The 55,274-nt window shown below is 60.3% G+C and carries 57 protein-coding genes and 1 riboswitch (2 of these 58 cut by a window edge); of the genes, 24 read left to right on the forward strand and 33 right to left on the reverse strand.

Annotated features, from left to right (window positions below; genetic code table 11):
* Positions 1–229, forward strand: partial view of an argininosuccinate lyase gene (locus tag AAIS01_RS22230; RefSeq protein WP_343470714.1) — the end only. 1,367 nt of this gene lie to the left of the window's left edge; 229 of the gene's 1,596 nt are visible here — the last part of the coding sequence; its start codon lies off the left edge, out of view; its stop codon occupies positions 227–229.
* 3 nt (positions 230–232) lie between these two features.
* Here AAIS01_RS22230 and AAIS01_RS22235 read toward each other — a convergent pair whose 3' ends face one another.
* Positions 233–1,483, reverse strand: coding sequence for a cation:dicarboxylate symporter family transporter (locus tag AAIS01_RS22235; RefSeq protein ID WP_343470715.1), 1,251 nt, complete (start codon positions 1,481–1,483; stop codon positions 233–235).
* A gap of 113 nt (positions 1,484–1,596) precedes the next feature.
* On the opposite strand from AAIS01_RS22235, the gene AAIS01_RS22240 reads away from it, so the two are divergent.
* Positions 1,597–2,520, forward strand: coding sequence for a LysR family transcriptional regulator (locus tag AAIS01_RS22240; RefSeq protein ID WP_343470716.1), 924 nt, complete (start codon positions 1,597–1,599; stop codon positions 2,518–2,520).
* 31 nt (positions 2,521–2,551) lie between these two features.
* Here AAIS01_RS22240 and AAIS01_RS22245 read toward each other — a convergent pair whose 3' ends face one another.
* Entirely contained in the window at positions 2,552–3,301 is a 750-nt protein-coding gene (locus tag AAIS01_RS22245; protein ID WP_343470718.1) for an SDR family NAD(P)-dependent oxidoreductase, read from the reverse strand.
* Between the two features lie 195 nt (positions 3,302–3,496).
* Between AAIS01_RS22245 and AAIS01_RS22250 the strand changes: the two genes are divergently transcribed.
* The gene (locus tag AAIS01_RS22250) at positions 3,497–4,408 is read left to right on the forward strand and encodes an AraC family transcriptional regulator (RefSeq protein WP_343470787.1); all 912 of its coding nucleotides are present in this window, start codon (positions 3,497–3,499) and stop codon (positions 4,406–4,408) included.
* A gap of 84 nt (positions 4,409–4,492) precedes the next feature.
* Here the strand turns inward: AAIS01_RS22250 and AAIS01_RS22255 are convergent, their stop codons facing one another.
* The 3 genes from AAIS01_RS22255 to AAIS01_RS22265 are packed head-to-tail and all read right to left on the reverse strand — an operon-like array spanning position 4,493 to position 5,893.
* Positions 4,493–4,735: a hypothetical protein gene (locus AAIS01_RS22255; protein WP_343470790.1), complete on the reverse strand. Its 243-nt coding sequence runs from the start codon at positions 4,733–4,735 to the stop codon at positions 4,493–4,495.
* A complete protein-coding gene (locus AAIS01_RS22260) occupies positions 4,732–5,133 on the reverse strand; it encodes a VOC family protein (protein WP_343470720.1) in 402 nt (133 codons plus the stop codon). The genes AAIS01_RS22255 and AAIS01_RS22260 overlap by 4 nt, the downstream gene beginning before the upstream one ends.
* A 16-nt stretch (positions 5,134–5,149) precedes the next feature.
* The gene (locus AAIS01_RS22265; RefSeq protein ID WP_343470721.1) at positions 5,150–5,893 is read right to left on the reverse strand and encodes an SDR family NAD(P)-dependent oxidoreductase; all 744 of its coding nucleotides are present in this window, start codon (positions 5,891–5,893) and stop codon (positions 5,150–5,152) included.
* A 138-nt stretch (positions 5,894–6,031) separates the two neighbouring features.
* Between AAIS01_RS22265 and AAIS01_RS22270 the strand changes: the two genes are divergently transcribed.
* The 3 genes from AAIS01_RS22270 (at position 6,032) to AAIS01_RS22280 (ending at position 10,176) form a co-directional block, all read left to right on the forward strand.
* The gene (locus AAIS01_RS22270; protein WP_343470722.1) at positions 6,032–6,928 is read left to right on the forward strand and encodes an AraC family transcriptional regulator; all 897 of its coding nucleotides are present in this window, start codon (positions 6,032–6,034) and stop codon (positions 6,926–6,928) included.
* Positions 6,929–7,039: 111 nt separating this feature from the next.
* The gene (locus tag AAIS01_RS22275) at positions 7,040–8,806 is read left to right on the forward strand and encodes a S8/S53 family peptidase (protein ID WP_343470723.1); all 1,767 of its coding nucleotides are present in this window, start codon (positions 7,040–7,042) and stop codon (positions 8,804–8,806) included.
* 119 nt (positions 8,807–8,925) lie between these two features.
* On the forward strand, positions 8,926–10,176 hold the full coding sequence (locus tag AAIS01_RS22280; RefSeq protein WP_343470724.1) for an MFS transporter: 1,251 nt from the start codon (positions 8,926–8,928) through the stop codon (positions 10,174–10,176).
* A 30-nt stretch (positions 10,177–10,206) separates the two neighbouring features.
* On the opposite strand, the gene AAIS01_RS22285 is transcribed toward AAIS01_RS22280, so the two are convergent.
* Both AAIS01_RS22285 and AAIS01_RS22290 read right to left on the reverse strand, forming a co-directional pair.
* The gene (locus tag AAIS01_RS22285; protein ID WP_343470725.1) at positions 10,207–10,650 is read right to left on the reverse strand and encodes an HIT family protein; all 444 of its coding nucleotides are present in this window, start codon (positions 10,648–10,650) and stop codon (positions 10,207–10,209) included.
* 152 nt (positions 10,651–10,802) lie between these two features.
* Positions 10,803–11,150: a carboxymuconolactone decarboxylase family protein gene (locus AAIS01_RS22290; protein ID WP_343470726.1), complete on the reverse strand. Its 348-nt coding sequence runs from the start codon at positions 11,148–11,150 to the stop codon at positions 10,803–10,805.
* A 110-nt stretch (positions 11,151–11,260) separates the two neighbouring features.
* On the opposite strand from AAIS01_RS22290, the gene AAIS01_RS22295 reads away from it, so the two are divergent.
* A complete protein-coding gene (locus AAIS01_RS22295) occupies positions 11,261–12,166 on the forward strand; it encodes an AraC family transcriptional regulator (RefSeq protein WP_343470727.1) in 906 nt (301 codons plus the stop codon).
* A gap of 167 nt (positions 12,167–12,333) precedes the next feature.
* Here AAIS01_RS22295 and AAIS01_RS22300 read toward each other — a convergent pair whose 3' ends face one another.
* The 3 genes from AAIS01_RS22300 to AAIS01_RS22310 form a co-directional block, all read right to left on the reverse strand.
* Complete coding sequence (locus AAIS01_RS22300) at positions 12,334–14,385, reverse strand: 2Fe-2S iron-sulfur cluster-binding protein (RefSeq protein ID WP_343470728.1); 2,052 nt, start codon at positions 14,383–14,385, stop codon at positions 12,334–12,336.
* Positions 14,386–14,623: 238 nt separating this feature from the next.
* A complete protein-coding gene (locus AAIS01_RS22305) occupies positions 14,624–14,986 on the reverse strand; it encodes a response regulator (protein WP_343470730.1) in 363 nt (120 codons plus the stop codon).
* Entirely contained in the window at positions 14,983–16,785 is a 1,803-nt protein-coding gene (locus AAIS01_RS22310; RefSeq protein ID WP_343470732.1) for a sensor histidine kinase, read from the reverse strand. The genes AAIS01_RS22305 and AAIS01_RS22310 overlap by 4 nt, the downstream gene beginning before the upstream one ends.
* A gap of 411 nt (positions 16,786–17,196) precedes the next feature.
* Between AAIS01_RS22310 and fnr the strand changes: the two genes are divergently transcribed.
* The gene (fnr, locus tag AAIS01_RS22315; protein WP_343470733.1) at positions 17,197–17,940 is read left to right on the forward strand and encodes a fumarate/nitrate reduction transcriptional regulator Fnr; all 744 of its coding nucleotides are present in this window, start codon (positions 17,197–17,199) and stop codon (positions 17,938–17,940) included.
* A 167-nt stretch (positions 17,941–18,107) separates the two neighbouring features.
* Here fnr and AAIS01_RS22320 read toward each other — a convergent pair whose 3' ends face one another.
* Together AAIS01_RS22320 and AAIS01_RS22325 are read right to left on the reverse strand one after the other, a co-directional pair.
* Positions 18,108–18,998 carry a universal stress protein gene (locus AAIS01_RS22320; protein ID WP_343470734.1) on the reverse strand — a complete coding sequence of 297 codons (891 nt, stop codon included), beginning with the start codon at positions 18,996–18,998 and terminating at the stop codon, positions 18,108–18,110.
* A gap of 58 nt (positions 18,999–19,056) precedes the next feature.
* The gene (locus AAIS01_RS22325; protein WP_343470735.1) at positions 19,057–21,429 is read right to left on the reverse strand and encodes a phosphoketolase family protein; all 2,373 of its coding nucleotides are present in this window, start codon (positions 21,427–21,429) and stop codon (positions 19,057–19,059) included.
* A 319-nt stretch (positions 21,430–21,748) separates the two neighbouring features.
* On the opposite strand from AAIS01_RS22325, the gene AAIS01_RS22330 reads away from it, so the two are divergent.
* A complete protein-coding gene (locus AAIS01_RS22330) occupies positions 21,749–22,312 on the forward strand; it encodes a GNAT family N-acetyltransferase (RefSeq protein ID WP_092396924.1) in 564 nt (187 codons plus the stop codon).
* 55 nt (positions 22,313–22,367) lie between these two features.
* On the opposite strand, the gene AAIS01_RS22335 is transcribed toward AAIS01_RS22330, so the two are convergent.
* Positions 22,368–23,279 (reverse strand): universal stress protein, encoded by a 912-nt coding sequence (locus AAIS01_RS22335; protein WP_343470737.1) that lies wholly within the window; start codon positions 23,277–23,279, stop codon positions 22,368–22,370.
* Positions 23,280–23,385: 106 nt separating this feature from the next.
* Positions 23,386–24,630 (reverse strand): MgtC/SapB family protein, encoded by a 1,245-nt coding sequence (locus tag AAIS01_RS22340; RefSeq protein ID WP_343470738.1) that lies wholly within the window; start codon positions 24,628–24,630, stop codon positions 23,386–23,388.
* A gap of 237 nt (positions 24,631–24,867) precedes the next feature.
* On the opposite strand from AAIS01_RS22340, the gene AAIS01_RS22345 reads away from it, so the two are divergent.
* From AAIS01_RS22345 to AAIS01_RS22355, 3 genes are read left to right on the forward strand one after another with little or no spacing between them, the layout of a single operon-like run.
* On the forward strand, positions 24,868–25,791 hold the full coding sequence (locus tag AAIS01_RS22345; RefSeq protein WP_343470739.1) for a universal stress protein: 924 nt from the start codon (positions 24,868–24,870) through the stop codon (positions 25,789–25,791).
* Between the two features lie 28 nt (positions 25,792–25,819).
* Positions 25,820–28,594 (forward strand): cation-transporting P-type ATPase, encoded by a 2,775-nt coding sequence (locus AAIS01_RS22350; RefSeq protein WP_343470740.1) that lies wholly within the window; start codon positions 25,820–25,822, stop codon positions 28,592–28,594.
* 21 nt (positions 28,595–28,615) lie between these two features.
* Positions 28,616–29,050, forward strand: a complete 435-nt coding sequence (locus AAIS01_RS22355) for a universal stress protein (RefSeq protein ID WP_343470741.1) — start codon at positions 28,616–28,618, stop codon at positions 29,048–29,050.
* Between the two features lie 112 nt (positions 29,051–29,162).
* Here AAIS01_RS22355 and AAIS01_RS22360 read toward each other — a convergent pair whose 3' ends face one another.
* The 8 genes from AAIS01_RS22360 to AAIS01_RS22395 all read right to left on the reverse strand — a co-directional run bounded on the left by AAIS01_RS22360 (position 29,163) and on the right by AAIS01_RS22395 (position 34,880).
* Positions 29,163–29,543, reverse strand: a complete 381-nt coding sequence (locus AAIS01_RS22360; protein ID WP_343470788.1) for a rhodanese-like domain-containing protein — start codon at positions 29,541–29,543, stop codon at positions 29,163–29,165.
* An 86-nt stretch (positions 29,544–29,629) separates the two neighbouring features.
* Entirely contained in the window at positions 29,630–30,070 is a 441-nt protein-coding gene (locus AAIS01_RS22365; RefSeq protein ID WP_092396699.1) for a group II truncated hemoglobin, read from the reverse strand.
* 10 nt (positions 30,071–30,080) lie between these two features.
* The gene (locus tag AAIS01_RS22370; RefSeq protein WP_343470742.1) at positions 30,081–30,368 is read right to left on the reverse strand and encodes a cyd operon YbgE family protein; all 288 of its coding nucleotides are present in this window, start codon (positions 30,366–30,368) and stop codon (positions 30,081–30,083) included.
* Positions 30,365–30,487 carry a cytochrome bd-I oxidase subunit CydX gene (gene cydX, locus AAIS01_RS22375; protein ID WP_343470743.1) on the reverse strand — a complete coding sequence of 41 codons (123 nt, stop codon included), beginning with the start codon at positions 30,485–30,487 and terminating at the stop codon, positions 30,365–30,367. The genes AAIS01_RS22370 and cydX overlap by 4 nt, the downstream gene beginning before the upstream one ends.
* A 22-nt stretch (positions 30,488–30,509) precedes the next feature.
* Positions 30,510–31,646: a cytochrome d ubiquinol oxidase subunit II gene (cydB, locus tag AAIS01_RS22380; protein ID WP_343470744.1), complete on the reverse strand. Its 1,137-nt coding sequence runs from the start codon at positions 31,644–31,646 to the stop codon at positions 30,510–30,512.
* Positions 31,639–33,210: a cytochrome ubiquinol oxidase subunit I gene (locus tag AAIS01_RS22385; RefSeq protein ID WP_343470746.1), complete on the reverse strand. Its 1,572-nt coding sequence runs from the start codon at positions 33,208–33,210 to the stop codon at positions 31,639–31,641. Before AAIS01_RS22385 ends, cydB begins: the two co-directional genes overlap by 8 nt.
* Entirely contained in the window at positions 33,207–33,407 is a 201-nt protein-coding gene (gene cydP / locus AAIS01_RS22390) for a cytochrome oxidase putative small subunit CydP (RefSeq protein ID WP_143071619.1), read from the reverse strand. Before cydP ends, AAIS01_RS22385 begins: the two co-directional genes overlap by 4 nt.
* Positions 33,408–33,554: 147 nt before the next feature.
* Complete coding sequence (locus tag AAIS01_RS22395; RefSeq protein ID WP_343470747.1) at positions 33,555–34,880, reverse strand: sigma-54 interaction domain-containing protein; 1,326 nt, start codon at positions 34,878–34,880, stop codon at positions 33,555–33,557.
* Positions 34,881–35,107: 227 nt separating this feature from the next.
* Here AAIS01_RS22395 and AAIS01_RS22400 point away from each other — a divergent pair, with 227 nt between their 5' ends.
* From AAIS01_RS22400 to AAIS01_RS22425, 6 genes are read left to right on the forward strand one after another with little or no spacing between them, the layout of a single operon-like run.
* A complete protein-coding gene (locus AAIS01_RS22400; RefSeq protein WP_343470748.1) occupies positions 35,108–35,986 on the forward strand; it encodes an MBL fold metallo-hydrolase in 879 nt (292 codons plus the stop codon).
* Between the two features lie 41 nt (positions 35,987–36,027).
* A complete protein-coding gene (locus AAIS01_RS22405) occupies positions 36,028–37,698 on the forward strand; it encodes a bifunctional protein tyrosine phosphatase family protein/NAD(P)/FAD-dependent oxidoreductase (protein ID WP_343470750.1) in 1,671 nt (556 codons plus the stop codon).
* A gap of 28 nt (positions 37,699–37,726) precedes the next feature.
* Entirely contained in the window at positions 37,727–38,530 is an 804-nt protein-coding gene (locus AAIS01_RS22410) for a sulfite exporter TauE/SafE family protein (protein WP_343470751.1), read from the forward strand.
* Positions 38,531–38,573: 43 nt separating this feature from the next.
* Entirely contained in the window at positions 38,574–39,008 is a 435-nt protein-coding gene (locus AAIS01_RS22415; RefSeq protein WP_343470753.1) for a YeeE/YedE family protein, read from the forward strand.
* 2 nt (positions 39,009–39,010) lie between these two features.
* A complete protein-coding gene (locus AAIS01_RS22420) occupies positions 39,011–39,430 on the forward strand; it encodes a DUF6691 family protein (RefSeq protein WP_343470754.1) in 420 nt (139 codons plus the stop codon).
* A gap of 13 nt (positions 39,431–39,443) precedes the next feature.
* Positions 39,444–39,632: a YgaP family membrane protein gene (locus AAIS01_RS22425; protein ID WP_186653294.1), complete on the forward strand. Its 189-nt coding sequence runs from the start codon at positions 39,444–39,446 to the stop codon at positions 39,630–39,632.
* 230 nt (positions 39,633–39,862) lie between these two features.
* On the opposite strand, the gene AAIS01_RS22435 is transcribed toward AAIS01_RS22425, so the two are convergent.
* The 7 genes from AAIS01_RS22435 to AAIS01_RS22465 form a co-directional block, all read right to left on the reverse strand.
* Entirely contained in the window at positions 39,863–40,216 is a 354-nt protein-coding gene (locus AAIS01_RS22435) for a DUF190 domain-containing protein (protein WP_343470755.1), read from the reverse strand.
* A gap of 11 nt (positions 40,217–40,227) precedes the next feature.
* Positions 40,228–40,611, reverse strand: coding sequence for a fluoride efflux transporter CrcB (gene crcB / locus AAIS01_RS22440; RefSeq protein ID WP_343470756.1), 384 nt, complete (start codon positions 40,609–40,611; stop codon positions 40,228–40,230).
* Between the two features lie 140 nt (positions 40,612–40,751).
* Positions 40,752–40,812, reverse strand: a riboswitch (Fluoride riboswitch).
* A gap of 58 nt (positions 40,813–40,870) precedes the next feature.
* Positions 40,871–42,100 carry an organoarsenical effux MFS transporter ArsJ gene (gene arsJ, locus AAIS01_RS22445; RefSeq protein ID WP_343470757.1) on the reverse strand — a complete coding sequence of 410 codons (1,230 nt, stop codon included), beginning with the start codon at positions 42,098–42,100 and terminating at the stop codon, positions 40,871–40,873.
* 9 nt (positions 42,101–42,109) lie between these two features.
* Positions 42,110–43,114 (reverse strand): ArsJ-associated glyceraldehyde-3-phosphate dehydrogenase, encoded by a 1,005-nt coding sequence (locus tag AAIS01_RS22450; RefSeq protein ID WP_343470759.1) that lies wholly within the window; start codon positions 43,112–43,114, stop codon positions 42,110–42,112.
* Between the two features lie 66 nt (positions 43,115–43,180).
* Positions 43,181–43,897 (reverse strand): arsenical resistance protein ArsH, encoded by a 717-nt coding sequence (arsH, locus tag AAIS01_RS22455; RefSeq protein WP_343470761.1) that lies wholly within the window; start codon positions 43,895–43,897, stop codon positions 43,181–43,183.
* A 65-nt stretch (positions 43,898–43,962) separates the two neighbouring features.
* Positions 43,963–44,334 (reverse strand): metalloregulator ArsR/SmtB family transcription factor, encoded by a 372-nt coding sequence (locus tag AAIS01_RS22460; protein ID WP_343470762.1) that lies wholly within the window; start codon positions 44,332–44,334, stop codon positions 43,963–43,965.
* Between the two features lie 8 nt (positions 44,335–44,342).
* Entirely contained in the window at positions 44,343–44,756 is a 414-nt protein-coding gene (locus AAIS01_RS22465; protein ID WP_343470764.1) for an arsenate reductase ArsC, read from the reverse strand.
* Between the two features lie 234 nt (positions 44,757–44,990).
* Here AAIS01_RS22465 and AAIS01_RS22470 point away from each other — a divergent pair, with 234 nt between their 5' ends.
* The gene (locus tag AAIS01_RS22470) at positions 44,991–45,344 is read left to right on the forward strand and encodes an arsenic resistance protein (RefSeq protein ID WP_343470765.1); all 354 of its coding nucleotides are present in this window, start codon (positions 44,991–44,993) and stop codon (positions 45,342–45,344) included.
* Positions 45,345–45,423: 79 nt separating this feature from the next.
* Here AAIS01_RS22470 and nhaA read toward each other — a convergent pair whose 3' ends face one another.
* The gene (gene nhaA / locus AAIS01_RS22475; protein ID WP_343470766.1) at positions 45,424–46,617 is read right to left on the reverse strand and encodes a Na+/H+ antiporter NhaA; all 1,194 of its coding nucleotides are present in this window, start codon (positions 46,615–46,617) and stop codon (positions 45,424–45,426) included.
* Between the two features lie 264 nt (positions 46,618–46,881).
* Between nhaA and AAIS01_RS22480 the strand changes: the two genes are divergently transcribed.
* Positions 46,882–48,603 (forward strand): amidase, encoded by a 1,722-nt coding sequence (locus AAIS01_RS22480; RefSeq protein WP_343470767.1) that lies wholly within the window; start codon positions 46,882–46,884, stop codon positions 48,601–48,603.
* Positions 48,604–48,621: 18 nt separating this feature from the next.
* On the opposite strand, the gene AAIS01_RS22485 is transcribed toward AAIS01_RS22480, so the two are convergent.
* On the reverse strand, positions 48,622–49,476 hold the full coding sequence (locus AAIS01_RS22485) for a LysR family transcriptional regulator (RefSeq protein WP_343470768.1): 855 nt from the start codon (positions 49,474–49,476) through the stop codon (positions 48,622–48,624).
* A gap of 74 nt (positions 49,477–49,550) precedes the next feature.
* On the opposite strand from AAIS01_RS22485, the gene AAIS01_RS22490 reads away from it, so the two are divergent.
* Positions 49,551–50,513 (forward strand): DMT family transporter, encoded by a 963-nt coding sequence (locus AAIS01_RS22490; protein WP_343470769.1) that lies wholly within the window; start codon positions 49,551–49,553, stop codon positions 50,511–50,513.
* Between the two features lie 40 nt (positions 50,514–50,553).
* On the opposite strand, the gene AAIS01_RS22495 is transcribed toward AAIS01_RS22490, so the two are convergent.
* Positions 50,554–51,462, reverse strand: a complete 909-nt coding sequence (locus tag AAIS01_RS22495) for a LysR substrate-binding domain-containing protein (protein ID WP_343470789.1) — start codon at positions 51,460–51,462, stop codon at positions 50,554–50,556.
* 92 nt (positions 51,463–51,554) lie between these two features.
* Between AAIS01_RS22495 and AAIS01_RS22500 the strand changes: the two genes are divergently transcribed.
* Positions 51,555–52,547, forward strand: a complete 993-nt coding sequence (locus AAIS01_RS22500) for a DMT family transporter (RefSeq protein WP_343470770.1) — start codon at positions 51,555–51,557, stop codon at positions 52,545–52,547.
* A 67-nt stretch (positions 52,548–52,614) separates the two neighbouring features.
* On the forward strand, positions 52,615–53,010 hold the full coding sequence (locus AAIS01_RS22505) for a VOC family protein (RefSeq protein ID WP_343470771.1): 396 nt from the start codon (positions 52,615–52,617) through the stop codon (positions 53,008–53,010).
* On the opposite strand, the gene AAIS01_RS22510 is transcribed toward AAIS01_RS22505, so the two are convergent.
* Entirely contained in the window at positions 53,007–53,951 is a 945-nt protein-coding gene (locus tag AAIS01_RS22510; RefSeq protein ID WP_343470772.1) for a LysR family transcriptional regulator, read from the reverse strand. The genes AAIS01_RS22505 and AAIS01_RS22510 overlap by 4 nt on opposite strands.
* Before the next feature lie 143 nt (positions 53,952–54,094).
* Between AAIS01_RS22510 and AAIS01_RS22515 the strand changes: the two genes are divergently transcribed.
* A protein-coding gene (locus AAIS01_RS22515) for an MFS transporter (protein WP_343470773.1) crosses the window boundary here: on the forward strand, positions 54,095–55,274 show its 5' portion. 23 nt of this gene lie beyond the right edge of the window; 1,180 of the gene's 1,203 nt are visible here — the first part of the coding sequence; its start codon is at positions 54,095–54,097; its stop codon lies beyond the right edge, outside the window.

The following is a 55,274-nucleotide window of genomic DNA, read 5'->3' on the forward strand; positions in this document are numbered from 1 at the left end:
TACCCTGCCACTGAGCGAGTCGGCGTTGCGGGCCACCCTGTCGCCGCAGAACATGGTCAAGACCCGCGTCGGCACGGGCGGCCCGCAACCGGCCGAGGTCAAGCGCATGCTCAAGGAGGCAAACGACGCGCTGGCCGGGGATCAGCACTGGGCCAATGGTCGCCGTGAGCGGTTGGCGAAGGCCGAGGCCACCCTGGGCGATGCCTTTGGCACACTGCTGAAGAACTGAGCCTTAGCGCTTCCCGGCCACGGCGTCGGGAAGCGCCGCCTTCCTGCCGGGCATCAGCGCCTCGCGCAGGGCCAGGCGGTCCAGCGCACCACTCCAGGCCGAGATCACCACACATGCCAGGCTGTTGCCGATCACGTTGGTCAGTGATCGGCATTTCATCAGCCGCTCGACGCCGAGCAACAGGCCGATGCTTTCCAGCGGCACCAGATTCAGGCCCGCGACCGTGGCCGCCAGCGTCAGAAAGGCAGAGCCTGCCGCGCTGGTCGACCCCATCGAGGTCACCAGCGTCACCAACAACAGCATCACCAATAGCGGCCCATCCAGCACGACGCCAGCGGCCTGGGCGAGAAACACCAGGGCACAGGTCAGGTAGATGTTCGAACCGGTGAGATTGAAGGTGTAGCCGGTGCTGAGCACCAGCCGCACCACTCGACGATCACAACCGGCCCGTTCGAGCTTTTCGATCAACCCTGGCACCGCCGCCACCGAAGCGCCGGTAAAGGCCACCAGACACAGTTCGGCCTTGATGTAGGCGATCAGACGCAATAACCCGAAACCGGCGCACCGCGCCGTCAGGCCCAGCACCAGGGTGACAAACAGCAAACAGGCGAAGTAGACCGTGCCGACGAACTTGAGCAGCGACCAGGCGGATCCTGGCCCATAGCGCCCCACCGTGAAGGCCATCGCCCCGAAGGCAGCCAGCGGCGCGAACTTGAGCACCTTGCGCAGCGCCCATAGCAGCCAGCCAACCAACGCATCCAGGCGGCGGCGCAACGGCTCGCCCGCATCACCGGCATAGCCAATCACCAGGCCGAACACCAACGCAGCCAACAACACCGGAAGAATGACGGTATGACCCATTATCCGAGCCAGGCTGGTCATCAGCGCCGAGGGCAGATCGCTAAGCGGCCGTGCGATGGCAGCCGGGAGCGACTCAGCGCCAACACCAGGCGCCAGCAATATCGCCAGTGCCGCCCCGGTGATCAGCGACAGCACAGTCATCAGCAGGAAGTACGCCAGCACGCGGCTGGCGCATCGAGTCTTTTGGCCGCGTTCGCCGAAGCCCGCCACCGCAGAAGCCACCAGCACGAACATCACCAGCGGCACCGCATGGCCGATGACGCCGAGAAAAACATCGCTCAGCGGTTTCATCCGCATCGCCCATTGCGGCTGCACGACACCGAGCGATATGCCCAGGGCAATCGCGATCAGGATCAGCAGGGTATCGTTGCGGTATAGCTTGGCTAAAATCATGGGCCGTCGCGCAATATTGTTGTTTTAGTCGCTTCAGTGCCCCGTATCCTAACCGATCAGAGGCTGTAGTTGCGCCACCGATCTGCTCCAACCCCTCCAGGACTCTCGTTCATATGGAACTTCGCCATCTCCGCTATTTCGTCATGGTCGCCGAGGAAGGGCATTTCACCCGCGCCGCCGCGCGCCTGAACATGCAACAGCCGCCGCTGAGCCAGCAGATCCGCGCGCTGGAAACGGAACTCGGGTTCGAATTGTTCATACGCCACCCCAAAGGCGCGGACCTGACCACCGGCGGCGCAGTGTTTCTGGAAGAGGCCAAGGCCATCCTGGCCCGTGTGCAGGACGGTTCGCGTCGGGCTGCGAGGGTGGCCAAGGGCGTCGAAGGCACCTTGGCGATTGGCTTCACCTCGTCAGCCGCGGCGCACCCGCTGATTCCGCGCATCATCCGGGCCTTTCGCGAACAGTATCCGGCGGTGGCGATCACGCTCGCCGAAGGCAACGCCGGACGCCTGACCGAACGTGCCAGCGCCGGCCAGTTGGACGTGAGCATCCTTCGCGCCCCCGTCAGCCGACCAGACGGGATCGAGTTCCACCGGCTGCTGGTGGAGGAATTATTGATGGTTTTGCCGGTCGGCCACCCCGCACTGGCCGAGCACCCCGATGCCGTCGAGCTACGGGCCCTGCGCGACGAGCCCTTTATCCTGGTTCGTCGGCCCGGTGCGCCGGGGATGTACGCCAATCTGTTGCGCGCCTGCGAGGCGATCGGCTTCGAACCGCGAGTCGCCTTCGAAGTGGAAAGGATGCTGACCAATGTCAGCCTGGTGGCGGCTGGTGAGGGGGTTTCAGTAGTCCCGGCCTCGATGCGCGACATACACCGGGAAAGTGTCGTCTACCGCCGCATCCTGGGCGCCCGCCCCCGCCTTGTCGCACCGCTGACACTGGCCTGCCGCCAGGACAACGAATCGCCGGCAATGCGAAATTTCGTCGTGCTGGCTCGGGAGCTGGCGAAGGGGTATCGCAAGCAGGCGGCAGGGTGATCGTGCACAGCTTTAATCGATGGTGTTTTGTTTAGTAACCAACCCCTCGGACGCCACCCGAAGCCCGGATGGATTCGCCTGTTACCCAATGCGAGTCCTCGGACGCCAGGAACACAGCCAGCGGTGCAATGTCTTCAGGCTCGCCGAAACGGCCTAGCGGTGTGCCCGCGATCAGTTTTTCGCCAAACTCACCGGAGAAGTTACCGTCAGTCGCTGGCGTGTTGGTATGACCGGGCAAGATCGAGTTGACCCTGATACCTCGCGGTCCAAGCTCTCGCGCCAACGCGAACGTCAACGTATCGACCGCGCCCTTGGTGGCCGAATAGACACTTGAAGCCAAATAGGGATCGGTGCTGAGGATAGAGCTGATGTTGATGATGCTGGCCGATGGACCAAGCAACTTGACGGCTTCTCGAACCGCCAGAAGATACCCGAGCACATTGACGTTGAATTGCTGGTGGAACGCCTCCTCGGTGAGGTCTTCGATCATTTGGAACACCGCTACACCGGCATTATTGACGAGAATATCCAACGTGCCGTAGTCGGCCTTGACCGTATCGAACAAACGGATCACGTCGGCGGCGTTGCTCATATCTGCCTGGATGCCAACGGCTTTACCGCCCTGCTCCTGAATCTGTGCAACCACCGCGTCAGCGCCAGATTTGCTCGTGGCATAGTTCACAATGACCGTGGCACCCGCCGCACCTAATGCTTTGGCGATGCCTGCACCAATGCCTTTTGATGCGCCAGTGACAACAGCGATTTTTCCTTCAAGTTTCATGGGGCTGACCTTTTCCGAAATTGAGTGATGTGTCGCATTGGCACATGCCAGGTTGGAAGGGCCTGAGCGCAACGTGCCGCTTACCCACAGTATTCGGGCTATAAAGGGCCAGACGCTTGCCAGTTGTTCTCGGATGCTTGCCTATTCTTATCACATAGCTTGCTTTGCCCGCGGCTGTGGCCCATGTTCAAGCCTATGAACAATGCGATCGATGAACTGCGCAGCCTTGTAATGCGCGCAGAAACCAAGTGGACGGACACCGGGCTGCCGCGGGTGGCGATGGTCCAGGCAGAGGCGTGTGCGAGTCAGGTTTATCAGCCGATGCTGCACCTGGTGCTCCAGGGTGCCAAAACCTTGTCCATCGGCGATCAGGTTTTGCAGTACTTGCCGATCACCTATTTCCTCGTGCCTGTGGATGTTCCCGCCACCGGCGAGATTCATCCGAGCGGGCCGGGCCTGCCCTATCTTGCGATCAGCCTGACCCTGGACCCGAACGTCATCGCCACACTGCTGGCGGGCGAGACCCTGAGGGCCGAGCAGCCAACCACAAGTCGTTTTTCTGCGGTGACAGCAACTGCTGAAATGATCGATGGCTGGTTACGCATGATGCGGCTGATGGATCGCCCAAACGAAGCAGCGGTGCTGGCGCCGATGATTGAGCGAGAGATTCTGTTTCGAGTCTTGCAAGGACCGTTAGGGCCAATGCTGCGTGAAATCGCTCGTCCGGATGGACGTTTGGCGCAGATCCGCCGCGCCACCCAATGGATCGGTGAGCACTACACAGAACCCTTTCGCGTCGAGCCACTGGCGACAATGACTGATATGAGCGTCGCGGCGTTCTATCGGCATTTCAAATCCATCACAGGCATGACACCCATTCAGTATCAGAAGCGGCTGCGTCTGCTCAGGGCTCGCTGGTTGCTATTGTTCGAGCCTCGCGATGCCGCTTCAATCGCCTTTACGGTGGGTTATGAAAGCGCATCGCAGTTCAGCCGCGAATATGCACGGCTGTTCGGGATGCCACCGGCACGCGATGCGGCAAGGTTCAAAACGCCCATCGGCTCAGGCGACACTCAAGTGCCGATTGCCTTAGCTGCCAACAGCTAATGCGTGATAGCGCCCTATAAATCCGTAATTGTCGTCCCTGCAATCGTCTCGGCAAAGCCGACGCCGAACATTCGTCCCGGGGTTTCAAAGCCTGCCCGCCGCTCGCCGGCCAGCACCCGCCGCGCCGCCGCAGCCGCTAAAGGTGTGTGGGTGTGCGTGGGCATCCGGGCTGAACACTCGGTAAGCAACGTCCAGTTGCGCAGCCAGAGGCTGCAACCTTCCGCCATTGCGTCCGGCGATGACAAAATCCAGCCCCAACGTTTTGGCATGCTCGGCAGCCATGCGACCGGTGTAGCCCGTCGCGCCGTAGATCATTAATTTTTTCATTGATTGTGCTGCCAGCGCTTGAAGACGAATTCGAGGCTGTAGCCGTCCGGGTCAAGGACATTGGCGGCGTAGTAATCGGGGTCGTAATGCAGGCGTGCGCCGGGGGCACCGTTGTCGCGAGCGCCGTTGTCCATGGCCGCCGTATAGGCCGCGTTGACCTCGACCTTACTGTTCGCCACAAAACCGACATGCACGGCCCGCCCCTCGACGACGCCCTCGCGCAACCAGAAGAACACCCGCCCATTGGCGCCAAAGCCCTTGAGATCCGGATGGCCTGGCGGGCCGTCCTTGCCGTCGTAATCAAGTCGCGCGGTAATACCCAGCGGAGTCAGTGCTGCGGTGTAGAAACGGATGGAACGCTCAATGTCACTGACCGAGATAAAAATATGATCAAGCATGCGCTAGCCTCGCTATTCAGATGTTGTAGCCGCCCGCGACTTCGATCGTCTGGGCATTGATCCAGCGTCCTTCTTCGGACAACAGCATGGCGATCACCCGAGCGACATCCTCCGGCTTACCCACCCGGCCAAGAGCGGTTTGCGCGGCGAGCAACGCCTCGAATTCGTCATTCAAGCCGCCACCCAGCTCCGTGCGAATCGCCCCCGGCGAGACTGCGTTGGCACGGATACGCCGAGGACCGAACTCCTTTGCCATGTAACGGGTCAGCACGTCGAGCCCGCCCTTGAAGGCCGCATACGGCGCGACTCCCGCAGTGGCGACGCGGGTCGTGGCGCTGGTCAGGTTAACAATGCCGGCACCCTCCTCCATCAGCGGCAGCAAGGTTTGCGTCAGGAAAAACGGGCCTTTGAGGTGTACGTTCAGCAAGCCGTCAAACTCTGCCTCGGTGACCGATTCCAGAGGATTGAACAAGCCATACCCGGCGTTGTTGACCAGGCCGGCGAGGGTTGTCACGCCCCACGTTGTCTGCAAGGCAAGCACCACGGCTTCCCGAAAACTGGCAAAACCGCTCACGTCGGCAACGTCCAGTTCAAGCGCCACAGCCTTGCCGCCCGAGGCCTGGATACGACGCACCACCGCATCGGCTGATTCAGCTGCGCTCTTGTAGGTCAGGATGACTCCCATGCCGAGCCGGGCACACTGTTCGGCTGTACTGGCGCCGATGCCGCGGCTACCACCGGTGATCACGATAACGCTCATTTGCTGCTCCACTGTCACTGAGTTGAGCCACCACAGTAACCATCGCCTTCGCCGCGAGCGCAGCCGTTCCTGCTCGAATCCTGCCTGTTTCTGCTTTTCGCTTGCGTGGTCGCATCTGCATGGGTTCAGATGATCGCTATGACAAACCCACTCAATGAACTCCGCGCCCTGGCCTCTCGGGCCGAAAACCGCCGCACGGAAACGGGCATACCGCGCCTGGCCATGGTCCAGGGTGAAATCCCGGCGCATTTGCTGGCCGCCGTTTATGAACCGATGATCAACCTGATTCTGCAAGGCAGTAAGTCAATGACCATCGGCGACCGTACGCTGGACTATGACCCCGCGACCTATTTCGTCATGTCCATCGAATTGCCGGCGGTGGGCCAGGTCCATCCCGCTGCGTCGGGCGAACCTTACCTGGCGGTCAGCCTGACACTCGACCCGGCGGTCCTGGCGACCTTGCTCGCCGACCTGCCCAAACCTGTCGGTCAATACGAAAAAGACGCAGGCTTTTCGGTCGCCGCGGTCACGCCCGAGTTGATGGATGCCTGGGTCCGCATGCTGCGGTTGATGGACCGGCCTGAAGACATCGCGGCCCTCGCCCCCGTTTACGAACGAGAGATCCTCTACCGGGTGTTACAAGGCCCTCACGGCTGGATGCTGCGCGATATCGCCGCGCCTGATAGCGCCATGGCGCGGGTCAGCCTCGCGATCCAGTACATTCGCCGGGAATTTACCGAGTCCATTCGCGTGGAAGCGCTGGCACAACGGGCGGCGATGAGCGTTTCGGCCTTTCACCGACACTTCAAAGCCGTGACCGCACTGAGCCCTCTGCAGTACCAAAAAAGAGTGCGCTTGCTTCAGGCGCGGACACTCTTGGTCGCCCATGCCAAAAGCGTTACCAGCGCGGCTTTGGAGGTCGGTTACGAAAGCGCTACGCAGTTCAGTCGCGATTACGCACGGGTATTCGGGCTGCCCCCGGCACGCGATGCGGCAAGAATTGCGGGTGAAATCCTCGGCGAGCAGATCAGATAGCGCGGTTTTTTCCCCGGACGCTGTGAGTCAGTCCCCGGGCCTGTCCGCGCTGAACGAAACAGGCCACGGGGCAGTCGGAACACCAGGCCCCTCGGCAAAGAAACCCGACCCATGTCCTTACGATTCGCTGTCCTCGCTACGTTGCTCACGTTGGCCGCCCACACGGCGGCCGCCGCACAAGAACCGCTGCGTCTGGAACGCCTGGACCGCTGCGGTGACCTGCTGCAAAGCCAGCACCAGGACTGGTGCCTGACCGTGCACGGTTTGGATACTCAAACGCCACAACTGAAACTGGGTGAAAAGATCCTACCCGCGCTCATTGTCCAGCGCGAAGGCGAAACCCTGCGCGTTCGCCTGGACAGCGCCGCCTATCAGAGCGGCCCTCTTTGGCTGGAAGACGGCCCGCGGGTCAGCAATGCAGCCTGGCTGAGCCTGCGCAACAGTCACGTACGGGCCGCCGGGCCGCACGAGGTGGCGAAGAACATGGACGGCTTGAGCACGTACGTCGACCTGGTCAGCCTGCTGATCGAGGAGAACCACGATGGTCGCCAGGAAGCTGAGCGTCTTGCCCAAAAATACGGCGCCAAGGTCGTTGGCAGTATTGCTCCCCTGAACTTGTACCAGCTTCGTTTGCCGGCCAAGGACCTGATGCAGCGCGACGCGCTGGTGCTGCGGATGGGCAGTGAGACCAGCGTCGATGCCGTGGTGATCGAGGAATCGGCAGCCGAAGAGGCCGAGCAAGCCGCCACCCGCCCTGAAGAACCGAAGAAGCCGGCCCTGGACTCCGATGAGTGGGCCGCCAATCGTTTTCTCGACGCGGTGAACTACTACCAGCGGCGCATCCCCGCGCGGCAACCGCCCACCCGGCCGCAACCGGTGCGCATCGGCCTGATCGAACGGAACGTGGATTTCGACAGCGCGGATTTCGCCGACTACCTCGGCGCCTGCTCGCCACCGCGCACCTGCGTTTATGCGCGCGACGCGAACACACCAGACAACCACGGCACCACCGTCGCCGGCATTCTCGCCGCGCGCTGGGATGACGGTGGCAACACCGGTTTTCTCCGGGGTCTGGACAAAGCCAGCGGGGGCTTCGAGGTCATTGTCGAGCGCAATTCCGATGCCGGGATCACCGCCAACATCGCCGCTTCGGTCAACCTCGTGGAGGACGGCGTGCGGGTGCTCAACTGGAGCTGGGGCATCCATCGCGTCGGCGCGAAAAACGTCAAGGGTGATGAGGTGGACTCGCTGTTGCGCTCAGGCATCGCCATGAGTGGTTACGAGGAACTGCTGGAGGAATTTTTCCTGTGGCTGCGCAAGGAGCATCCCGACGTGGTGGTGGTGAACTCCGCTGGCAATGGGTCGTCGTTCTCGGGCACCGATGAGTACCGCCTGCCCTCTTCGTTCATCACCGAACAACTGCTGGTGGTTGGCGGGCACCAGCGTAGCGAGCGCGCCGGGGTGGCCGTCGATGACCCGGCCTATGCGGTCCAGCGCAGCTCCTCGAATATCGACATGCGCGTGGACATCACCGCCGCCGCTTGCGCCCACGCCTCGACCACCCGCGCCGGCGAAAACGGCGCCGTGCATTGCGGCACATCCTATGCCACGCCCATGGTCGCGGGCCTGCTGGCGGCAATGCTGTCCATCAACCCGCAACTTCAGCCCGAGCAACTGCGCATGCTGCTACGGCGCAGCGCCATGACCATCGGTGAAAATCACGACTTCGAACGCATGGACGGCGAGGACCTCACCGCCCCCATCCTGCCGTCAGAGCGCAGCTATCAGCTTAACGACAAGGACGTGGGCCGTTCGGCGCGACTGGACATGCAAAAAGCGCTGGACCTGGCGGAGCAGAGCCGTACGCGCGTGCGTTGAACCACGCACTCGGTGCGGGATAAAACCTATTGGGAGCAGCGACATCCACAGTTTGACCCTCCTCGAAGTGAGCGAGGCATCAGGTACCTATCCTGTGCGCCCACATGGAGGATATGCCGATGAAGCCCAGCCATTTTTTTGGAAAGACCGTACTGACCTGCACCTTCATCCTGGCAATGATTGGTTGGGGGGTCGGTTTTTATGGACCGCCGATCTATATGCAAGCCGTGATGGATCGCACCGGCTGGCCGGTGGCCCAGGTGTCGGCGGCCGTTACCCTGCACTTTCTCAGCGGCACGCTGGTCATCGCCAACCTGCCCAGGCTCTACGCGCGCTTCGGTGTGCCGGCCATTACCCTGCTGGGCAGCATAGTGCTGGGGGTCGGGGTGAATATCTGGGCTCAGGCGAGCCAGTTATGGGTGCTGTATGCCGGGGCCATCTGCTCGGGCATCGGCTGGGTGACATTAGGCGCCGCAGCCGTGAATACCCTGATCGCCCCGTGGTATATCAAGGAGCGGCCCAAAGCCTTGGGCAAGGCTTACAACGGCGCCAGCATGGGTGGGGTCATTTTTTCGCCGTTGTGGGTGTTGTTGATCGAGCGTTTTGGCTTCGCCACGGCGGCGCTGGTGATCAGCCTCGCAGCCGTGGTGCTGCTCGGCTGCTTCGCCTTTCTGGTTTTCAATAAAAGCCCGCAAAGCGTCGGCCAGCATCCTGACGATGCCGACCAGCCGGAGCCCGTGGCGATCAGCTCAAGTGCCGTACCCTGGACTGCGGCGCAAACCCTCAAGTCGGCAAATTTCCGTTCCCTGGCAGCCGGCATGTCCTTGGGGTTGTTCGCCCAGATTGGCTTGATCGCCCATCTGTATTCGATTCTGGCCGCGCGCATGGGCGCCCAGGACGCTTCATTCGCCATGGGCCTGGCCACCGCCAGCGCCATGGGCGGGCGCTACGTGGCTGCACGCTTGATGACCCAAGGCATCAACCGCCGTCAACTGGCCTGCCTGGGCTACGGGATTCAGATGCTTGGCACACTGATGCTGCTGGGTCTGGATATCCACCCGGCGGTCGCCTGGGTGGCGGTGGTGTTGATCGGTTCGGGGATCGGCAACGCCACTTCATTGCCGCCATTGATCGCCCAGACTGAGTTCAGCCGCGAACAAACCGCCAGGGTGATTGCGCTGATGGTCGCAATCAGCCAGGCCACCTATGCCTTCGCCCCGGCGTTCTTCGGCCTGGTCCGTTCAGTCTTTGCCGAACCGAGCCAGGCCATCGCCGCTATCGTGATTGCCGCTGTCGTGGTGCAAGGGCTCGCGATCCTGGCGTTCTACACGGGCGTGGTCACCCGCCCTTTCAAGAAAACCGTGTACTGACTCTCTACTGACGTCAGGATCGAGCCAGCGCTAGCCCCCTGCACGGATGCGCTCGACCAGACGCGCCTGCAGCAATTTGAGCTCCTCGGGATCGGCCTTGCCCCGCCCATGCACGCCAGCCTCCTCACCTTCCCAGCGCGGGATGATATGAATGTGGATGTGGTAGACGGTCTGCCCCGCCGGGGCGCCATTGAACTGCGCGATCTGCACGCCATCGGGCTTCAGTTCGTCGACGATGACCCGCGTAAGCCGTTGCACGGTCGCCATCATCGCGCCCAGGACGGCGGGCTCGACCTCGAGAATATTTCGCGCCTGGGATGCTTTGGGAATCACCAGGACGTGGCCGCGGGACTGGGGAAAAACATCCAGAAACGCCAAGACATCGGCATCTTCGTAAATCTTGTAGGACGGCGCTTCACCGCGAAGAATCAGCGCGAAAATGTTCTGTGGATCGTAATCGCCGTGCAGGCTCATGATCATTCCCTTAAGCGGTTGTTGGAAACAGTTGACGGCCAGCAAGCCGGCATCGATCGATCGGAAGGTTTAGCACAATCACCTGGCGGTTTTCCATAGAACGGGCAAAAGCCCCGGTACTTTGCAGTGCCGGGGCCTGACGTTGCGTGGCGTCACGCGCGGTTGTTCAACGTGTCATAGGCTTCAAGCGAACGCAGCGAGTAAATGTACGCGGCGCCTGCATTCAGCGAGATCGCGGTTGCCAGGGCGGCGGCCACTTCCTCGCGGCTCGCCCCAGCCTTGATCGCCGCGTCGGTGTGCGCGGCGATACAGCCATCGCAGCGGGTGGTGACCGCGACGGCAATCGAAATCAGCTCGCGGGTCTTGGCATCGAGTACGTCGTTTTCGCTGGCGGCCTCCCCAAGGGCCATGTAGGCCTTGACCATTTTGGGGTTGCTCTTGCCCAGCGCGCCAAAGGCTTTTTGAATGGTGGGCAATAATTCAGACCAGTTGTTGAACATGGCATTAACTCCTGAGTGGGATGGGTGTACTGTTTTGACGCCCACAGTTTTTCACCCTGGCGCTGGCCGGTTTTGTCCAGTGCGCTCAGTTTTTTTCGCGAAGCGCTCAAATGAATGCAATCGATAAACTCATCAGCCTGGCCAATGTGCGCGGCAGCCTGGATCTGCGTTGTCAGTTTCAGGGTGACTGGGCGCTGGATCACGAGCAACAAGCCCTGGGCAACGCGCCCTATCACATCGTGTTGGCGGGAGAATGCCGGGTGGAGCTTCCCGATGGGCAGCGTTTGCCCATGCGCGCCGGCGACATCCTGCTGTTGCCTCGTGGCGCTCGGCATGTCTTGCATAGCCCGGGAAAAATGGTTGCGCCCTCCTCGCCAGAACGTGTCCTGGGTGGCGCATTGCCGATCCATCGGATTGGCCACACCAGCGCGGACCTGGACATGCTGTGCGGTAGTTTTCACTTCAATCGAGCGTCACTGCTGCTTGCAGCCTTACCCGAATACCTGGTGATTCCCAGCGGCGCCTTGCCCGCTAACGGGCCGCTAACGACCCTGGTCGAGGTCATTCGAGCAGAGGCCGATGAGGACAAGGTCGGCGCTCGTTTTCTGCTCGATGCGCTTTCCCAGGCATTGTTCACGCTTATTCTGCGTGCGCATCTGGCAAGTCATGGCCAGCACAGCGGCTCGCTGGCCCTGCTGGGCGACAAACGTCTGGGCCGAGCCTGGCAGGCGATGCTGGCAGATCCAGCCTACGAGTGGACCATTCAAGGCCTGACGGACCTCGCGAACATGTCCCGCGCGAACTTCATGCGAACCTTCGTTCGCGTGGCCGGGGTATCGCCTTGGGTGATGTTGACGCAAATACGCATGGAGTTGGCGTTCAGTCTTCTGAGCCACTCACATTTGGGCTTGAGCGATATTGCCGTGCAGGTCGGTTACCAATCCCAGGCAGCGTTCAGCAAGAAATTCAAGGAGATTTATGGGCAAGCCCCAGGAAGAGTGCGACGCAGGATCTAGCCTGTGGCAAGGGCGCTAGGGTGCGCAGCAGCCCTAAGATCTGCCATCGCGGTGTGTCAGGGAGATTGTGTTCAGCTCTTTTGGGGCTGCTGCGCAGCCCAGCGGGAGCAAGCTCCCTCGCCACGGGTTCTGTTTGGCTGGGCGATTGGGGCGGGATGAGCACCTGCTCAAACGTCCAGAACCAGTGTCTCACTGCCCTGCGCCGGCACTGCGCAACAGATCAGTACCTCATCTTCGGCAACCGGCTCGGCCGGGCTATTGAGATAATGCACCTGCCCCTGGCTCAACCGGGTTTTACAGGTGCCGCAGGAACCACCGCGGCAACTGAATTCAGGGCTGAGGCCCCGGGCCTCGGCGAGTTCCAGCAAGGTGCCGCTGCCTGGCTCCCAACGGGCCTCCTTGCCAGAGCTGGCGAACAATACCTTTACCGTCTCGCTTGACGCAGGCACTTGCGGGATCGCCGGCACACTGACTTCGGCGTCACGCACCAGCGTGGACGGGCCGAAGGTCTCGGCGTGAATGCGATCATCAGGAATGCGCAATTTACGCAGCCCGTCATACAGCGACTGGGTGAAGCTGCCCGGCCCGCAGAGGTAGTAGTCGTAGTCATCGAGCGCCAGCAGTTGCTTGAGCAGCTCGACATCAATCCTGCCCGTCGCGTCGTAACCTTGCCCGGCGCCGTCGCTCGGCGGTTGGCTGACCACGCGTAGGACCTTGACCTTGCCCCCGGCGCGGTTCGCCAGCTCATCGATTTCCTCGCGAAAGGCCAGGTCGGCCACCGTACGCGCGCTTTGCACCATCCAGACCGGCCGCATCCGGCTCATGCGCAGCCCCTGATAAACCACCTCGCGCAACATCGACAACAGCGGCGTCACGCCCACACCCGCCGCCAGCAGCACCAAGGGCCGCCGCTCAGTGGCCTGAACGGTGAAGTGCCCTTGGGGCGCTCGCGCCTCAAGCTGCTGCGCCACCTCGAGCCGGTCATGCAGGTGCGAGGAGACCAAACCATCGCGCTTGACGCTGATGCGCAGGAAGTCATCCGACGGCGCACTGGACACGCTGTAGGTGCGAATCAATGGCGCTTTCTGCCCCTCCAGCGAAATCCGCACGGGCAAGTGCTGGCCGGCGTCAAACCGGGGCACGCCCGCACCGTCGGCCGCTTGCAGGTAGAAGGAGCGAATGTTGTGGCTCTCATCCACGACTCGAACCACGCGCAATGGGCGCCAGTGGGTCCGCAGGGCTTCGGCTTGCAAGCGCTCGGCGGCTTGTTCCCAGCTCCCGGTCATCAATGAGTTGGGCGAGTCGCCCGCGTCCTGGTCCTTCCAGCGCAGCGGGACCGCTGCCGGGCGGTAAACAACGCGCTGCGGCTTGAAGCGCAGCAACCGCTCGGCCCCCTGGAACGCCGCTATTTCGGGATCGTCCAGCAATACTTGGGCTGAACCGGTCATTTGCAGAAGGTCGCCGGTCTTGAAATCGATAAAGGTAAGGCCTGCGCGGGGATTGAGCAGGATGTTGCCCAGGGTGTTGAAGAACAGGTTTCCGGAAAAGTCCGGAATGGTCAGTGTGCCGTCCTCGTCCATGCGCACAAAACCTGGCTTGCCGCCACGGTGGGACGCATCGACCTGCCGCTCGCCGTCGCGCTCCACATAGGTGGCGATGTAAAACGAATCAGCCGCTGTGATCAGGCGACGGGCCAGCGGGTCCGTCGCCACCAAGTGCCGAGCGTCGCCGGCCTGTTCCCGGACAAAGGAATATTGGCGCAGGTTGATATAGCGAGGGCAATTGCCATAGGCCTGACGTACGGAAATCTCGAGTCCGGAACCGAGCACACGGCGGATATTGCCGTTCATGCGGTTGCGCCGGCGGGTGTGCAACTCGATACCCAGCATACCGATGGCATCCCCCTCGCCCATGCCCTCCTGGGCCGGATCGCTGGGTTGCGGCTTGAAGTTGATCTGCAGGGTCTGTGGATCAGGTGAGCTCATGAAACCGGGTTCGCCGGTGCGCAGGGTCGCCCACACGTCACCTTGCCGATCCACGGCGCCCAATACCACGAAAGGCAACTGCGCGTAGAAGTCCCGGTGCTGGTCCGGCATCCAGTCGCGTGCCAACTGCCGCTGACCGACGCTGGTCATCATGTCGACCGCACCGACCGAGCGCTGCAAGGTCAGTTCGCCTTCATGCCAAGGTGAGGGTTGTGCTTTCGAGGCTTCGTCCATCAGCTACTCCTCGCGCTCGCAGCCTTGCACACTGCGTTCAGACGCTACGGTCAGGGGGACTGCGCTACGCCTCTTGCCGAGGGTGCATTGCAGGTGGGGTTATCTTCTTCCCAAAGAGAGAGGGGAGGAATACGCACGAACTGCAATCCACCGTTTCATAAACTGGAATGAACGCGCCCGAAGGCGCCTGCGGGGGGAGTCACCAGGACCGGACCGTAAGCCGGCTCATCGCCGAAAATCAGTGCCCCAGCGCAAGGGCGATCTTCAGTTGCAAATCGTTTTCGGAGAAGGGCTTGTGCAGCACGGGACGATGGGCGAACTCGCTAGGCAGCCCGCTGGCACCGTATCCGGTGCTGAATAAAAACGGAATCTGCCGAGCCTGGAGAATCTCGGCAACCGGAAAAACCCGCTCGCCGGCCAGGTTGACATCCAGAATGGCCAGGTCAATCGCCAGCCGGTTCGCCACTTCACACGCCGTAGCGAGCCGGGCCACGGATGCCACCACCACGCATTCGAGCTCTTCGAGCATTTGCTCGACCAGCATAGCGATGGCGCCTTCGTCCTCGACCAACAACACTCTAAGTCCGGCAAACGGGATCATGCGCTGGACGCGCCGAGCAGAAACGAGAAGCGGCAGACAACCCCGTGCGGGTCGAAGGTCAGGTCAAATGTCCCGCCCAAATCGCGCTCGATGCAGCGCTTCATCAAACGAGAACCCAACCCTTCCCGCTTGGGCTGGGATACCGCTGGCCCGCCCCGCTCGCGCCAGTCCAGCGTCAGCAACGTACCCTTCGCGTCTGATTGCACAGACCATTTCACGGAAAGCGTGCCGGTCTCGACTGACATCGCTCCGTATTTAAGCGCATTGATCGCCAGTTCATTGAGGGTCATTGTGAGGTTGAGCGCCACTCGGGTGCCGACGTCCACAGGGTCACCCTCAACCACGATCCGGCCGGGATCCTGGCCAAATATCGGCATCAGCACTTCTTGGGCAAGGGAACCCAGGGGCGTATGCCCCCAATGACGGCGGGTCAACAGGTCATGGGCCCGGGACAGCGCAAGCAACCTGGCTTCGAAACGTTTGTAACCGTCGTTCGCATCCTCGGCATTGCGCGCCGTTTGTGCCGCGAGGGATTGCACTGTGGCCAGGGTGTTCTTGACTCGATGGTTGAGCTCGTCGATCAGGGTCTTCTGCCGGTTCTCCGCCTGCTTTCGCTCGGTGATATCCACCAGCATGTTGATGGCGCCCACCAGGTTGCCATCGGCGTCATGCAGTGGTGTGGGGTAAGGCGCAAACGGCACACGGGTGCCATCGGGTCGCTCGGCAATGGCCTCGACGCCGCGTATCGGGCGGTTTTCCTTCAAGGCCACCGCCATAGGACACTGGTCGTGGGCAAGCGCACTTCCATCGGTATTGAACAGGTTCCAGGTCACGCACCACAGGTCACCCAACTGGGGTGTTCGACCGGACAACTCGACAGCGGCCCGATTGAAGAAGGTGATGCGCCCTTGTGCATCGGTCGTATACACCGCAGCGGGCAGAGCCTCGAGCAGATTGCGCATGTGCCGTTCGCTTTCACGAATCTGGCTTTCCATTTGCTGGGCGAGCGTGACGTCAACTGTGAAACAGCGCGTGTGGAAGAGCTTGCCGTCTTCGAACCGTCCATTGGAGGTAATCGCTACATGCCTGATCGTGCCGTCTTTGGCCCTCAATCGTGCCGGATAGCTGTCCAGGCTTTCGCCGCTGCCCAGTTTGTTGAGGATGTCACCAATAACGGACTCATCGACATGAAACTCCGTGATGTGGCGGCCAATATATTCTTCAGCGGTGTAGCCCAGCAGGTTCAGTTCGGCCTTGTTGGCGCGTTGGATAATGCCCGCGTTACTGACAATGTGAAGCCCCACCGCGCTGTTTTCAAAAAAATCCTCGAGGTCGGCGCTCTTGCGTCGAAGCTCTTCGGCCATGGCATGGTGCGCCGAGACATCCTGGAAGCAATTGATCGCCCCTTCAATGGCACCGCTTCGATCTCTAAGGGGCCGGATGTTCACAAGGGCGACGATCCGCGCGCCGTCTGGACGCTCAATGATCACTTCCTGATTACGTGTGGGTACGCCGGTGTTGAGAGCCGACGCCATAGGACAGTCCTCAAAGGCCAGCGGCGTACCGTCGGTCAGGAAAAGCCGGTGCGAACCACAGAAGCGGTCACCGTGCTCGCCCAGTACCGGTGCCCTTCCCCACAGCTCGGCGGCCTCACTGTTATACCTGACAAGCCACCCTTCACGGTCGCAGAGATAGACCGCCCCCGGAATGGCGTCGAGCGCGCTCGCTCCCATCGTGGCCAGACTTTCGTACTCGCTCGATGTGCGGGTTTCCACGGGTAGCTCTTGAATGTTCAACATCAGTAAATATCCTCAATCCGCCTGGCTGAAGCGCCCCTTGCTGTCCATCGCCCCCCTTTGTAATACCCGGAGTCGGTGATGCCAGCTCGGATAAATGACTTCAAGTGCGGGTACGGATATTTGTCGTAAAGCTGCGGTATTGGAGTCTAGATCCCCATTCTCTTTGCGAGTTCAGGAAAACTCGGCGCCACGCAGCCTGTGGCCGGGACAGGGTTGATTCAGGTAAGCCGACGTGCGGTGCAGCCCCATGAGCTCCTGGCCCAATCGGCTCAAATCAGTCACTTCCTCGCGACCCCACACTTTTTGCACTCACTGCGGGAGTCGCCTGCCCCGATAAAAGTGGCAATGGCCCCGGAAAAACAGGCACAGCGCAGTTATTCCCCTATGCTTGTTGCAAAAGGAAGCCGTCCAATGTCTTCGCAAGTGTTACATGTGCATGCCCTCAAGACTGCCTGTTCCAATTGCAGCGTGCTTGAACTGTGCCTGCCCATTGGGCTGACAGGCGGTGAAGTCGAGCGCCTCGACACCTTGATCGCCCAGCGGGTGAAGGTCAAAAAGGGTGCGGCGCTGTATCGCACCGGCGATCCGCTGCGCTCGCTGTATGCCGTACGACTGGGCTTTTTCAAGACCAGCATCTTGTCCACGGATGGCCGCGAACAAATCACAGGGTTTCAGATGCAAGGCGAAATGCTCGGCCTGGACGCCATCAGTACCGATCATTACGCCTGCACAGCGATAGCCCTGGAAGACAGCGAAGTCTGCCCGCTCCCCTTCACTCTCCTGGAAAAACTCGCCCGCGACCTCCCCTCCCTGCAGCACAACCTCAACAAACTCCTGAGCCGGGAAATCGTACGTGACCACAGCATGTTGCTGTTGATGGGCAACATGAATGCCGATGAGCGTCTGGCGGCGTTCCTGCTGAACCTGTCGCAACGACTCAACATGCGCGGTTACTCCTCCAGGGAATTCGTCTTGCGCATGAGCCGCGAGGCCATCGGCTCCTACCTGGGCCTGCGGCTGGAAACGATCTGCCGAGGGATCGCCCACCTGCGAGAGGAGGAGCTGGTAGACATGCATGGGCGCAACGTCACGATTCTGGACTTGTCCGGTCTCAAGCAAAAAGTCGCCGGTTGCCATCGTCATGTGGATCTGTGAGCACCGACACCGACCAGCCCGGTTCATCGCGAATACGATGACGCAAGACGCATGCTCAAGGGTGTACAACGGCAATGCCGGGGCATGGGGTCATGCTTGGAGAAGCCCCTGCGGTTAGCGTATTCGGCCTCTTCCTCCTGTAGACACTGCGCTGAACGCCGGCTTCCTCACACCGCCAGCACGCTGCACGACACCTGATACAAGATATGCTCTGTGGTACTGCCTAACAGCCCGTGTGAGCCACTCTTTTGGGAGCGCCCCATGACGACGACATCCACCTCATGCTCCAGGGCAAACTCACTCAAGGCTGAAACCGGATGGCCCAGCACAAAGTGCCTGCGTTCGGCCGGAACGCCAAACAGGTTGGCCAGCTCCAGGAACGTTTTTTCCAGGCTCCTGCGCAGTTCATTACTGAGCTGCTTAAGCGTCAGCCCACCGCCACCGACATCGCCCAGGTACACCGACGAAACCTCATACGCGTGAACCAGATGCAGCTCGGCATCGCACTGCAAGGCCAAGCCGATTGCCTCGCGAATGATCCGGTCGTTGAGCCCACTGTTTTGCGCAAAGTCGCTGGAAGGGTCCACCGCCGCAACCACCTTGCGCGGTAAGGCGTGGCCGGTGGCGCCCACCAGGTACATCGGAACCGGGCACTGGCGCAACAGACGCCAGTCCAGCGGGGTAAGAAAGGCCCGTTTGAGCAGGGGCTCGTGTTGCACCTGCTTGATCAGCAGATCAGGCTGGATTTGCGTAACGTGCTGCAGAATCTGCTCCTCCATGCCGTCACCCCAGGCCACCTGGGTGGTGACCCTCAGGCCTCGACGCCGCATCTTGTCGGCCTCCTCCTCCAACCAGTGACGGTGGTCCTGCAGGTAGTTCTGGCGCGCTTCCTCGCGGGGCTCCTGCTCCAACAGCGAGAGTATGTCCAGTGACGGCACCAACGCCGAAACATGCAAGTGCGCCCCGCTGGCCGCCGTCAGGGCCGCTGCGTGATGCAGGGCAGGAGAATGTCGTTGTGCCGGGTTGAGAATCAACAGCAAGCGCTGGTACTGGCTCATGATGGATCTCCAAAAAGTAGAACGGCGCGACGTCGACGTCATGACCCGCGCAGGACAATCAAGCCGGGGCTGGCGTCCAGTGCCAGTTCAAGACCTCGGGCATGTCCTGCCCATGTTCGATCAGGTAGAGCTGGTGTTTCTCCATGGTGGCCCAGTAGCGGTCGCGGGCGCCTTCCACCAGCGGTTGCAAGCGTGGGACCCGCTGGATGACATCCAGGGCCAGTTGATAGCGATCCAGGTGATTGATGACCGCCATGTCGAACGGTGTGGTTGTGCCCCCCTCCTCCATGAAACCGCGCACATGGAAATTGTCGTGGTTGTGGCGTTTGTAGACCAAGCGATGGATCAATGAAGGGTAGCCGTGGAAAGCGAAAATCACCGGTTTGTCCACGGTGAACAGCTCATCGAACATGGCCTCCGGCAACCCGTGGGAATGCTGTTGCGGCGGTTGCAAGACCATCAGGTCGACCACATTGACCACTCGCACCCGCAGGTCGGGGACGTATTCGCGCAGCAGGGTTACGGCGGCCAGGGTTTCCAGGGTCGGCACGTCACCGGCACAGGCCATTACCACATCAGGGTCCTCATCGTCCTTGCAGGCAAAGGCCCAGCGGCCAGCGCCTGCCATGCAATGGCGGATGGCCGAGTCGATGTCCAACCACTGCCACTCCGGCTGTTTGCCGGCCACGATCACATTGATGTAATTGCGGCTCCTGAGGCAGTGATCGGCCACGGATAACAGGCAGTTGGCATCCGGCGGCAGGTAGATACGCACCACGTCCGCGCTTTTGTTCGCCACCAGATCAATGAACCCTGGGTCTTGATGGGAAAAGCCGTTGTGGTCCTGACGCCAGACATGGGACGTGAGCAGGTAGTTCAGCGAGGCGATCGGTGCGCGCCAGGGAATCTGGGCGGCGGTCTTGAGCCACTTGGCGTGCTGGTTGAACATCGAATCGACGATATGGACGAACGCTTCGTAGCAGGAGAACAGCCCATGACGACCGGTCAGCAAATACCCTTCAAGCCAGCCTTCACACACCTGCTCGCTGAGGATTTCCATCACCCGGCCGTCGCAGTCCAGATTCGTATCGCCTGTTTCCTGCGCCGCCATCCAGGTCTTGCCACTGACCTCATACACCGCATCAAGGCGATTGGACGCGGTTTCATCGGGGCCGAACAGGCGAAAGTTGCCAGCCTTGAGGTTTTGTTTCATCACGTCGCGTACAAAACCACCCAATACCCGAGTGGACTCTGCCTGCACGCTGCCGGGCGCGGAAAACTGCACGGCGTAATCGGTAAACCGCGGCAGCTCAAGTGGCTGCAGGAGCAAGCCGCCATTGGCGTGGGGATTGGCGCCTAGACGCCGATGCCCCGTCGGCGCCAGCGCCGCGATGTCCGGCAGCAACGTCCCGCCGGCGTCGAACAGTTCCTGCGGCCGGTAACTCTCGAGCCATTGTTGCAGTTGCGTCAGATGCATGGGCTGTTCGAAGTGGCTCAGCGGCACCTGATGAGAGCGCCAGGTGCCTTCGACCTGCTGACCGTCGACGAATCGTGGACCGGTCCAGCCCTTGGGCGTGCGCAGCACCAACATGGGCCACAGTGGCCGCTCCAGTTCACGTCCCGAGGAGTCCGCACGGGCCGTACGCTGGATTTCGCGGATCTTGAGCAGCATACCGTCCAAGACCATCGCCAGTTGCTGATGAACGGTGTGGGGGTCGTCGCCTTCGACAAAATAAGGGTCGTAGCCATAGCCGTACATCAGGGCTGACAGCTCGTCTTCACTGATACGCGAAAGCAGCGTGGGGTTGGCGATCTTGAAACCGTTAAGGTGCAAGATCGGCAACACGGCGCCGTCGCGCCTGGGGTTGAGGAACTTGTTGGAATGCCAGCTCGCCGCCAGCGTGCCGGTTTCGGCTTCGCCATCACCGATCACACACGCCACGATCAAGTCCGGGTTATCGAACGCCGCTCCGTAGGCATGGGCCAGGCAATAACCCAGCTCTCCACCTTCATGGATGGAACCCGGAATCTGCGCCGAAACATGACTGGACAAGCCGTAGGGCCAGGAAAACTGCCGGAACAAGCGCAGCATCCCGTTTTCGTTCTGTTCCACCGAGGGATAACACTGGGTGAAGCTGCCCTCCAGATAGCTCTGGGCGACGATGGCCGGTCCGCCGTGCCCAGGGCCGGTGATCAGGATCATATCCAGATCGTGGGTCTTGATCAGGTGATTGAGATGCACGTAAACCAGGTTCAACCCCGGTGTCGTGCCCCAGTGGCCCAACAGGCGCGGCTTGACGTGGCCCAGTTGCAGCGGCTTGCGCAGCAACGGGTTGTCCTTGAGGTAAATCTGGCCCACGGCCAGGTAATTGGAAGCGCGCCAGTAGGCGTCAATGCCTTCCAGTTGGTCGGGGCTGAGAAAATCGCTCATCACGTCCTCCACAAAAAACAGGGTGCCAGGCACTGCCGGTCAGTGATGGATGCAGTCAACCTCCACACACGGGTACTTCCTCATCGCACGCCGGCGCGGGTTGTAGACATCCGGTTCAGACCGCTTCCTCTCTGGCGTGAACAACAGCCTGCGCCTGTCATCTGCAAGCGGGTTGATCTTTATCAATTGCAAGGTAATCGATCGGCGGATTCGCGAGCACTGATCCAGATCAGAATCGATCTGCCACGCCGGCGTAGAACAGTGATGAATGCGCGGCCTTTGCCGCGCCGAAGGTTCACACCCGAGGGAGGAACACATCATGCTCAACGTCAAAGACCACAATGAACGCGCCGCAGCCATGTACGCCAGTATCAGCGGCAAGCACTGGATCCAGGCGCTCAGAGATGGCCGGCACGTGCTGATCAGGCCATTGAAGGAAGAAGATCGCCAGCGCGAATATGACTTCATCAAGCGTCTGTCGCCGGAGTCCCGGCACATGCGTTTTCTGGCGCAAATCAATGAACCCGGTGCGGCGATGCTCGACCAATTGATGGACATCGACTGCAAGACGCGCATGGCCTATATCGCCCTGGCCCACGACAACGGTCAGTTGATCGAAATCGGCGTCAGTCGTTATTGCGCCACCCGTGAAGACGAATGTGAATGCGCGGTGACCGTCGCCGATCAATGGCAGCATTTGGGGCTGGGTACGTTGCTGATGGAGCACCTGATAGAGACCGCCCGCAAGAACGGCTACCGCCAGCTATATTCCATCGACGCCGCCGATAACGCCCCGATGCGAGAGCTGGCCCACAGTCTGGGATTTGAAACCCGCACCGATCCCGACGACGCCCGGCAGGTCATCCACCGGCTCTATTTGTAGCCGTGGCTGATTGCGCGGGACCCGTTCCAGGGCCCGCGCAGCGTTGCCTCTGCCGTCACTCCCCCGGCTTGATTGCCCATACGCTGCAAGGTGCCCGTTGCAGCACCTGCTCGGCGGTACTGCCCAGGTGCTTGTCCAAACCTCGATGCTGTGTCGTACCCATGACAATGACGTCGCATTGATGATCGGTGGCGAAGGTGCAGATGCTGCTCAGCGGCGCACCTTCGATGAAGTGACGCTGCTGCGGCGGGACGCCGTGACGCTCGGCCAGGGATTCAAACACTTCATGCTGCGCCTGCCCCAATGCTTCATAGAGCCCGGTGGCCAGCGGCAGCGCCCCCACGCCCATATCGGCGGCGTACACCGCCGTCCAGTCGAAGGCATGCAGCAACTCAACCTGGGCGTTGCATTGTTCAGCCAGTTTCACGGCGGCATCGACGATCCGATCGTTGAACACCAGGTCCTGCTCCTCGCTGCGCAGCACATCGACGATCGCCAGAACCTGCCGCGGCCGCGGATGACGCGCATCGGTGACCAGGTGCACCGGCACCGGACAGTCCCGCAGCAGGCGCCAGTCCATGGGCGTGAAGAAAATCCGCTTCATCACCGGTTCAGGCTCGGCGTCCTTGATGATCAGCGCCAATGGCATCTCTTTGACGTACTGCTGCAAGGCCTGATAAGCGTCTTTGCCCCAAACCACCTCGCTCGTCGCCTCCACCCCATGGCGGCGCGCCAGCTCAGCCTGTTGCCATAACCAGTGCCGGTGCGTTTCCAGATACCCGTCGCGGGCCTTCTTGACCTGCTCTGGCGCAAAAAGACCGGCCACCGACAGCACCTCCAGATAGTCGATGGCGACGATGTGCAGGGGTAAATCCAGCGCCAGGGCCAGTTCGGTGGCGCGGTCGAACGCAGGCGAACGGGTCATGGCATCGGGTGCCAATAACAACAAACGTGGGGTCTGGGACATGGAACACCTCGGCACGGGGCGGCAGCCACCTAAGGGATTAAGGGTTCCAGAATGAACGCATGCCACGGGCAGGACTTGATCTTCATCAAACTGCCACCACACAGGCTCACAGATTCGGGAGCAGAACACCGGCCCACATCGCCAGCGTCACCAGCACTTGGCCAGGAATGACATACCCGGCGAAACGCCGTCCACCACTGAGCCAGGCCACTGCGCATTTACTCAGGGAGTTGCTGCTCATCGCCACCAGGGCCGGTACGGCGATGCCCTCCAGGGGCAACAACCCGGCCTTCGCCAAGGAAGCAACGGAAGCAATCGAGGCATGCGCGTCAACCAGCCCGCTGAACATCGCGGTGACGGTTACGCCGGCTTGCCCGAACTCGGCAAGCATCGCCGACGACAGGACCGTGATACCGGCCATCGCCAGGACTACCGTCAAGGCCAGTTTGAGGTTGAAGGCCCCGCCGCGCTTGATGGGTTCATCCGCCCGAGCCCTCGGGCGCGGAAACATCAGCACCCCGGCGTAGATCAATGTTGTCAGCAGGCCGCAGAGCAGCGGGCCCCACATCCAAAGCAACAGGGCCGGTTCTACGGCACCGAGGATCAGCCCCATTTGCGCCACTGTCGCCAGATTGGATAACACGGCTGCGGCGCTCAGCACCTTGAGATTGGCCGGCTCTTTCGCGGCGATGTTACCCATGGTCGCGACGGTCAGCGTGGCCGAGGCGAAGCCCGAGGCAACCGCGCTGAGGGCGTAACCGTAGTGAGTGCCGAGGGTCCGCACCGCAACATGCCCCAGCGCGCCCACAGCCATCAACATGACCGTCAACATACAGATGGTGCGCGGGTTGATCGCATCGTAGGGCCCGAGGAAGCGATCCGGCACCAGCGGCAGCACCACCAGCGCGGCGATCAACAGCACTAGCCCGTCACGCATTTCGGCTGCGGTCAATTGATTGCGGGCAAAGTGGTGCAGCGCCTGGCGGCTGGCGAGCAGACCGGCCATCACCACCCCAATCGCGATCGCAAGGGCCGGGGCGGTCATGCAGAGCGCCCCCAACGCCAGCGTCGCAAATAACGCCACTTCGCTGGTGATACCGGGGTCCTGATCGAGGTTTTTCCAATAGGCCACCGTCACCAGGGCTCCTAGCGCAAGCGCCACGAACCCCAACAACAAGGCGCCGCCAGCCTGCGCCGTGACATACCCCAGCAATGAAGTAATGGCAAAGGTCCGCAGGCCGGCGAAGTCGCGCCGGGCGCCCTCGCCCTTGCGTCGCTCGCGCTCAAGCCCGATCAACAAGCCGATTCCAAGCGCAGCGGCGGCATTGGCAAAGCCCAGGGTTTCGCTCATGGCCTCGGTTCTATACTGAGTGTTCCGGTTGTACCTGAGTCCAGGGTAGCCCCTGGGAGGATTTCATGATCAAACATAGCGCTATTGCCCAGCGCCGTGCGCATTGATACCACGCTTCTGGCGTGGGTTTGATGCAAATCAACTTGCCGGCGCCTGATGCGATCATGATCAAAGCCTGATACCACGCCGCGCGAACAGTCGCCCGGTGCCAACACGCCAATGCTCGGGAGGTTTGTCATGTCCACGCAATCACGTTTGATGCTGGTCGTCTCGCCGCTGATGGAACACAGCCCGGCCTTCGACCGGGCCGCGGCACTGGCCAAGGCCGAAGGCGCCGCGCTGCATATCGTGGCCTTCGACTACCTCGAAGGCCTGGCCACCGCCAACCTGGTCAATGAACAGGCACTGGAGCAGATGCGCCTGGGTTACGTTGAACGCCATCGCCACTGGTTGGAGGAGCAGGCCAGGCCACTGCGCAAGCTCGGCATCGAAGTCACGACCGAAGTGACGTGGGTCGAGCGGCCATTGCAGGAAATCCTGATCCACCTCAAAGAGCAGCCGATGGATGCGCTGATCAAGACGGTGGAGCATGAATCCTGGTTCTCGCGCCTGATGTTCACGCCGCTGGATGTACATCTTCTGCGCGAAAGTGACGTACCGCTGCACTTCGTCAACAAAGTCATTCATGCCCGGCCGCGCAAAATTCTCGCGGCCATTGACCCGTTTCATCTCGATGGGCGCTACGAAGGCCTCAACGACCGGATCCTGAGCGAAGCCAACAAACTGGCCACCTCCTGCGACGCCACCCTGGAGGTCATCTACGCCTATGACCTGTCGTCCATCACCGCCTCCGAATACGGGTTCGGCAGTGGCTCGATGTTCTTCTCCTCGACCCTGGCCCGGCAGCTTTACGAGTCCCAGGGCGAAGCCTTCGATGCGCTGGCCGAGCGCAACGGCATCGCACCGGAACAACGGCGCATGATCATGGGCGACCCGGCCAAGGTGCTGGCCAGCTACGCTGCATCCCATGACATTGATGTCATTGTCATGGGGCGCGTGCGTTACACGGGCCTGGACAAGCTGATCGGCAGCACCGTGGAAGGGCTGATGTACAAGATGCCGTGCAGCCTGTGGGTGATTGCACCACAGAAGATGGATTGACAGGAACGAGCACAGGGAAGATGGACGGATGAACCGACCGAGCAACGCATCGACCGAGCAAAATCCGACTCCCGTGGATGCCGAGGCTTGGTACACATTACCTGCGCAGCAGGTGCTCAAGCGGCTTGAGGTCAATGAACACACCGGGCTCAACGACGCCGAAGTTCAAGCCCGGCTTGCGCGCACAGGCCCTAACCGCTTGCCGGAATCGGCCCGGCGACCGGCGTGGCTGCGGTTTCTGTTGCAGTTTCACAACATCCTGATTTATGTGCTGCTGGGCTCTGCGGTGATCACCGCGCTGCTGCAACACCTCTGGGATACGCTGGTCATTCTGGCGGTGGTGGTGGCCAACGCCGTGATTGGTTATGTCCAGGAAGGCAAAGCGGAAAAAGCCATGGACGCGATCCGGCAGATGCTGGCACCGCATGCAGCCGTGATGCGTGCCGGCCAACGTTTAAGTGTTGCAGGTGAGGAGTTGGTTCCGGGCGATATTGTGTTACTGGAGGCCGGTGACAAAGTCCCCGCGGACCTGCGTCTGCTGCACGCCAACAGGCTGCAGATCCAGGAAGCCATCCTCACCGGTGAATCCGCCCCCGTCGAAAAACACATTGAACCTGTGCGCATGGGGGCCGCCCTGGGTGATCGCGCCTGCATGGCCTTCAGTGGCACCCTGGTGACCTGCGGACAGGCCACCGGAGTGGTCGTGGCGACTGCAACCGCAGCCGAGATCGGGCGCATCAGCAACCTGCTGTCAGACGTCGAGACACTGACCACTCCGTTGGTCCAGCAAATGAACGTCTTCGCGCGCTGGCTGACGATTCTGATTTTGCTCGTTGCGGGGCTGTTACTGGTTTACGGTCATTTTGTCGGCCATTACGCATTCAACGAGATCTTCATGGTGGTGGTGGGCATGTCGGTCGCCGCCATCCCCGAAGGACTGCCCGCCGTACTCACCATTACCCTGGCGGTTGGCGTTCGCGCGATGGCCCGGCGCAACGCTATCGTGCGTCGCCTGCCCGCCATTGAAACGCTGGGCTCGGTTTCGGTCATCTGCACGGACAAGACCGGCACCCTCACCCGCAACGAAATGATGGTCGCCTCGGTCGTCACCAGTGATCTCACCTTCACCGTCGACGGTGCCGGTTATCAACCGTCGGGCAACATGAACCTGGCCGACCAGTTGATTGACACCTCCAACCACCCCACGTTAGCCGAACTGGGACGCGCCGCCTCACTCTGCAATGACGCGGTGTTGAGACAGCACGAAGCCGCCTGGAAGGTCGAGGGCGATCCCATGGAGGGCGCACTGCTGGCGTTTTCCGTGAAAGCCGGGATCGATGGTGAAGAAGAGCGACACACCTGGCCCCGCACCGATGCGATTCCGTTTGACGCCAAACACCGCTTCATGGCGACGTTGCACCACAACCATGAGCGACAGGCGTCCATCTATGTAAAAGGCGCGCCGGAACAGATCCTGGCCATGTGCGCGCAACAGCGTGGCAGCAGCGGCGCCACAGAGCCGCTCAATGCTGACTACTGGCACCAACAGGCAAACGCCATTGCCAGCAAAGGTCAGCGCGTGCTGGCGTTTGCCAGCCGGCCGGTGCCGTCCGAGCACACCGTGCTGGAGTTTGGCGACGTGCAGGGTTCGCTGACCCTGCTTGGCATGACGGGCATGATTGACCCGCCTCGCCCTGAAACGATCCAGGCGGTCCAGCAATGCCAGGCGGCCGGTATCGCAGTCAAGATGATCACCGGCGATCACTTCGGCACCGCCGCCGCCATCGGCGCGCAAATCGGTCTGCAAAATCCCGACAAGGTGCTGACCGGCGTCGAGCTGGACGCGATGAACGACGCCACGCTCAAAGAAGCGCTCAAGGACGTGAACATCTTCGCCCGCACCAGCCCCGAACATAAGCTGCGGCTGGTGATGTTGCTGCAATCCAATGGCATGACCGTGGCCATGACCGGCGATGGTGTCAACGATGCGCCCGCGCTCAAACGCGCCGACGCCGGCATCGCCATGGGTGACAAAGGCAGTGAAGCGGCAAAAGAGGCGGCAGACCTGGTGCTGGCCGATGATAACTTTGCCTCTATCGTGGCCGCGGTGCGTGAAGGCCGGACGGTCTACGACAACATCAAGAAGGTGTTGAGCTGGACGTTGCCCACCAACGCGGGCGAAACCATGACCATTATTGTCGCGCTGCTGTTTGGCTTCACCCTGCCGGTGACACCGATCCAGATTTTGTGGATCAACCTGATTACCGCAATCACGTTGGGAATCGCCCTGGCGTTCGAACCGACCGAAGAAAACACCATGCGCAGGCCGCCGCGCTCAAGGCATGAGCCTTTGATAAGCGGCGCCTTGATCTGGCACATGGTGCTGGTTTCGATCCTGTTTCTTTGCGGCGTCTACGGCATTTTTACCTACGCACTGGATCGGGGTTACCCGGTGGAGTTGGCCCGCACGATCGCCGTCAACACGCTGGTGGTGATGGAAATATTCCACCTGTTCTTCATACGCAATCTTTACGGCACGTCACTCACCTGGAAGGCCGTCAGAGGTACAAAAGTCGTGTGGCTGACCGTTGCAGTGGTAACCTTCGCCCAGTTCGCCATCACCTACGCGCCTCCCCTGCAAAGGGTGTTTGCCACGCAAGCGATTCCCTTTATGGATGGGCTATTGATTATCGCCGTGGGCGTCGCGCTCTTTGCAATCATCGAAACGGAAAAACAGATTCGGCTACGGTTGACCGACCCCAGGAGCGCTACGCTCCTAGTGGGACAGCGCCCGAAGTCATGACACTGAAAGAGGATACGCAAAATGCATAAAGTATTGGTCGCAGTCGATGGTTCAGAGCACTCCGAACGTGTCGTGCATTACCTCATCGGGCTGATCCAGAACGGCGGACTATTGGGAGGCAGCGTGGAGGTACATCTGGTGAACGTTCAGTCATTTTTACCCACTCGTATCGCGCAAACCATGAGCAAGGATGAACTTGACGATTACTACGACGGCAAGAGTGCCGAAGATGCGCAAAAGGCAATCACGCTTCTGAAGCAGCAAGGCATCGCCTTCACCTTCCATACGTTGCACGGCGACGCGGCCACCAGAATCGTGGCGTGCTCCAAATCCCTGGGGTGCGACAGCATCATCCTGGGTTCGCACGGCAGTGGTTTTCTCGAAGGCATCTTCCTGGGTTCTGTCGCGGCCAAAGTCATCCAGCTGTCCAGTATCCCGATTACCCTGGTCAAATAACCGAGGGTGAGTTGCAGTTGATGGCGCACCAGGGAGCCTGCCCCCCATAACGTCTGCGAGGCAGAACGCTTGTTCAACCTGTCATAGTGCGGACGCTACAGGGATACCTGCATCAATCGAACGTCGGTAGATGCGGACCTGCTATCGGTTTTCCGGCGCTGACCCAGGCATCAAACCCACCGAGGATCGATTTTACATGCAGGTAGCCCATCCCCTTCATTGATGCCGCCGCCAGCGCTGCACGACCACTGGTTTTGCAATACAGAACAATGTGAAGATCCCGCGAATCAAGCGCGGTGTCGGCAGTCAACTTGAATTCCAACATGCCGCGCGATACATGTATCGCACCGATGAGGTGACCGGCGGCATACTCATCCGCCTCACGCACATCGATCAATACATCCGCCTCCCGGATAGCCTGATCGGCCTGATCGAGGGTGATTTCCTCTATCAGTGCTTTAGCGTCAGTGACTAGATCATGTGCCGTTTTCATCATGATATTTTCAGAACCCCTGTTGAAGGACGTGAAAATTTCCACGGGTAAAAGCGCATTGAGACATCAGGCGGCGCTGGCAAGCACTACGCGGGTGAGCCCATATCCACACTGCGCCCGTCGGTATTGATCATGTGATCAGCCATTTCCGAAAACATGCGTTGCAACTTGCTGTTTAGCGTCGGGTCACTCACCTGCTCGTTAATTGCCCGGCGCATGCACAGCATCCATTCATCACGCTCGACGACACTGACAGCAAAAGGAGCGTGTCGCATGCGCAAACGCGGGTGTCCGCGCTCCTGCTGGAACAGCGGCGGACCGCCAAACCAGCCACTGAGAAACTTAAACAGACTGTCGGCACTGCCAGCGAGGCTCGGTGGATGCATGCGACGCACCACTTGCGCCTCAGATAGCGTCTCCATCAACTCGTAAAAGCGCTCAACCAGTTGATAGACCCCTGCCTCACCGCCTAACTGGAGGTAGGTGCTCGCGGGGTTCGTGGTCGGGTTATTCAAATGTTCAGTCATGTTGTCAGCCTCAATGCAGCCACTTTAACCAGCCGGCGAGCACCAGCACCGCGAAGCAGGTCCAGCCTGAGAACAGCCATCGCCAGATGAGCCTGCGCGGGATAAAACCCACGCCCCTCACAAAAGCCACGCTCATGGCCGCGAACAAGGCCGTTGCCAGGGCATGGTCAGCTTTCCCATCGGGGGCCTCCATCAAAGGGGGATAGAGCGTACAGGCGAGCATGATCGCCACCGCAATGGTCAGGCTCAGCACATGGAGCTGTGAGGATGGCTGGGCGTGCGCGACATTCGGCGTCATGGCTGGGCCTCGTCACGGTCACTCAAGGCTCGGCCTGCTTCGTTCTCACCCCACATTGCATTCAATATCGCCAGCAACAGCGCAAAGCCGACGCCCAACATCCAGGCGAAATACCACATATCGTTCACTCCTTTGCCAGCACTAGTAGGCTGAATGTTCGTTGGCTTTGATCTGGGCGACGGTGACTTTGCCGCTCATGACGCGATACGCCCAGGAGGTATACATCACGATCAGGGGCATGAAGATCAGCGTGGCCCAGAACATGATGGCCAGGCTCAGGTGGCTGGAGACGCTGTCCCACACGGTCAGGCTTGCCGCAGGCATCGTTGATGACGGCATGATGAAGGGGAACATTGAGACGCCCGCCGTGCTGATCACGCCAATCACCGCCAGCGATGAGGCGACAAACGCTGACAGTGTGCGGCGCACCATCAACAACAGGGCGGCACCTGCGGCCCCGCCCAATCCAAGGGCGGGCAGCAGCCACAGCAATGGATAGCGTTCGTAGTTGGTCATCCAGGCGCCAGGCTCACGCACCACGGTCTTGCTGAGAATGTCCGGCAGCGCCGCGGTATCAACGAGCGAGGTAATGCGATAACCGTCAATCCATTGCAGCCAGATGCCGGCGACGATGAATGAGCACACCAGCACGATTGCCGCCGCCACTGCACCTTTTACCGCCCGGGACTGGATAGCCCCCTCCGTGCGATGGGCCAGATAAGTGCCGCCCTGCAAGGTGATCATTGCACTGCTCACAATGCCGGACAGCAGCGCGAAAGGATTGAGCAGTTGCCAGAAGCTGCCGGTGTAGGTGGACACCAGATAGTCATTGAAGTGAAACGGCACGCCCAGCAGCAAGTTGCCAAACGCAATCCCGAATACCAGCGGAGGCACTGCCCCGCCGACAAAAAGCCCCCAATCCCAGGTGCTGCGCCAGGTGGCGTTGTGGATCTTGCTACGGTAGTCAAACCCCACCGGGCGGAAGAACAACGCCCAGAGCACCAGGATCATCGCCCAATAGAAACCACTGAAGGCCGTGGCGTAGACCACAGGCCACGCCGCGAACAGTGCGCCACCGGCGGTGATGAACCACACCTGATTGCCGTCCCAATGCGGCCCGACCGTGTTTATAACAACCCGCCGTTCCATGTCGTTGCGGCCAACAAAGGGCAGCAGCGTGCCCACGCCCATGTCATGACCATCCATAATGGCGAAGCCGATCAGCAGCACGCCGACCAACGCCCACCAGATGATTTTCAAGGTGAAGTAATCAAGCATGTTGAAGCTCCTTCAGGTGGGCGTCGTGAACATAACGGCCTGTACCGAGGCTGCCAGGCCCCTGGCGGGCGAACTTGATCATCAGGAACATTTCCACCACCAGCAGCACGGTATAAAAAATGACGAACCCCGCCAGCGAGCCATACAGGTTGTTGACGCTGAGGGTCGATACGCTCATGTGGGTCGGCAGTACGCCGTAGATGGTCCAGGGCTGGCGGCCATATTCGGCAACGAACCAGCCCAGTTCACAGGCGATCCACGGAGCAGGCAGCATGAACAGCGCCCAACGGAGCAGCCAGGGGCTGCGCGTACAGGTCGATTTCAAGGTGCTCCAGAATGCAAGTGCGAAGAGCATCAGCATGGCGAAACCAAGGCCTACCATGATCCGGAATGCCCAAAACATGGGTGTCACACGCGGCACAGTATCGTTTACGGCCTTTTCGATAATGGCCGGGGTGGCCTGATTGACGTCCTCGACATACTTTTTAAGCAACAGGCCGAAACCCAGATCAGCTTTGTATTCTTCAAACGCCTGGAGTGCCGCCATGTCGCCGCGATTGGCTCTGAGTGCTTCAAGCGCGTTGACGGCGGGAATACCCCGCAGGATTCGAGCCCGGTTCTTTTCCTTGATCTCATTGATCCCTGGAATCTGCTTGCTCACCGAGCGCGTTCCAATCAGGCCCATCAGCCATGGAACGTCAACCTCCCAGTTATTCCTGGACTCGGCTTCGTTGATGCTGGCCACCAGCGTCAGGCCTGCGGGCGCCGGTTTGGTTTCCCACATCGCCTCCATCGCGGCCAGCTTGGTTTGCTGTGCTTCGCCCACCGTGTAGCCGGACTCATCCCCCAGCACGATCACACTCAGCACTGACGCCAGACCGAAAGCCGCCGCGACCCGAAAGCTACGTCTGGCAAACTCGACATCACGATTTTTCAGCAAATACCAACTTGAAATCGAGAGCACGAACATCGAACCGGTGACGTAACCCGCCGACACGGTGTGCACGAACTTGGCTTGCGCGACGGGATTGAAAACCACCGCCCAGAAATCGACCATTTCCATGCGCATGGTGATGTAACTGAACTCCGAACCTACCGGGTTCTGCATCCACCCATTGGCGATCAGGATCCACAGCGCCGACAGGTTCGTGCCAATCGCCATCAGCAGCGTGACCAGCAAGTGATGCTGTTTCTTCAGGCGGTCCCAGCCAAAAAAGAACAACCCGATCATGGTGGATTCAAGGAAGAACGCCATCAGTCCCTCGATGGCCAGCGGTGCACCGAAGATGTCACCGACGTAATGTGAGTAGTAAGCCCAGTTGGTACCAAACTGAAACTCCAGAGTGATACCCGTGGTCACGCCCAAGGCGAAGTTAATGCCGAACAACTTGCCCCAGAAGCGCGTCATGTCTTTCCAGATGACATTGCCGGTCATCACGTAGACGCTTTCCATGATGACCAGTAGCCAAACCATGCCGACGGTGAGCGGTACAAAAAGAAAGTGGTAAAGCGCAGTGGCTGCAAATTGCAGCCGTGACAAATCCACCAGTTGTTCTGAGATCACTTACTTGCCCCTTGAGCCGAAGTGGGTACGCCGAACCTTTCACCGATGGTGTTCGAGTCCACGCTGACGCGTGAATCGCGGATGAACAGCCACCACAGTAGTGTCAGTACGACCAGTTTGATCAGTACTGCTGTGAGCAGATGGCGACGCAGTCGTTTATCGGAAATAGTCATGACGATGTGATTTGCACACGTCATGCCAAGGGGCCACGTTATTTTTTTATTCTTTTAAAACAAACAGTTAGTCATAACTTCAGATACACGCACGCAGCCTTGGCAGGCAAATACACTGCCAGACTGCCAGCGCGGCAGTCATTGGCAGTCGTGCGTCGGACCCACTGGCGATCAGGCCAGACCCTGTTCTTTGAGCCGTCTGTATAACGTGCGCTCGCTTATGCCCAGGTGCGTGGCCAGTTCGCTGCGGGTACCTTGAAAAGTAGCCAGCACCTGGGCCAGCGCGTTGCTGTCCAAAGGGGCGGGAGCAGACATCTGGGGCGCACTTACCGCGCGGCTCTGGGGTAAATGTACGTTATGAATGACCCCGTCATCGGCGAACAGGCTGGCTCTTTCCAGAACATTGCGAAGCTCGCGGATATTGCCCGGCCAGAAATACCGCTGCAGTTGCATCAGGGCGTCAGGGTCGATGGTCAGCCGGCGCTTGCCTGTACCGGAACGTTGCAGAAACGAATTGACCAGCAAGCCGATGTCTTGCACCCGATCACGCAAAGGGGGTAAGTGGATGGGAAACACGCTGATGCGGTAATACAGGTCTTGCCGGAACTCGCCGTTCTCCACCATTTGTTCCAAAGGTTTGTGGGTCGCCGCCACCAACCTGAAATTCGCGTGCTGGGTCTCTACACTGCCGACACGGCGATAAGTGCCGGACTCAATCAAGCGCAGCAGTTTTACCTGCATGGGCAAAGGGACATCGCCAATTTCATCGAGAAACAGCGTACCGCCCTGAGCCGTCTCCACCAGGCCCTGCTTGCGCATGGTGGCGCCGGTGAACGCGCCTTTCTCATGGCCGAACAGTTCGCTCTCAAACAGCGTTTCAGTCAACCCGGAACAGTCCACCACCACAAAGGGGCCGTGGGCCCGTTCACTGGTCTCATGGACCGCGCGCGCAAACAGTTCCTTACCCGTGCCGGACTCGCCCAACAGCAGCACAGGCAACATGGACGGCGCAACCCGTTGCAGCTCCGACAGCGCGCGATTGAATGCAGGAGAGCTGCCCACCAGGCCCTCATTGCTGGGCCGCGCCGAGGCGCTGCGTACCAGGGTCAGGCGCTCCACATAAGCGGTAATGTCGCCATGGTCATTCAGGATCGGGCGCAGTTCCACGTCGACATGCTCAGGCCCGCGGGGGGTGTGGTGAATGTGCAGGACCCGATCCGGGCCGCGCATTTCCCTGGCCTTCTTCATCGGGCAGTGCTCCCCTGCCTGATCGCAAGGCACATCGTAATGATGGGAAACCCGATAGCACTTATGACCGATAAAAGGCTTATCGGCACTGCCGAACTGGCGCCGATAAGCGGTGTTCGCCGCCAGGATGTTGTAGTCCGGGTCCAGCACGATCATCGGATGCGGCTCGTGCTCGAGAAACGAAACCAGTGACTGCACCTGATCCGATGGCGGGACCAAATTGTTCGGGGTCGGCAGGAGAGTGCTCATTGGGGTTCCTGTAGGTTCATCCGCATGCGAGTGACACTGCCACTATGCCAACAAACACTGCCAATGGCAGTTGTTTATTCATCTGCGTGAAAATACCGCATCCAACCTACAAAAATAAACATAGCAAATTCAATTAGATAGCTGAAAATCCTGTCTCAATCGGCCCATGGCAGACTTATTGCAACTTCAGGTTAAACCTGTCGGCAACAAGACCAAGGAGACCGATCATGTCCGCTACATTGCACGTCGAAGGATTTTTCGATCCCGATACCCATACTGTCAGTTATATCGTGCTCGATCAGGCGACCCGCCACTGCGCACTCGTGGACAGCGTACTGGATTACGATCACAAATCCGGCCATACCACGACGCGGTCTGCCGACACGTTGATCGCCCGGGTGGCCGAGCTGGACGCCAAGGTTCAATGGATTCTTGAAACCCATGTCCACGCCGACCACCTCACGGCAGCGCCGTACCTGAAGGAACAGCTGGGAGGCAAGATCGGCATCGGCAGTCGGATCACCACCGTGCAGCAAACCTTTGGCACGTTGTTCAATACCGGTGACGAGATGGCCCAGGATGGCAGTCAGTTCGATCATCTGTTCGTCAATGACTACACGTTCTCCATCGGCTCGCTGGAGTGCCGCGCGCTGCATACGCCCGGCCATACACCCGCGTGCATGACGTATGTCGTCAGCGACACCCGGCAAACGGTGGCATTCGTCGGCGACACCCTGTTCATGCCCGACTACGGTACTGCGCGCTGTGATTTTCCAGGCGGCGATGCCCGTACCTTGTTCCGCTCCATCAACAAGGTGCTGAGCCTGCCGGCCGATACGGTGCTGTACATGTGCCACGACTACCAGCCCGACGGCCGCGAGGTTCTGTTCGCCAGTACCGTGGCCGAGCAGCGCGCCGACAACATCCATGTGCGTAATGGCATCAGTGAAGAAGCGTTCGTGGCCATGCGCACCCAGCGTGACAGCACGTTGGAAATGCCCACGCTGATCCTGCCCTCGGTTCAGGTCAACATGCGAGCCGGACACTTGCCTGAGCCTGAAGCGAATGGCACACGCTATTTGAAGATCCCGCTCAACGTGCTCTGACGTCCCCTCCCCTATAAGAACATCCCCTCACGGAGACCACCATGGACATCCGCCACCTTGCGTCAGGCTTAGCGGTATCAGCGCAGATTTACCCTCACCAGTTGACGGAACTGAAAAACACCGGCTTTCGCGCCATCGTGTGTAATCGTCCGGACGGTGAAGGCAGTGATCAACCCTTGTTTGCCGAAATCAAGCGCGCGGCTGAAGCGCTGGGCATTGAGGCTCACTACCTTCCCGCGGAATCGGGCAAGGTCACCGACGAACAAGGCGTTGCCTTCGGCCAGCTATTTGAAACACTGCCAAAACCAGTGTTGGCGTATTGCCGCTCCGGCATGCGCTCGACCACTCTGTGGGCGCTGTCACAAGCGAGCCTGCTGCCGCTGCCGCAGATCGTCGAAGCGGCCAAGGATGCCGGGTTTGACATGAAAGGCGTTATCCGCCGGATTGCGAACAAAGGGCTGACCCCGGTCGAAGTGGCCGAGGCCGAGCATGCGGTGGTCATTATCGGCGCCGGCGCAGCGGGCATTGCGGCGGCATCGAGTTTGTTGGCCAGGGAACCGGGGCTCGACATCGCCATCATTGACCCGGCAGATGTGCATTATTACCAGCCAGGCTGGACATTGGTCGGTTGCGGTGTCTTCGATGCCCCCCGGACCGCCCACACGATGGGCTCGACCATTCCGCGCGGCGTGCACTGGATCAAAGCCGCCGTGGCCGCCTTTGAACCCGAGAGAAACGCGGTCATTCTCGATGGCTGCAGGGTCGTCAGGTACGCACAGTTGATCGTGTGCCCCGGCCTCAAACTCAACTGGAATGCCATTGAAGGCCTGCCGCAGACATTGGGTCGCAACGGCGTCACATCAAACTACCTGTATCACCTGGCCCCCTATACCTGGGCGTGCGTGCAGCAACTGCGCGGTGGCCGGGCGATCTTCACGCAACCGCCCATGCCGATCAAATGTGCCGGCGCACCGCAAAAAGCCATGTATCTCTCGGCCGACCACTGGCGGCGTGAAGGGGTACTGGGCAACATCAAGATCGATTTCTGCAGTGCCGGTGCCGTGCTGTTCGGGGTGCCCGACTACGTGCCGGCCCTGATGGAGTACGTCCGCGCCTATGGCATCGACCTGAACTTCGGCAGCACGCTGATCAGCGTTGACGGGGCCGCGCAAACCGCCACCTTCAGTAGCGTCAAGCCCGATGGCACGCACCAGCTTGTCACCCGTGACTTCGACCTGCTGCATGTGGTGCCCCCACAGATTGCGCCGGACTTTATCCGCGTCAGCCCCCTCGCCGATGCGGCTGGCTGGATTGATGTCGACCCCAGCACGCTGCGCCATAAAACCTGGGCGAATATTCATGCACTGGGCGACGCCACCAACTCCAGCAACGCCAAGACCGCCGCGGCCGCTCGCAAGCAGGCGCCGGTGGTCGCCCATAACGTGCTGGCAGCCATGGGCAAAGCCAAGGGCAACGCCCATTACGACGGTTACGGCTCCTGCCCGCTGACAGTCGAGCGGGGCAAGATCGTCCTGGCGGAGTTCACCTATGGCGGCACCGTCGCCCCCAGCTTCCCATCCTGGCTGATTGACGGGCCCCGGCCGTCGAGACTGGCGTGGCTGCTCAAGGAACGGATTCTCCCTCCGTTGTATTGGAAGGGCATGCTCCGCGGGCGTGAGTGGCTGGCAAAACCGGAGTTGGCAGATCAATGAAACCGGGCCTTAAGGCAAGGAGAGAGGGATGATCATCATCTTGCTGCTCGGCCTCACCGTGGGTGTGATTCTGGCGCTGACCGGCGCTGGCGGGGGCATACTGGCGGTTCCCCTGCTGGTCTTCGGCGCGGGCCTGGGCATGGCCGAAGCCGGGCCCATCGGCTTGCTGGCGGTGGGTTTGGCCGCGTCCCTGGGCGCGGTAATGGGCCTTAGAAACGGCACCGTACGCTATAAGGCTGCACTGCTGACCGCAGGCGCGGGCATCATCTGCTCTCCACTGGGAATCTGGCTGGCCCAGCGCACGCCCAACCGGCCCTTGACGATCCTGTTTGCCCTGCTATTGCTGTACGTGGCCTTCCGCGCCTTTCAAAAGTCATTACCCTCGCGCGTCGATGCCAACGCGACGTCGACGCGCAAACCCCCGCCCTGCGTACTGGACGAAAACCGCGGCAAGCTCCATTGGACCGCACCTTGTGCATGGGCGCTGGCGCTCTCCGGCATGCTCGCCGGCGCGCTGTCCGGCTTGCTGGGTGTGGGCGGCGGTTTTGTCATGGTCCCGGCGCTGCGGCGCTACACCAACCTGAGCACCCAGTCGGTGCTCGCCACGTCACTGACGGTCATTGCCCTGGTTTCAATTTCCGGCGTGGTGGCAAGTTCGGCGGCGGGACATTTGCAATGGGCGATTGCCGTGCCTTTCACCCTCGGCGCATTGTTGGGAATGACCGGCGGGCGCTTGCTCGCCGCCAGGCTGCCGGAGCCCAGTCTGCAAAAAGGTTTTGCCATTCTGGCTGCGCTGGTGGCCGTGGCATTGGTGGTAAAGGCCTTGGTTTAAGCGCCTGGTGGAGTATCAACGTGCAGGGTATCGGAGCAATCGCATGAACATCGACTGGCTCAACTTCACGCCCTGGTCATCCCTGGCCGGCGGTGCATTGATTGGTGTGGCTGCCAGCCTTTTTGTGGTCGCCAATGGCCGTATCGCCGGCATCAGCGGGTTGCTCGGCAGCCTGCTGCAGCGTGGTAGCGAGGGGGTCAGCGAGAAGGCCCTGTTTCTGCTGGGGCTGCTCGTCGCGCCGCTGGTATGGGGCCTGTTCACGGCGTTGCCGCAGATTGAGTTTCAGAGCGGCTGGAGCGTCCTCACCATCGCCGGTCTGTTGGTGGGCATCGGCACCCGTTACGGGTCGGGCTGTACCAGCGGCCACGGCGTGTGCGGTATATCGCGCCTTTCTCCGCGCTCGATCGTCGCCACGGCGTGCTTCATGTTCAGCGGTTTCGCCACGGTCTTTGTCCTGCGTCATGTGCTGGGGATCTGAACATGCTCAAACTGACTGCATTCATGGCCGGTCTGGTGTTCGGCCTCGGGCTGCTCCTGACGGGCATGGCCAACCCCAGCAAAGTCCTGGCGTTCCTGGATGTGAGCGGCGCCTGGGACCCCTCCCTGGCGTTGGTGATGCTCGGCGCGATTGCTGTTGCGATCGGCCCGCTGACCTGGGCCCGTCGCCAGGCCCGTTCGATGCTGGGAAACCCGATGCAATTACCGCTCAAGCGTGAGCTGGACCCACGCCTGATCGGCGGCAGCCTGCTGTTTGGCATCGGTTGGGGAATAGCCGGTATCTGTCCCGGGCCCGCCGTGGCGATCCTGCTCACCGGGCACTGGCAAGTCATCGTATTCGTGTTGGCCATGCTGGCTGGCATGTTGTTGTTCACGGCGCTGGAGAACCGGCGCACTCACTGATCGGGAGATCGTCATGAAAGCCAACATCGGAACCATCGACCGCAGCTTGCGTATTGCCGCAGGACTTATCCTCATTGCTCTGAGCCTGAGCGGTGTGATCGGCTTGTGGGGCTGGATCGGCCTGGTGCCGCTGGCCACGGGGATTTTCCGTTTCTGCCCGGTCTATACGCTATTGGGCATCAAGACCTGCAAACGCTGCTGAGGCGGAAGCTGGCGCGCTATCCGTCCACGGAACACACCTTTCCTGACACTGTCGTTCGGGGCGATGGTGTCCACTGGGTGGACACCATCCTCAGCCTTTCTGAGAACACGCCTCACGGCACATAATTGTTCACTCGGCTCGTCCACCTCGTATTTGAACGGAAAATGGTTCACGGGAATTTCGACGACTGTAAAAAGTCATCAGGGATCGGGATACCGCGTCACTCATGTTCATAGCTCCGAAGGTGTGGAAGTGGTTGCACGGGAGGGATTTTTCCCAAGGGTGCCCATTTCGATCGGCGTCTTGGTGAAGAATACTGATATCTCCTCGCAGTCCAGCCGTTTGAACAATCGCTCTGCCTCATCCTCTGTGATCGCCAGGCGAATCTCCGTAGGCTGATCCGCCAACTCAAAAAAGTGCGATGAGTGCAGCTGGACGGTATGCCCAAATCCTTCGATGCCAGTGCAGAGCGTGGCGCCGCGCAACCCCATTTCTTTAGCCACGTCGACGATCCATTCGCCTAGCATCTTTCCCTGATAGCGACGGTTTTGTTGAGTAAAGAAAACGACCATGAAACCTTTCATTTTTTATCACCTCAGCGAGTACCCATCATTTGGTAGGACAGAAGCCCGGCAGCGGTCATCGCCAACGAACCCAAGACATGCAACGAAATCGAGCCGAGCGCCCACAACAATCTGCCTTCCTGAATCAGGGCAACCGTTTCGGCAGAAAATGTAGAAAACGTGGTCAGACCGCCACAGAAACCCGTGATGATCAGGAGACGCCACTCAGGACTTAGTGTGGGCGATGCAGCCAGGAAGGCGATGGCCAGGCCAATGATGTATCCGCCAACCATATTCGCAGCTACGGTACCTGGAGGCAGCGTAGGAAATAGCGCATTGAGGTTGACACCCAAGAGCCAGCGCAACCAGGCACCCAGTGAGGCGCCAATGGCAATAACGATGAACGATTTCAGCATGGCGCGCCCACCTCAAAGCGTCTGAGTGGCCAGACAGCCAGTCGGCAAGCGCAACTGAACGGGGAAGATTCGGGGAGTAAGATCATAACCTGTCCTAGAGTGGGGACAGGGTACAGACGAGCCTACGTACCCTGTCCAGGGTTCACGTAGGCATCATCAGCACAAGGCGGTTTGAGGAGGAATGCCATCTCCTTTCCAGATCCTATAGCATCAATGCCAATGACAGCAAGAATCTCGTATGGATGAAGTCTGAAGGTAGCTAAAGATCGACCGCCGGACTAGCGTGGCGAGGCAACCCAATGGAAATCAAAGCGGCGAGCAGCACGAATGCGCTGGATATCCATAAGCACGCCCCCAGTCCATACGTTTGATAGACCCAGCCGGAGAGCACCGTTCCGAGCAGCCGCCCCATGGCGTTGGACATGTAGTAGAAACCCACGTCCAGCGACACGCCGTCTTCCTTGGCGTAGGACACAATCAAGTAGCTGTGCAGCGAGGAATTCACCGCGAACAGCGCACCAAAAACCATGAGCCCACCCAGCAGCACCGCCTGGGGTGACAACCCGCTATCGAGCCCAAGTGCGATGGCCGCCGGCAGGCCCGCCAGGGCCAGTGCCCACACAAACGCCGCGCGACCATCCGGTACGTGCCCACGTTTCTTGCCGGTGATGCTGGGCGCAAAGGACTGCACGATGCCATAGCCGATCACCCAGGCTGCCAGGAAGCCGCCGACCTTCCAGAAGTCCCAACCAAAACCACTGCTCAGGTACACCGGCAAGGCCACCACGAACCAGACATCGCGGGCACCGAACAGGAACATCCGCGCCGCTGACAGGATGTTGATCGCCCTGCTCTTGGACAGGATGTCGCGAAACCTGGGCTTGGCTTTCGCTTTGCCCAGGTCCTTTTTCAACAGCATCAGGCTACCGATCCAGATCAGCGCGAGCACGCCGGCCATCGCCAGCAGCGAACCTTTGAAACCGATCAGCGCCAACAACGCTCCACCGAGGAAAAAGCCAACGCCCTTGAGGGCATTCTTGGAGCCGGTGAGGATCGCCACCCACTTGTACAACTTGCCCTGCTGCCCATCGGGCACCAGCAGCTTGATCGAGCTTTTCGCGCTCATCTTGTTCAGGTCTTTGGCGATCCCGGACAGCGCTTGAGCGCCCATCACCCAGGGAATGCTCAGCCAGGCTGGCGGAACCGTCAGCATCAACAGCGCCACGACTTGCATGCCCAAGCCGATGTTCATGGTTCGGTTCAAACCTAGCCGGGCACCGAGGTAACCGCCCACCAGATTGGTGATTACGCCAAAAATCTCATAAAACAAAAACAGCGCGGCGATTTGCAACGGGCTGTAGCCCAACGCATGGAAGTGCAGCACCACCAACATGCGCAAGGCGCCATCGGTGAGGGTGAAGGCCCAGTAATTGCCGGTGACCAGCAGGTACTGCCGCACTGGCGGAGCGAGGGCTGACAACGCTTTCATGATCGCCCCTCAGACTGCCCGACCGACCATCCGGGCCAGCTCCACGGTGCGGTTGGCATAGCCCCACTCGTTGTCGTACCAGGCATAGAGTTTGACCTGGGTGCCGTTGATGACCATGGTCGATAGCGCATCAATGATCGATGAGCGCGGGTCGGTGCGGTAGTCGATGGACACCAGCGGACGCTCTTCAAAACCGAGGATGTCTTTGAGCTCATTCTCGGAAGCGTCCTTGAGGAGCTGATTGACCTCCTCGACAGTGGTGGCCCGCTCGACTTCAAAGACACAGTCAGTCAACGAAGCGTTGGCCAGCGGTACACGCACGGCATGGCCATTCAGGCGCCCGCGCAGTTCCGGGAAGATTTCCGCGATAGCGGTGGCTGAACCGGTACTGGTTGGAATCAGGCTCATGCCCGAAGCGCGCGCTCGACGCAGATCCTTGTGGGGCTGATCGAGGATGCTCTGGGTGTTGGTCAGGTCATGAATCGTGGTAATCGAACCGTGACGAATACCCAGCTTCTCGTGGATGACTTTCACCACCGGCGCCAGGCAGTTGGTGGTGCAGGAAGCGGCGGTGACGATCGAATGAACATCGGGTTTGAACAGCTGATGATTGACGCCCATGACGATATTCAATGCGCCCTTTTCCTTCACGGGAGCGCTGACCACCACACGTTTAACGCCTTGGTCGAGATAGCCCTGAAGTACCGCGACCGTTTTCATCTTGCCACTGGCTTCGATCACCAGATCGCAACCCGACCAGTCCGTGTCGGCAATCGCTTTGTTGGCGGTTACCTTGATGCGATTGCTGCCGATGACGATGCTGTCGCCCTCGGCGTCGGCCTGGTAATTCCAGCGGCCATGTACCGAGTCGAAGTTCAGCAGGTGCGCGTGGGTCGCCGCATCACCTGCCGGGTCGTTGATCTGCACGAACTCGAACTCTGGCCAATGCCAGGCGGCCCGCAGTGCCAGGCGACCGATGCGTCCAAAACCGTTGATGCCCACTTTGATAGTCATGTAGTTGTGCTCTGTATCGGGTGTCTGGGGAGTTCGACATCAGGTCGAACCAGGCGATGGTTTGACTCAGATGGAGCGCTGATTGACCCGTTGCATCAGTTCTTGCGCCGACTCCTTGCGTTCGGAATAGCGGTCGACCAGGTAATCCTGGCGGTCGCGAAGCAGCAGCGTGAACTTCACCAACTCCTCCATCACATCCACGACGCGGTCGTAGAACGGTGAAGGCTTCATCCGGCCGTTGTCATCGAATTCCATGTAGGCCTTCGGCACGGAGGATTGGTTGGGGATGGTGAACATGCGCATCCAGCGTCCCAGCACGCGCAGTTGATTGACTACGTTGAACGACTGCGAGCCACCGCACACCTGCATGACGGCGAGGGTTTTGCCCTGGGTCGGACGGACCGCGCCCATGGCCAGCGGCACCCAATCAATCTGCGCCTTGAACACCGCGCTCATTGAACCGTGACGCTCCGGCGAGCACCAGACCTGGCCTTCAGACCACTGCATCAGCTCGCGCAGTTCCTGGACCCGAGGATGATCGACCGGCGCGTCATCGGGTAGCGGCAAGCCCGACGGATTGAAAATCCGCGCTTCGGCGCCGAAGTGCTCCAGCAACCGAGCGGCCTCCTCCACCATCAGGCGACTGAAGGAGCGTTCACGGGTGGATCCGTACAACAGCAGAATGCGCGGTTTGTGCAGGGAGGTTTTCTCAACACCCAGCTTGTCGGCCGATGGGATATCAGCCAGCTCGGTTTCGAGTTGGGGAATAGCGTCATCAAACATAGTCTTTTCCTGCGAGACGGTGCTTCGGGAATCATCGAACCGACGGCATCACATACCGGGGTTCGTCAGGCAATTTTGCTCTCACAACAAACGGCTAGCCGCTCAGGACGGTCACCCATTTCATCCAGTCGCCTGGCATCAGGACTTAACCAGTGCTGGTTGGTTTCGAGTACCACGGTCAGTACCTGCAACACCCAGTCAGGAAGATTGGGGTGCAGTCGGTAGTAAACCCATTGACCTTGCCGACGGTCCGACAGCAACCCGCACGTGCGTAACTGCGCCAAGTGCCTGGAGACTTTCGGCTGACTCTCGTTCAACGCGCACGTCAGCTCGCAGACGCACAGTTCCCCCTCTCGGGTGATCAGCAGCATCATGCGCACACGATTGTCGTCGGCCAGGCATTTGAAGACAGTGGTCGGGGTCAGGTGGTCAGCCATTTCAGTTCTCAGTGTTTGGTTTTCACCAAGACAAACATCTTGATGCGATCATGAATCTCGTGAAGCGTGTGACGGAACGCATCGGGCTTAGTACTGGTGACCGGATCCTCGAAGCTCCAGGCCATGGTCTCGCCTGCGCCGGGGAGTGACTGGCATTCCGAAGCGGCTTTATCACACAAGGTGATGACGTAATCGAAACGCTCCCCCCGGAACTCATCAATCGATTTGCTCCGTAACCCTTCCGTACTGACCCCCAGATGCGCCAGGGCTTCGAAGGTGCGAGGGTCGACCTCAGTGGGTGCAGTACCGGCGCTGAATGCCTCGAAATGCTCCGAATCCGTGTGCCTGAGCAGCGCTTGAGCTAACTGGGAACGAGCAGCGTTGGCGGTGCAGACGAAGAGTACGCTGGCTTTGCCAATCATGATGAAGCCTCACCAAATATATGGAAAGCCGAATATATGATTATCCGAATGTAAGGTAAAGCTTCCACTGATTATTTTTCCATGACAAGCGACCTTTACAGCGAGACAAAGATGGAGACTTCTTAAGGGAATTTGCTGAACAGGATCGCACCCAGCTCATGAATATATGATTTTTTACATATAGGGTTCTGCATCCACAACCTGCGCACTGACCCACAGAGAAGCGGTTTGAGCATGGGCACCACCCAGCCCATCGGCTTTTTCGAGCGTTACCTGTCGGTTTGGGTGGCACTGTGTATCGCGGCGGGCATCGGGTTGGGCAGTCTGTTCCCACAGCTGTTCCAGACCCTGGCCGGTTATGAATACGGCTCGGTCAATTTCATTGTCGCGGGGCTGATCTGGCTGATGGTCTATCCGATGATGGTGTCGATGGGGCTGCTGGCTCGGCCCATGCTGATCGCCCAAGCCAGTGGCCCGGTAGCCGCGGCTCTTATCCTGGAGAAATTTGGTTCAACGCCCTTGTTGGCTGTGATGTGCGTTCTAGTGGCAGGCAGTTTCATCACAAGCCTTGCGCTGCCTGCCAAATGAAACGCTCTGTACTGCCCTTGTGCAGGCATGAAACCAGGCTTTCAAGGCGACACCGGCAAGGGCATCGCCGCCCATCACCTCAACTCTTTTTCGAACCCGCCTTCATCAGCACCAGGACTCCGATAATGGCAGACAGTGTGGAGCCCAGCAGCACGCCGACTTTGACTTCATCGACCAGATGGGGCGCAGTGGGGAACGCCAGCGCACCGATGAACAGGCTCATGGTGAAGCCGATTCCGCACAAAAGCGCCACACCATACATCTGAGACCACTTCGCCCCGTGAGGCATCTTGGCCAGACCGAAACGGATGGCCAGCGCCGCCAGACCGAACACCCCGATCTGTTTGCCCACCAACAGCCCCATCGCCACCCCCATCGGTACGGGATCGATCAGATTATTCGGGGAAATACCGGCAAGGGACACGCCGGCATTGGCGAAACCAAAGATGGGCACCACCGCGAAAGCCACCCACGGATGCATCTTTTCTTCGAGGTAGAGAAGCGGCGACCACCCTCCTTCGTTGGAATCACCGAGCGGAATACACAGGGCAAGGATGACACCGGCCAAGGTCGCATGGATGCCGGATTGAAGCATGAAGTACCAGAGCAGCGCGCCTGCTATCAGGTAGGGGAATAGCCTCTTCACCCCGCAGCGGTTGAGTACCACCAAAAGAGCAGTCACGCCCAGCGAAGCCAGCAACATGTTGACGGACAAATCGCTGGTGTAGAACAGCGCGATGATAAGGACCGCCCCGAGGTCATCCAGAATCGCCAGCGCCGACAAAAAGATCTTCAGGGAAATCGGCACACGCTTGCCGAGCAGCGACAGCACGCCCAAGGCAAATGCGATATCCGTTGCCGTGGGAATCGCCCAGCCGCCCAGGGTTTGCGCATTGCCCCAGTTGATCGCGACGTAAATCAGGCCGGGGACCAGCATGCCGCCCAGCGCGGCAAAACCTGGAAGCGCGCGTTGACTCCAGCGCGACAACTGGCCTTCAAGCATTTCGCGCTTGATCTCAAGGCCGACCAATAAAAAGAACAGAGCCATCAGGCCATCATTGATCCAGTGCCCGACCGAAAGCCCGAGGGCTTTGACGTGCAGTGCGGAGAAGTACACCTCTGACCAGGGCGAATTGGCTACGATGAGCGCGGCCAGGGCGGAGGCCATCAGGGCCAGACCGCCAGCTGATTCAGCGGCGAAAAAACGGGAGAGGAAAGCCATGGCGGAAGGTGACTCACTTTTATTATTCAGGCGCAACGGTTCCGGGCTCATAGGCACAGCGACTCCGCGCTGGCGGCCCGACCTGCGCTTGATTAAACCTGCCCTGCCGCGTTTGCGGTGACACCCTTGCACGGCATTCTATACAAAAGGTACTGCTCGATGGGAGGCGGTTTTCCAATTAAGCCCTTTAGCGCTTATCCCGTAGTAAAGTGCATGCCACTGATATGAGAACCCACTTTGAGACACCTGAAGTGCCCAAGGTCCGGTTTGAAAGGCTCCGCGCACCACGTCCCCGTCAGCAGCAACGGTAACAACATGATCGAAATCACTGAAGTCTCCATCGCCCAATTACGCGCAGCACTCGAATCCGGCCAGACGACAGCCGTCGAGCTGGTCCAGGCCTATCTTGCCAGGATCGATGCCTACGACGGCGCCGACACGTCCACCGCCCTGAACGCCGTTGTCGTTCGCAATCCCGATGCCCTGAAGGAAGCACAGGCGTCCGATGAACGGCGGGCCAAGGGTCAGCTCCTGGGTCCGCTTGATGGCATTCCCTATACCGCCAAGGACAGTTATCTGGTGAAGGGGCTCACGGCCGCTTCTGGCAGTCCGGCGTTCGCGAGCCTGGTCGCCTATCGCGATGCGTTCACCATCGAACGGCTTCGCGCCGCCGGGGCGATCTGCCTGGGCAAGACCAATATGCCGCCCATGGCCAACGGCGGCATGCAACGCGGCGTGTATGGCCGTGCGGAAAGCCCCTACAACGGCGAATACCTCACCGCGCCTTTCGCCTCCGGCTCTTCAAACGGTGCGGGTACTGCGACGGCGGCCAGTTTCGCCGCATTCGGCCTTGCCGAAGAAACCTGGTCGAGCGGCCGAGGCCCGGCATCGAACAATGGCCTGTGCGCCTATACGCCTTCGCGCGGGGTGATCTCGGTGCGCGGCAACTGGCCGTTGACCCCGACAATGGACGTTGTCGTGCCCTATGCCAGGACGATGGCGGACCTGCTGGAAGTGCTGGACGTCGTGGTGGCGCATGACCCTGACACTCGCGGTGATCTGTGGCGCATGCAACCCTGGGTGCCCCTCCCGAGTGTCGACTCGGTGCGCCCCGCCTCGTATTCCGGCCTTGCCGCCGACGCAGGTGCACTCGCGGGTATCCGTTTCGGCGTTCCGCGTATGTACATCAACGCCGACCCCGATGCGGGCACGGCGCAAGCACCCGGCATTGGCGGGCCGACGGGGCAGCGAATCAACACCCGCGCCTCGGTGATCGCCCTGTGGGAAGAAGCTCGCAAGGCGCTCCTGGCCTGTGGTGCGCAGGTGGTCGAGGTCGATTTCCCGCTGGTCTCCAATTGCGAGGGAGATCGTCCGGGCGCGCCGACGGTTTTCACCCGAGGTCTGGTATCCAAGGAGTTCCTGCACCATGAGTTGTGGGACCTGTCGGCCTGGGCGTTCGATGATTTTCTGCGGGCCAACGGTGATCCAAAACTCAATCGCCTGGCCGATGTGGACGGCGCGCTGATATTCCCCCACGACCCGGGCACCCTGCCCAACCGTGAGGACGATCTTGCCGCCGGCATGGACGAATATGTGCGGATGGCCGAGCGCGGGATCACACCGTGGGACCAGATTCCCACCCTGGCGGATGGACTGCGTGGGCTTGAACAGACCCGCCGCATCGATCTTGAAGACTGGATGGACCGGCTTGGGCTCGATGCGGTGATATTCCCGACAGTCGCTGACGTCGGCCCTGCAGACGCCGATGTCAATCCGGCCTCCGCCGATATCGCCTGGAGCAACGGGGTCTGGGTCGCCAATGGCAACCTCGCCATCCGGCACCTGGGTGTGCCCACGGTCACCGTGCCGATGGGTGTCATGGCCGATATCGGCATGCCCGTGGGGCTGACGTTTGCCGGACGTGCCTATGACGATTCGACCCTGTTGCGCCTGGCCTCGGCGTTTGAGTCGACAGGGTCGAAACGGGTGATCCCGCCCCGGACGCCGCCGTTGTCGGTGGGCGACAGCGACAGGTAAGCGTGGCGCAGGCCGCCCCTAAAGCCGGAAGTGCTGCTGCATGGCACGGGAGAGCAGGTTCACCGCTTCATCGGCGTGTGATGCCTGCGATCGCATGAAGACCACCTCATGCTCTGGAACCACCGGCAAGCTGTCGAGTATCTGCATCTTGTCCGTCACCCGGGCGCGGTCTATCAGACTGATCGCCAAACCGGCCTCCACACACGCTTTGACGGCTTGAGTGGAGGGGCTTTCCAGGACGATGCGCGACTTGCGTGCGCATTGCCTGAGCGCTTCGATCATGGCTTGTCGATAGGGACACTGCGCTGCATGCACGGCCAGTGGCAGCGGCTGCGTCGGGTCGAGCGTGATGTTGACCGGGCCAACCCACACCGCCGTGGTGGGAACCAAGACCAACGCGTCTGCGCCCGGCTGTGCTCTGGGCCGGGCCATCACCGCAGCCTGAAGTTTTCCCCGCTGCACCTGGTCACGCAGTGCGTAGCTTGGCGCCGTTCTTAGCTCCAGTACCACGTTCGGCCAGGCGGCCGCGAAGGTCGGGAGAATGTCGCGGATGACATGGTCAGCGTATTCATCCGGCACACCCAAGGTGATGCGCCCCGCCAGGCGGGTCCCCTGCAAGTCGGCCAACACCCGGTCATGAGTGCTCAGCAACTCCGTGGTAGACGATAACAAGCGTTTGCCCAGGGCGGTCAGGGACACCGCCTGATTGTCACGGTTGAGCAAGCGTCCGCCGGCCACCGCCTCCAGCCGCTGTATATGCACACTCACCGCCGCCGGGCTTTTGTGCAACTGCTGCGCCGCCGCGCTGAATTTCCCTATGCGCGCTACGGCATGAAAGGTCCGTATCAGTTCAATATCGAGTATGGCCGGCATGATTCAACCTTTATGAACAACTGCTGCACTATATTTTGATTTATTAGATTAGCCTGCTTTCGTAGCCTGTGGGCATGAACCCATACCGATCGATCTCATGCCCTTCCCTATCCAAACCGGCCTGGCACCGGGCGGTCCCCCTGGTCCTGCTTGAAGGGGCACTGCTGCTGACCTGGAGTTCCGGGTTCGTTGGTGCGCGATTCTCGATTGACTACGCGCCCGCCATGCTGGTGGTGTTCTGGCGCTGCGTCGTGGTCACGCTCATTCTGTTGCCCTTCGTCGCCAGGGCGTTGGCACAAACCTCGCCTGCGGTGCTGCTGAAAAATGCCGGCATTGGTCTGCTGGCCATGGCGGGTTATCTGGCGGGCATTACCCAAGGTATTGCCCTGGGCGTACCGACGGGGCTTGCCGCGCTATTCGCTGATTTACTGCCCATGGGGATGGCACTGTTGGCCGCTGGCGTACTGGGACAGCGACTGGCCTGGCGAGTCTGGGCAGGCCTGCTCATCGGCCTGGCCGGTGCCGCGCTGGTGACCCACGGCGCGCTGGCCTGGGGCGATGCGCCCTTGTGGGCTTATGCCCTGCCGCTGCTCGGCATGCTCTCGCTGGCCGTCGCGACATTGTGGCAAAAGCATCTCCCGGCGTCGCAGTCACTGGGCCTGCTACCCAACCTGTGGCTGCAATGCTGCGTTTCAGGGTTCGCCTTCGCCTTGCTCGAAGGTGTACAAGGCAGCCTCGCGCCGATACCCAGTGCAGGTTTCGCCTTGAGCGTGCTGTGGACGGCAGGCTTGTCGACGATCGGCGGATATGGGCTCTACTGGCTGTGCCTGCGCCGGGCGACAGCCACCCGGGTCGCCAGCGTCCTGTACCTCAGCCCGCCCGTGACGATGCTATGGGCCTGGGCCATGTTCAACGAACCCCTTTCCTGGCAAATAGTGGCGGGGATGGCGGTGTCCGGAATCGGTATCTGGATGGTGGTGCGCACCGAAGCCCGGCAGGCTCGGCGGCCAGCGGCCGGCAAGGCCCCGCAGCCATAGTCACGCCATTGCCGCGGGACTCAATAGCGTTTTATTGCTGTCAGCCTTCACTTTCCAACTCCCCCTCAAGCCACTCGATCAGTGCTCTGACCTCGCCGCGATCGCCACCCTGCGAATTTCTGAAAACGGAGATCGCCTCAGGCAAGGGAACACTTTGCGCGCACGGCCTCACCAAAGCCCCACGTTCAATCAACCTTGCGGCGGTGCGGCGCCATCCCAGCGCAATTCCGTGCCCCTCGACGGCTGCCTGAAGCATCAAGGGATAGCTGTCAAATACGGTGCCTTGAAGCTCACCATCCGGCGTTTGTCCAAACGCCTTTAACCAACTCTCCCACTGCATCCAGTGAGGCGGCGTGGTGCGATGGTGCAAAAGCGTGTGGCGGGCCAGCTCACTGACATGCATGGGCTCTTGGACATTGAGGTAACGAGGACTGCACACCGGAAACACTTCATCGGTCGCGGTAAACGCCAGAACATGCGCACCACTGGGGCGCCCCGTGCTTTGCAAGGCCACGTCAAAATGCTCATTGAATTCAGTCAGCGGCCGGGTAGACGTGGCCACCTGGATTTCGATCTCAGGGTATTGCTGGTGGAATGATGAAAGACGCGGCATCAGCCAGTAGAACGCTTCGCACAATTGGCACAGCAGAACGACACGGTGCTTGCCGGGCGCCTGGCGAAGGGTCTCGGCGACATCGCTGATACTGCGCAAGGCGCTGCTCACCACATGTCCTAGCTCACGCCCTTCCTGGGTGAGAAACACGGCGCGGTTGCGCCGGCTGAAGAGCTTGAGCCCCAGATTTTCTTCAAGCCCCCGTATCTGCCGACTGACCGCCGCCTGGGTAATGTGCAGCTCCTCGGCCGCCTTGGAAAAACTCTCCAGCCGGGCCGCCGCTTCAAAGGGCAACAAACTGGCAAGCGGCGGTAAAGACTTTCCAAGCGTATTCATAATCACCGGTAATGCATCCGTGGCCGAGAACTCGTTTGTAGCATAGCGCTGACGCTGTGCAACATGAGCTGAATGTCCCGCGGAGAGGCCTGATGCCCAGGAGTGATTCAAACACCATCGCAGGCGTGGCCCTCGCGGTCGTCGCCACGCTGAGTTGGGCCTTGAATTTCATTGCGCCCTACGTCACCGGGGCCTATTCGATCTACGACTTGATGATCGTTCGGTTTCTGATCGCCGGGACGCTGGGTGCAGGGGTCATGATGTTCTATCGCGCCCGGCTCCGACGCCTGAGCCGCGAACAGCAGCTTCTCGGCGCAAGCCTGGGCGTTATCGGATACCTCGGGTACAGCACCTGCATTGCCGCCGGGGTGATTTATGCAGGGCCAGTACTGACCCCGGCGCTTATTGGCATGGTGCCGCTTCTACAGGCCGTACTGGGCAACGCCACGAGCAGAACCATCGAATGGCGCAAGCTCGCGATACCCCTGGCGTTGATGACAGGCGGGCTGTTGCTGTTGAACGTCGGCAGTTTCAATCACCCCCCGACCGGCGACGGCGCCTGGCTGAAGGGGCTGTTCTTTTCAATCAGCGCTGTTGTCCTGTGGCTCGTATTCGCCGCGTTGAATCAAAGGGGCCTGGAAAAACTAGCGGTCAACGCATCCGGGGCATGGACCGGCCTGATGATGGCAGGCGCCGGGCTGGGCACCTTGATCGCCTTACCCGCCATACTGGCGCTTGATCTACTGAAACTGCCAAGTCTGGGCTTCAACCTTTCCCTGGCTGGGCATGTGTATGCCTGGGGGTTCTTTATCGCGCTGATGTCCTCTGTCGTTGGCGCCTGGGCGTGGAACGCCGCGTCCCGTCATCTGCCCATGGTGCTTAGCGGGCAACTGATATCCCTGGAATCACTCTTCGCGACGGTACTGGGCCTGGTGTTTCATCAGCGGCTGCCGACACTTTGGGAAACCTCGGGGCTTGCCGGTGTTCTTGTCGGCGTGGTTGTAGCCGTTCGTATCATCCTGACATCAAGCGAATCGACCGACCGCGTCCGACACGAGGAGAACATCGGCAGGCGTACCCGTTGATGCATCTTTCACTGATCAGCGTTTCGCGCCAGACTCATTCGCTTTCCTAGCCGCAAGGATAGCCAGCATGATCTCTCACGTTTTTTTAGGCATAGCCGATTATGACCGTGCGTTCGTTTTCTACTCAAAGATAATGGCCGGGCTTGGCCTGACGCTGAAATTCAGCGACGCCAGCAAGGGCTGGGCCGGCTGGATTTCTGAAGGCTCACCTCGCCCCATCTTCGTGATTGGAAAACCCTTTGACGGCAACCCGAGCGCGCCCGGCAACGGTCAGATGGTGGCGCTGCTGGCACCCAGCCGGGAGGTTGTCGCACGCAGCCACGCAACCGCACTGGCCCTGGGTGGAACATGTGAGGGTGCGCCTGGCTTGAGGCCCCATTACCATCCCGACTACTACGGCGCCTATTTTCGCGACCTCGATGGCAACAAGCTGTGTGTCTGCTGCCATGATCCGCTGGGTTAGACGTCCACGGCTTTGCGGGGTTTGCCGTCTATCGGCTGACACAAATTGGCCGCAAGTGCTTCCAGCAAGGCCCTGACCTTGGGAAGCTGCTCCCGGCTTTTCTGCCAGAACAGGTTGATCACCATCCCGTCGGTTGCCAGATGGGCAAGCACCTCAATCAACGTGCCCTCCTCAAGCTGGCGCTGGATCAACCATGAAGGTAACTGTGCAATCCCGCATCCGGCCGATACCGCAGCAACCAGCCCTTCGCCGTCCCCCACGACCAGCGCGGGCGACACCTGTTTTCTTAGCGTCTCGCCGGGACGCTCACCGGCAAAATTCCACGGACTGAGCTTGCCGTCCGGCCAGCCATAAGCGATGCACTGGTGATGTTCCAGATCGCGATCAGTCAGGGGGACGCCGTGCCTGGCCAGGTACACGGGTGAGGCACAGAAGACATGCCATTCACGGCCCAGGTAGCGATGGCCCAGCGTGTCAGGCCAAACCTGTGAACCACCAATAGTGACGACGATATCCACGCCTTCCTGGAGGGGGTCGATGAAACGATCCGTGAACGAGATGTGCGGCACCAACCGCGGATAGTCCTGGATACACCGCAAGATGAGGGGCAGCACTTGCGAGCGACCAAAGGCGGCTGGAAGGTCAAGTCGAACCCTGCCCTGTGGCTCGGCGTCTTCAGCACGCAGCGACAGCTCGGCCTCTTCAAGGTCTGCAAGCACCCCCGTGCAGGTGCGATAAAACGCAGTCCCGGCGTCCGTCAGCGATACCCGCCGGGTGGTTCGATCAAACAATCGAGCCCCAAGACGGTTCTCCAGACGGGCGACGCTTTTGCTGATGGCCGAGCCCGTGAGGCTCATCCGCTCTGCGGCAGCCTTGAAGCTGCCGGATTCGGCGACGCAGACAAATACATCGATCCCCTTCAATCGCTCGGAGGAAAACATAGGCGCCTTATATTGATGAACTGAATTCAACTGACAATGGAAAAACCATCATAAATCAGAACTGGATTCCTCAGTAAACTTGTCGCGAGCGTATTGCGCCACGCTGCGCCCCTGGCAATGATCGATTGAATGATGAGGCACGGATGCTCGCCACCCTTAGAAACTACCCCACCACCGTCAACCTGCTGCTTTGCGCGTCTTCAATCCTGACGCTGGCCCGAGCGATCACGCTGCCCTATCTGGTCATCTATCTGTCCGAAAACTTCGCCATGGGCGTGGCAGATATCGGAGTGGTCATCGGCAGCACACTGATCATTGGATCGCTATTGAGCCTCTATGGCGGTTTCCTGGTGGACAGGCTCTCCAGCTACCGACTCATTCTGGGGTTCACTGGCTTGTTCAGCCTGGGGTTCCTCGGGGCAGTCGTGACGCGCGAACTCTGGCTTTTTTTCATCTGCCTGGTGCTGATCAATCTGGCCTATGCCGTCATCGATATAGCGGTCAAGGCCGGATTCGGCAGCTTGCTCCCCGCCGCCGAACGCAGCGAGGTGTTCTCGATCAAATACACATTGACCAACATCGGCTATGCCGTCGGACCGTTTCTCGGGGCGGGGATGGCCAAGCTAGGGATCAGCTTGCCCTTTGTGTTGTCTGCCGGGCTCGGTGCTGGCTTCTTTCTCATTTACTTCGTCTGGGGCGACAGACATTCCGCCCCCGTCGACGCAGGCCAGACGCCTGTGCCTTTTCTGGCGGTGGGCAAGGTTCTGCTCCACGACTACCGGCTGGTGTGTTTCACTCTTGGCGGCCTGCTCAGCGCCGTGGTCTTCGGCCAGTTCACCGCCTATCTGTCGCAGTATCTGGTGGTGACAACCACGCCTGAGAACACCTACCGAATCATCAGCGCCATTGTCACGACAAATGCGCTGATGGTGATCAGCTTGCAATATTCCATCGGCAAGAAAATATCCCATCGACATCTGAATCTTTGGCTGGTGGCCGGACTGGGAATGTTCCTCATGGGCCTGGCCGGTTTCGCCCTGTCCAACTCGGTGCTGTTCTGGGTGATGTCCATGGCTGTGTTCACTGTTGGGGAGATTATCGTCTTCCCGGCGGAATACATGTTCATCGACAACATCGCACCCGCCCCTCTGCGCGGCATGTACTACGCGGCGCAGAACCTCAGCAACCTGGGAGCCGCAGCCGGGCCGCTGCTTTGCGGTGTGGTATTGGCCACGCAACCGCCCCACGACATTTTCTATATGCTCGGGCTCTTTATTATCGCGGGTGGGGCGTTTTATATAGTAGGGGCTTCCCGGCTGCTCA

This window comes from Pseudomonas halotolerans (assembly GCF_039581215.1).
GTDB classification, from domain to species: Bacteria; Pseudomonadota; Gammaproteobacteria; order Pseudomonadales; family Pseudomonadaceae; genus Aquipseudomonas; species Aquipseudomonas tehranensis.

Bases quoted from the DNA above. Each gene is read 5' to 3' on its own strand.
- AAIS01_RS22235 (WP_343470715.1), bottom strand. From the start codon at position 1,483: ATGATTTTAGCCAAGCTATACCGCAACGATACCCTGCTGATCCTGATC.
- AAIS01_RS22240 (WP_343470716.1), top strand. From the start codon at position 1,597: ATGGAACTTCGCCATCTCCGCTATTTCGTCATGGTCGCCGAGGAAGGG.
- AAIS01_RS22245 (WP_343470718.1), bottom strand. From the start codon at position 3,301: ATGAAACTTGAAGGAAAAATCGCTGTTGTCACTGGCGCATCAAAAGGC.
- AAIS01_RS22250 (WP_343470787.1), top strand. From the start codon at position 3,497: ATGAACAATGCGATCGATGAACTGCGCAGCCTTGTAATGCGCGCAGAA.
- AAIS01_RS22255 (WP_343470790.1), bottom strand. From the start codon at position 4,735: ATGAAAAAATTAATGATCTACGGCGCGACGGGCTACACCGGTCGCATG.
- AAIS01_RS22260 (WP_343470720.1), bottom strand. From the start codon at position 5,133: ATGCTTGATCATATTTTTATCTCGGTCAGTGACATTGAGCGTTCCATC.
- AAIS01_RS22265 (WP_343470721.1), bottom strand. From the start codon at position 5,893: ATGAGCGTTATCGTGATCACCGGTGGTAGCCGCGGCATCGGCGCCAGT.
- AAIS01_RS22270 (WP_343470722.1), top strand. From the start codon at position 6,032: ATGACAAACCCACTCAATGAACTCCGCGCCCTGGCCTCTCGGGCCGAA.
- AAIS01_RS22275 (WP_343470723.1), top strand. From the start codon at position 7,040: ATGTCCTTACGATTCGCTGTCCTCGCTACGTTGCTCACGTTGGCCGCC.
- AAIS01_RS22280 (WP_343470724.1), top strand. From the start codon at position 8,926: ATGAAGCCCAGCCATTTTTTTGGAAAGACCGTACTGACCTGCACCTTC.
- AAIS01_RS22285 (WP_343470725.1), bottom strand. From the start codon at position 10,650: ATGAGCCTGCACGGCGATTACGATCCACAGAACATTTTCGCGCTGATT.
- AAIS01_RS22290 (WP_343470726.1), bottom strand. From the start codon at position 11,150: ATGTTCAACAACTGGTCTGAATTATTGCCCACCATTCAAAAAGCCTTT.
- AAIS01_RS22295 (WP_343470727.1), top strand. From the start codon at position 11,261: ATGAATGCAATCGATAAACTCATCAGCCTGGCCAATGTGCGCGGCAGC.
- AAIS01_RS22300 (WP_343470728.1), bottom strand. From the start codon at position 14,385: ATGGACGAAGCCTCGAAAGCACAACCCTCACCTTGGCATGAAGGCGAA.
- AAIS01_RS22305 (WP_343470730.1), bottom strand. From the start codon at position 14,986: ATGATCCCGTTTGCCGGACTTAGAGTGTTGTTGGTCGAGGACGAAGGC.
- AAIS01_RS22310 (WP_343470732.1), bottom strand. From the start codon at position 16,785: ATGTTGAACATTCAAGAGCTACCCGTGGAAACCCGCACATCGAGCGAG.
- fnr (WP_343470733.1), top strand. From the start codon at position 17,197: ATGTCTTCGCAAGTGTTACATGTGCATGCCCTCAAGACTGCCTGTTCC.
- AAIS01_RS22320 (WP_343470734.1), bottom strand. From the start codon at position 18,998: ATGAGCCAGTACCAGCGCTTGCTGTTGATTCTCAACCCGGCACAACGA.
- AAIS01_RS22325 (WP_343470735.1), bottom strand. From the start codon at position 21,429: ATGAGCGATTTTCTCAGCCCCGACCAACTGGAAGGCATTGACGCCTAC.
- AAIS01_RS22330 (WP_092396924.1), top strand. From the start codon at position 21,749: ATGCTCAACGTCAAAGACCACAATGAACGCGCCGCAGCCATGTACGCC.
- AAIS01_RS22335 (WP_343470737.1), bottom strand. From the start codon at position 23,279: ATGTCCCAGACCCCACGTTTGTTGTTATTGGCACCCGATGCCATGACC.
- AAIS01_RS22340 (WP_343470738.1), bottom strand. From the start codon at position 24,630: ATGAGCGAAACCCTGGGCTTTGCCAATGCCGCCGCTGCGCTTGGAATC.
- AAIS01_RS22345 (WP_343470739.1), top strand. From the start codon at position 24,868: ATGTCCACGCAATCACGTTTGATGCTGGTCGTCTCGCCGCTGATGGAA.
- AAIS01_RS22350 (WP_343470740.1), top strand. From the start codon at position 25,820: ATGAACCGACCGAGCAACGCATCGACCGAGCAAAATCCGACTCCCGTG.
- AAIS01_RS22355 (WP_343470741.1), top strand. From the start codon at position 28,616: ATGCATAAAGTATTGGTCGCAGTCGATGGTTCAGAGCACTCCGAACGT.
- AAIS01_RS22360 (WP_343470788.1), bottom strand. From the start codon at position 29,543: ATGAAAACGGCACATGATCTAGTCACTGACGCTAAAGCACTGATAGAG.
- AAIS01_RS22365 (WP_092396699.1), bottom strand. From the start codon at position 30,070: ATGACTGAACATTTGAATAACCCGACCACGAACCCCGCGAGCACCTAC.
- AAIS01_RS22370 (WP_343470742.1), bottom strand. From the start codon at position 30,368: ATGACGCCGAATGTCGCGCACGCCCAGCCATCCTCACAGCTCCATGTG.
- cydX (WP_343470743.1), bottom strand. From the start codon at position 30,487: ATGTGGTATTTCGCCTGGATGTTGGGCGTCGGCTTTGCGCTGTTGCTG.
- cydB (WP_343470744.1), bottom strand. From the start codon at position 31,646: ATGCTTGATTACTTCACCTTGAAAATCATCTGGTGGGCGTTGGTCGGC.
- cydP (WP_143071619.1), bottom strand. From the start codon at position 33,407: ATGACGTGTGCAAATCACATCGTCATGACTATTTCCGATAAACGACTG.
- AAIS01_RS22395 (WP_343470747.1), bottom strand. From the start codon at position 34,880: ATGAGCACTCTCCTGCCGACCCCGAACAATTTGGTCCCGCCATCGGAT.
- AAIS01_RS22400 (WP_343470748.1), top strand. From the start codon at position 35,108: ATGTCCGCTACATTGCACGTCGAAGGATTTTTCGATCCCGATACCCAT.
- AAIS01_RS22405 (WP_343470750.1), top strand. From the start codon at position 36,028: ATGGACATCCGCCACCTTGCGTCAGGCTTAGCGGTATCAGCGCAGATT.
- AAIS01_RS22410 (WP_343470751.1), top strand. From the start codon at position 37,727: ATGATCATCATCTTGCTGCTCGGCCTCACCGTGGGTGTGATTCTGGCG.
- AAIS01_RS22415 (WP_343470753.1), top strand. From the start codon at position 38,574: ATGAACATCGACTGGCTCAACTTCACGCCCTGGTCATCCCTGGCCGGC.
- AAIS01_RS22420 (WP_343470754.1), top strand. From the start codon at position 39,011: ATGCTCAAACTGACTGCATTCATGGCCGGTCTGGTGTTCGGCCTCGGG.
- AAIS01_RS22425 (WP_186653294.1), top strand. From the start codon at position 39,444: ATGAAAGCCAACATCGGAACCATCGACCGCAGCTTGCGTATTGCCGCA.
- AAIS01_RS22435 (WP_343470755.1), bottom strand. From the start codon at position 40,216: ATGAAAGGTTTCATGGTCGTTTTCTTTACTCAACAAAACCGTCGCTAT.
- crcB (WP_343470756.1), bottom strand. From the start codon at position 40,611: ATGCTGAAATCGTTCATCGTTATTGCCATTGGCGCCTCACTGGGTGCC.
- arsJ (WP_343470757.1), bottom strand. From the start codon at position 42,100: ATGAAAGCGTTGTCAGCCCTCGCTCCGCCAGTGCGGCAGTACCTGCTG.
- AAIS01_RS22450 (WP_343470759.1), bottom strand. From the start codon at position 43,114: ATGACTATCAAAGTGGGCATCAACGGTTTTGGACGCATCGGTCGCCTG.
- arsH (WP_343470761.1), bottom strand. From the start codon at position 43,897: ATGTTTGATGACGCTATTCCCCAACTCGAAACCGAGCTGGCTGATATC.
- AAIS01_RS22460 (WP_343470762.1), bottom strand. From the start codon at position 44,334: ATGGCTGACCACCTGACCCCGACCACTGTCTTCAAATGCCTGGCCGAC.
- AAIS01_RS22465 (WP_343470764.1), bottom strand. From the start codon at position 44,756: ATGATTGGCAAAGCCAGCGTACTCTTCGTCTGCACCGCCAACGCTGCT.
- AAIS01_RS22470 (WP_343470765.1), top strand. From the start codon at position 44,991: ATGGGCACCACCCAGCCCATCGGCTTTTTCGAGCGTTACCTGTCGGTT.
- nhaA (WP_343470766.1), bottom strand. From the start codon at position 46,617: ATGAGCCCGGAACCGTTGCGCCTGAATAATAAAAGTGAGTCACCTTCC.
- AAIS01_RS22480 (WP_343470767.1), top strand. From the start codon at position 46,882: ATGATCGAAATCACTGAAGTCTCCATCGCCCAATTACGCGCAGCACTC.
- AAIS01_RS22485 (WP_343470768.1), bottom strand. From the start codon at position 49,476: ATGCCGGCCATACTCGATATTGAACTGATACGGACCTTTCATGCCGTA.
- AAIS01_RS22490 (WP_343470769.1), top strand. From the start codon at position 49,551: ATGAACCCATACCGATCGATCTCATGCCCTTCCCTATCCAAACCGGCC.
- AAIS01_RS22495 (WP_343470789.1), bottom strand. From the start codon at position 51,462: ATGAATACGCTTGGAAAGTCTTTACCGCCGCTTGCCAGTTTGTTGCCC.
- AAIS01_RS22500 (WP_343470770.1), top strand. From the start codon at position 51,555: ATGCCCAGGAGTGATTCAAACACCATCGCAGGCGTGGCCCTCGCGGTC.
- AAIS01_RS22505 (WP_343470771.1), top strand. From the start codon at position 52,615: ATGATCTCTCACGTTTTTTTAGGCATAGCCGATTATGACCGTGCGTTC.
- AAIS01_RS22510 (WP_343470772.1), bottom strand. From the start codon at position 53,951: ATGTTTTCCTCCGAGCGATTGAAGGGGATCGATGTATTTGTCTGCGTC.